Raw genomic sequence first — 54,222 nt, forward strand, 5'->3', positions numbered from 1 at the left:
GGTGCGGACGCGCCGGAGTGCAACCCGCCGCGTGCCGCGTTCTACGCCGACGAGCCGCCATGGCTCTTCCTCGACGACGTCCCCCCGGACGTGTCGTTCCTGGATTTCAGCGACTACTACTGCGACCGGGCAGTCTGCCCGCCGGTGATCGGCAACGTGCTGGTCTACCTCGACGACAACCACGTCGGGGCGACCTACCTGAGGACCATGGACTCCATCGTCGAGCAGGCGATCGACGCCGCGCTCGGGCCGGCCGACCCGGAGCCGCCGGCGCCCGCCTGATCCGCCGTCCGGGGTCGGCTGCGCCCGTCCGGATGCGGCGCCCGTCCGGCCGGCCCGCCGCCGGGCGCCGGTCAGCAGGCGCTGAGGGCTTCGTCGCGGCTGGCGTAGACCGGCAGGAGCTGATCGAGACCGGTGATCGACAACGGTCGCGCCGTCCGCCGCGTGGGCGCGACCACCCGGACGTCGGCCCGTGCGCCGGCCCGCGCCAGCGCGGCCAGGCCGGTGGAGCCGAGGAACTCCACCCCGGACAGGTCGACCACGGCGACGCGCGGCCGGTGCGCGGTCAGCTCCTCCAGCGCGCGGTTCAGCGGCGCGGCCGTGGCGGCGTCGATGTCACCCGCGACCTTCAGCACCGCGATCCCGGGTACCGGCCAGAACACCTGCAGGCGCAGGGCTCCCGGCGCGGCACGTGGCGCGGGCACCCGGGGCCCGTGCTGGGCCGGCGTGCTCGCGGCACCGGTGGAGTTGCGCGCCGGGTGAGTCATGACTCTCCTCCCGTCGGCCGGTCTGGCCAGGTCACCTCTCGTAGGGTAATCACCCTCGCACGGAATGCACCAGGTCGCAGGTGGTCACGCGGGTGGGCGAAATGTGTCAGCCGGCACCCGCACCGAGACGAAATCCACGTCCCGGCGGAGCCGGAAACCCAGCGCCCGGTAGAGCCGGACGGCGCCGGTGTTCGCCGCGGCCGCGTGCAGGAACGGGGTCTCCCCGCGCGCGGCGATGCCGTGTGCCACCGCCAGCACCAGCCGGGTGCCCAGCCCCTGCCCGCGGAACCCGGCGTCGGTGCAGACGGCGCTGATCTCGGTGTACCCGGGCGGGTGCAGGCGCTCGCCGGCCATCGCCACCAGCCGTCCCGCCCGCCGGAACCCGAGGTAGGTGCCCAGCTCCACGGTGCGCGGCAGGAACGGCCCGGGCCGGGTGCGCCCGGCGAGCGCCAGCATCTCGGGCACGTCCGCGCCGGTCAGCCGCACCGCCTCCGGATCCGGCGCGGTCTCCACCGTCTCCGCCACCATCTGCACACCGGGCACGGACATCTCCACGGTCCAGTCCACGGGCGGCGGCAGCGGCGGCGCGGGCAACGACAGCACCCCGCCCGGTCCGGCCAGCTCGGCGAGTTCCTTCCACGCGGTGTCGTCCGCGGTGCCGGGCATCCCTGCCCACGGTGAGACCGCCGGCTGGTACCGCACCGCGCCGCCGTGGGTCTCGGCGAACCGGGCGTGCGGACCGGTCAGCGACGCGTACGCCGGGTTGTCCAGAGGCAGATCCACGCTCCCGACGGTACCGGTCACCGCCCCGCTCCCGGCCGTCCACGTGAGCCACGTCCCGTCACCGCGCGGTCACCCCGGCCCGGATCCCCTGGGCGGTAAGCGATTTCCGGACGGCGGCACGCCGGTGCGCGGCCGCGGCGCGCACCGCCTAGCGTGGGCGCCATGGCTCGCACCCGCGTCTACCGCCACGGCGTTCTCGAGGCCGAGAACTTCCCCGCGGCCGAACTGTCCGACTACCTGCAGGATCCGGCGACGGTGGTGTGGCTCGACCTCGCCAAGCCGACCGCGGCCGACCTCACCACCATCAGCGACGAGCTCGGCCTGCACCGCCTCGCCGTCGAGGACGCCGTGTCCGAGCACCAGCGGCCCAAGCTGGACCGCTACTCCAGCCACTCCTTCCTCACCGCCTACGCCGTGCGGCTGGACACCGGAACCGGGGCTCTCTCCGAAAGTGAGCTCGCCGCGTTCATCACCGACCGTGCTCTGGTGACCGTGCGCAAGGACGACCGCTTCGACATCGAGGAGGTGGTGCGGCGCTGGGACGGCTCGGACGACCTCGCCAAGAGCGGCGCCGGCTTCCTGGTGCACGGACTGCTGGACTACATCGTGGACACCCACTTCGACGCGGTGCAGGCGATGGACGACCAGATCGAGGAGCTCGAGGACGGCGTGTTCGCCGACCACGTGGACCACACCGGCATGCAGCGCCGGTCCCTGCGGCTGCGCAAGAGCCTGGTGTCCCTGCGGCGGTTCGTGCTGCCGATGCGCGAGGTGGTGAACTCGCTGATGCGCCGTGACCACCACCTCGTCGACGAGGCGCTGATGCCCTACTTCCAGGACGTCTACGACCACGTGCTGCGCGCGTCGGAGTGGACGGAATCGTTGCGGGACCTGGTGACCACGATTCGCGAGACGCAGCTGAGCCTGCAGGGCAACCGGTTGAACATGATCATGAAGAAGGTGACCAGCTGGGCCGCGATCATCGCGGTGCCGACGGCGATCACCGGCTTCTACGGCCAGAACGTGCCCTATCCCGGGTTCGGCCAGCCCTGGGGCTTCTGGCTGTCCACCGCGGTGATCGTGGTGCTCTCCGGTGCGCTCTACGTCATGTTCCGGCGGCGGGACTGGCTCTGAGACCGCATTCCGCGGAAGGTCAGAACACCGCCACCTGGGCGCCGACCGGGAGTGCGTCGTAGAAGAGGACCGCGTCCCGCGCGGACAGGTGGACGCAACCGTGGGACGGGACCTCCAGGCTGCCTTCGTGGAAAGCGATCCCGCCCGGGGCGAAGAACACCGCGTGGTTCATCGGGTCGCCGTACTCGGCGCTGATGTGGTCGGCGTCCTTCCATGAGACGCGGAAGACGCCGCGCGGGGTGGCCACCGAATCCGCCGCGTCGGCGGTGCCCGGCATGATGGGCACCGGGCCGTGCGTGACCTCGCCGTCGCGCTGCAGCCAGGCGACCCGCCGGTCCAGGTCGACGCAGGCCCGCGCGGTGTCGGGGCACAGCTCGGTGCGCGGGCCGGCGGAGAAGGCGCTGACCGCCGGCAGTGGTCGCGGAACCGGCCGCGGCGCGGGCGACAGGACGGTCTCCGCGGGCGCGGCCGCCAGCACCGCCCAGCCGGACATGACCACGAGGGCGGCGACCGCCGCCCAGCACGCGGGGTGCCGCAGGCCGCCGGTGATGCGAAGCGAAGCCACGGGCGCACTGTATCGGCCGCGGCCCGTTTCGTGCAAGATTCACCCGATATACACGACTTCGGGTGAATCTTGCACGATCGCGGTGTAGGCCGGGTCAGCGCACTTCGGTGGTCTCCAGGTCGGCGTCGGCGCGGGCGATGAGCACGCGCTCGGCCGCGATGTCGAGACTGCGGCACGCGAGCAGGTAGACCCCGCCGGAGACGATCAGCCCGGGCAGCATCGCGATGTCGGTGCCGCCGAGCAGCCGCGCCACCGGTCCGGTGTAGATCGCGGAGTTCACGAACGGCAGCATCGCCACGAACCCGATCGCGTAGGCCAGCAGACCCCGCCAGCCCCACCGGCCGTACATGCCGCGCGGGTTGAAGATCTCCCGGATCGAGTAGTGCGTGTGCCGCACCCAGAAGAAGTCCACCAGGTTGATCGCGGTCCACGGCGTGAACAGCAGCAGCAGGATGCCCAGGAAGTGCTCGAACTCGTGCAGGAAGTTCGCCGACGCCGACAGCGCCACCGACGTGGACAGCACCGCGCACACCAGCAAGGTGACCACCCGCTTGGCACGGCTCGAGCGCACCGGCCGTACCGAGTCCGCAATGGACAGCAGGGTCAGCGAAGCGCCGTAGAAGTTCAGCCCGGTGATGGTGATCAGCCCGAGCAGCGCGAGTACCACCAGCACCGTCCCGAAACCCGGGAAGATCGCGTTGCCGGCGCCCTGGATGGCCTCCGAGGTGTTCAGTCCGGTGTTGATCGAGGCGGCCACCGCGCCGACCAGCATCATCCACGCCCCGCCGATCAGCGCGCCGAGGTAGGTCCACCAGAACGTCGCGCGCACTCCCACCGTGCGCGGCAGGTAACGCGAGTAGTCCGACACGTAGATCGCCCAGCTCAGCTGATAGGCGGCGGCCACGAAGAACTGGATCGCGAACGCCTCGGCGTGGAACCCCGACGCCGAGAACTGACCGGACGGGACGTGGCCGGTGAACCCGATGCCCACGCTGAACACGGCGAGCACCACCAGCAGCCCGTACGCCAGCCACCGCTGTGCCTTGTGGATCCAGTCGTAGCCGAACACGGCCAGCAGCACGGCGAGCGCGGTGAACGCCAGGTAGGCGACGGTCGGGTCGACACCGAACAACAGGTGCGCCGCCTCACCGGCGAGCAGCTGGTTGAAGGCGTTGTAGCCGAGGTAGGTGACCAGGGCGACCACCCACACCAGCAGCGCGCCGAGGTAGCCGAACTGCGGGCGGGACTGGATCATCTGCGGCAGGCCGAGCTGGGGGCCCTGTGAGGAGTGGAACGCCATGAAGAACGTGCCGAACGCGCAGCCGGCCACGATGGCGATGCCGGTCCACAGCAGGTTCGACCCCATTGAGATGCCCAGCACGCCGGTGGCGACGGTGGCGAGGTGGGCGTCGCCGGTGAACCACACCGGCCACAGGTGCCAGGCCTTGCCGTGCCGTTCGCGCAACGGCACGTAGTCGATCGAGCGGGACTCGATGCCCCGCAGGCCGCCGCCGCGGGGCGGGGTGTTCCGGGAGTTGACGACGGTGTCCATGACTCCTCCGGTGGGGATGAACGGTCAGGTGCGGTTGAGCGCGGCGTACGCCAGCTGTTCCAGCAGCAGCGCGGTGCGGTGCGAGGACTCGGCCGCGGCGTCGATGACCTGCTTGGTCCAGGCCACCGCTTGTGGTGGCGCGGCCGCGAGCTCGGCGGCGAGCGCACGGGCCCGGTCGAGGTGCGCTCCGGTGGGAGCGATCTCGGTGAGCAGGCCCCAGCTCGCGGCCTCCGCGGGCCCGAAGCGGCGGCCGCGCAGCACCAGATCGCGGGTGCGGGCCGGGCCGAGCTCGCGCACCACCCGGGCGATGCCACCGGAGCTGGGCAGGATGCCCAGGCCGATCTCGGGGAAACCGAACTCGGCCCGCTCGTCGGCCACCCGCAGGTCGCAGGCCAGCGCGAGTTCCAGGCCGCCGCCGAGGCAGTACCCGCTGATCGCGGCGACGGTCGGCTGCGGCAGGTCCGCCACCGCCTCGTAGACGGCGCCGGAGGCCCGGTAGTAGGCCGCGATCGCGGCCGGCGTCATCTCCCGCAGCTCGGTGACGTCGGCGCCGGCGGAGAACACCGCAGGGCCGCCGGTGATCACGACGGCCCGCGAGTCCACAACGGACGGTGTGCGGAGCGCTTCGGCCAGCCGCGACTCCAGATGGGTGGACAGGGCGTTGCGTTTGGCAGCCCGGTCCAGGGTGACGACGGCGATGCCGTCGGCCGTCGTCACCCCGACCGAGCCGGCGTCCGGGCCGGTCACCGCGCCTCCGGGAAGGTGACCAGCGAGCTCAGGCCGCGCTTGGCGACGTGGTTGGCGATCACCAGGCGCTGGATCTCCGACGTGCCCTCCCAGATCCGGTCCACCCGCAGCTCACGCCACAGCCGCTCGACCGGGTACTCGCGCATGTAGCCACGCCCGCCGAAGATCTGCTGGCACCGGTCCGCCACGCGGTTGGCCGCCTCGGACGCGGCCAGCTTGACCGTCGCCGCCTTGGCGTGCAGCGTCTTGCGCACCGCGGGGTCGCTCAGGTCGGCCTGGTCGAATTCCCACGCCACCTGGTGCGTCAGCGCCCGGTTGGTGGCGATGTCCACCACCGAGTCGGCGATCATGCCCTGGATCAGCTGCCGCTCGATCAGCGGCACCCCGCCCTGCACGCGTTCGCGCGCCCAGTCCGTGGCCAGGGTGAGCGCGCGCTCGGCCGCGCCGATCGTGCGGGCGCCGATCATCAGCCGTTCCTCGGTGAACCAGTCGCGGGTCAGCTCGTACCCCTGACCGACGCCGCCGAGTACCGCGTCCGCGCCCAGCCGCACGTCACTGAAGGTGAACTCGGGGTGCTCGTAGACGAAGGTGTGCGTGTAGCGCGGCACCCGCTTGATCCGCACCCCGGGCAGGTCGGTGTCCACCAGGAACATCGTCGGCCCGCCGTCCGGCACGTTCGCCAGCACCAGCAGGAAGTCGGCGGCGTCGCCGACCGTGACGAACCACTTCTCGCCGTTGAGGACGAATCCGTCGCCGTCGCGTACCGCGGTGGTGGCGATGCCGGACGGGTCCGATCCCGCGTCGGCCTCGGTGATCGCCACCGCGTCCCGGCGCTCGCCGCGCGCGTCCGGCACCAGGTAGCGCTCCCGCTGCTCGGGTGTGGCGTGCACCAGCGGGTTCGCCGGGCGCCAGACCGTGTCCCACAACGCGTTCGTCAGCTTGCCCAGTTCGTCCTGCACCACGACCTGCTCCAGCACGGACAGGCCGGACCCGCCCCACTCGACCGGGGTGTTGATCGCCTGCAGGCCGCTGGCCAGAACCTCCTGCCGGATCGCGGCGTGCGCCTCGGGCGGCAGGCCGTTCTCCCGCTCGCACTGGTCCTCGTAGGGCATGATCTTGGCGGTGAGGTCGGCGGCGCGCTGTTTGAGCTCGGCGAGGCGGGGGGAGTAGGCGAAATCCATCGTGATCCTTTCGTTTTCTGCGGAAACGGGGTCAGTCCTCGATGCGGACGATGCGGGCGTCGAGCGCGGTGACCCGGCCCGGCGCGGCCAGCAGGGGGTTGATCTCCAGCTCGGCGATCTCGGGGTGGGCGGCGGCGAGCGAGCTGATCGTGGCCACCACGTCCGCGGCCCCGCGCAGGTCGACGGCCGGGCGGCCGCGGACCCCGGTCAGCAGCGCCGAGGCGCGCAGGCCACGCAGGAGCCGTTCGGCGCCGGCCCGGTCCACCGGGGCGAGGGCGAACGCGACGTCGGCGAGCACCTCGGTGAACACTCCGCCGAGGCCGACCATGACGACCGGCCCGAACCGCGGGTCCCGGCGGACGCCGGCGATCAGCTCGACGGCGTCGCCGAGGTCGGCCATCGCCTCGACGGAGTAGCCGGGCGGCCGCAGGCGGTTGTGCATGTCCGCCAGTGCCGCGCTCAGCTCGTCCGGGGTGGACAGTCCCAGTGCGACACCGCCGGAGTCGGACTTGTGCAGCAGTCCTTCGGCCTTGAGCACGACCGGGTAGCCGATCCGGCGGGCCGCGGCAAGAGCTTCCTCGCCGGTGGTGACCCGTTCCCCGGCCGGGAAGGGCACCCCGGCGGCGGCGAACAGCGCCCGCGACGGCCAGTAGCCGTCGTCGGTGACCGGTTCGGCCGGTGCGGGCAGCGCGGCCGGCGCGGCGGGTGCGGGGGCGGACGCCAGCAACGCCAGGGCGCGGGCGGCCTGTTCGACGGCCCCGAACACGGGCACCCCGCGCTCGGCGAGCACCCGGGCGGCCGGGCTGTCCGGGCGCATCGTGTGCACCACCACCGGCTTGCCCTGCCCGCGCACCAGCGCCGCCATGCGCCGGGCAGTGGCCAGCTCGCCGGCGGCCAGCCGTTCCCCGTATTCGCGGTAGCCGCCGAAGTAGCCGGTCAGGAGGACGGCGTCGGTGTCCGGTTCGGCGAGGGTCACCTCGAGCACCCGGGCGAACGAGGTGATGTCCTGCTCGCCCGCACCGGCCAGGTCGATCGGGTTGCGCACACCCGCCGACGGCGGCAGCTCACGGCGCAACGCCTCAGACAGCCGCGCGGAAAACTCGGGTACCGCGAGGCCGGCCGCTTCGGTCACGTCCGCGGCGACGGACGCGTGCCCGCCACCGTCGGCCAGGACGGCCACCCGGTGCACCTCCACCGGGCCCTGCTGGCGCAGGGTGGCGGCGAGGTCGGCGAGCTCCCGCGGCGTCGCCACCCGGTAGATCCCGGCGGCGCGGCAGGCGGCGTCGATGACGTCGCTGTCGGAGGTCAGCGAGCCGGTGTGGGACGCCGCGCCGCGCACGGACGCGGCGCTGCCGCCGACGGTGAGCAGCACGACGGGTTTGCCGGCGGTCCGGGCGTGTACGGCGGCGTCGACGAAGTCGCGGCCGTCGCCGAAGTCCTCGCAGTAGACGGCGATCAGCTCGGTGCCCTCGTGCCGGGTGCACGAGCGGATCAGGTCCGCCACGCCCACGTCGGCCTGGTTGCCGAGCGAGGCGAAGCGCGCGAACCCGAGTCCGTGCCCGGTCAGGAACCCGCTCAGTTCCAGTGCCATGTTGCCGCTCTGGGACAGCAGGCTGACCGTGCCGGCCGGCAGCGGGTTGGAGGCCAGCGTGAGCGCGGTGGTCGAATCCGCCACGCCCAGGCAGTTCGGCCCGAGCAGGACGGCTCCCGCGGCCCGCACCCGCTCGGCGACCCGCTGCTGCACCGCGCGGCCCTCCGCCCCGAGCTCGGCGAAGCCCGCGGTGATGCCCACGACGGCGCGGGCGCCGGCGGCGAGCGCGTCGTCCACCGCCGCTTCGAACCCGGCCGCCGGGACGGCCACCACCACCAGGTCCACCGGTTCGGCGAGCTCGGCCAGTGACCGGGCCGCGGGGCGGCCGACGACCGTGCCGCCGCGGCGGTTGACCAGATGCACCGGGCGGCGGCCGAGCATGCGCAGCGCCTGCACCGCGATCCAGTTGCCGTACTTCGACTCGTCGTCGCTGGCGCCCACGACCGCCACGGACACCGGGTCGAACAACACGTCCACGTCCCGCCCGGCGCGGGGGAGCACGGCGGTCATCGCACCGGCTCCGGAGCCGGGTGGCCGGCGCCCCAGGCGTCGGCGCCGCCGTCGATCACAATGGTGGTCCCGGTGACGTAGCGGCCTCCGGGGGAGGCCAGGAACGCCACCACCTCGGCGACTTCCTCCGGCGTGCCCAGCCGCCCGAGCGGCACCGCCTGCGCCCACCGCGCCCGGTCCTCGGCGGAGTAGTTCTCGCGCAGGCCCTCGGTCTCGATCGTGCCGGGCGCCACGCACAGCGACCGGATGCCGTACCGGCTCCACTCCAGGGCCAGCCCCGCGGCGAGGTTCTCCAGCGCGGCACGGGCGGCGGTGGCGTGCACCATGCCCGGGATCCCGCGGCGTGGCGAGAAGGCGAGGAAGAACACCACGCCGGCGCGCGCGGGGATCATCGCGCGCAGCGCGACCTCACGCGTCACGGCCCAGCTGCCGTCGACCGCGAGCCGGTGCACGGCCCGCCAGCCCCTGGCGGTGATCTCCTCGGCGGGTGCGGCGAACTGGCCGCCGGCGTTGTTGACCAGCACGTCGATCCGGCCGAACTCCGCCAGCGCCCGGTCCACCAGCCGCGTCACCTGCTCCTCGTCGCGGATGTCCGCCGGCACGGTCAGCGCCTGGGCGCCGAGCTCGGCGATCTCCCCGCGCACCTTGTCCAGGTGCTCGGCGCGCCGCCCGGCCAGCACCACACCGGCCCCGCACCGGGCCAGCGCGAGCGCGGTGGCCCGGCCGATGCCGGTGCCGCCGCCCGTGACCAGGGCGACCCGCCCCGTCAGCGCATCCGGCCGGAGCACGCCGTCGTGCCCCTGCCCGTCGAGTGTCATCGAGCCCACCCTTCTCCTACTGGTCTGACTGATGCGTCAGTTAGCGCCATGGGAAGGGGTGTTGTCAAGAGGTGGTGCGAGGTCTGGTGCTCGAACAACGCTGGTAAGACGCTCGATTTGTCCTGGTCGTGATGGCTTGACCGATCCGGTGCTTCCCCCGACTGACGCGTCAGTTGAAGAAGTGTGGTTAGATCGGTGCCGGACCGGATCACGGCAGAGGGAGGACCCGGAGTGCCCACGGCGGCCCAGCGCGACACCAGTACCCCGCACGGCGAGCCGGAACGGGACGCCCGCCGCGCGGCGATCCTGGACGCGGCCGCGCGGCTGATCGCCGAGCGCGGCTACCACGCCGTGCGGGTCGCCGACATCGCCCGCGAGGTGGGGACCAGCACGGGCGCGGTCCACTACTACTTCCCGGGCAAGAACGACGTGCTCACCGCGGCGCTGCGCAGCGCGGTGGATCGGGCCTTCGAACGCCAGAGCGCCGAGCTGCGCCGGCTCGACGACGCGCACGGCCGCCTGCTCCGGCTGATCGAGATGCAGCTGCCGAAGGTCGGCGTGGTCCGCGACGAGTGGTCGGTGTGGATGCAGTTCTGGGCGGAGGCCACGATCAACCCGGAGCTGCGCCCGGTGCACAACGCCTTCTACGCCCGCTGGCACGACACGATCGCCCGGATCGTCCGGCGCGGTCAGCGGCAGGGCACCTTCTCCACCGGTGTCGACCCGGACGAGGTCGCCGTCCGGCTCAGCGCCCTCACCGATGGCCTGGCGATCCAGGTGCTGACCGGGACGCCGGGCATCACGGTGACCGTGATGCGTGAGGTCCTGGTGGACTTCGTGCGGCGCGAACTGCTGGGGTGACGCCCAGCGCAGTTCGCCGATGAGGTCGCCGAGGTCCCGGTTGCGCGGGTCCCGGCCGGCTTCCGTGCGCGGGATCGCGACCGGAGCCCGGCTGACCGGCCTTCGCGCCGGTGAGAGGATTGGTCCCGTGACGGCGAGTACCAGTGACATCGAGAAGGCGGCCGGGCTGCTGCGTGCCGGGCGCCTGGTGGCCATCCCCACCGAGACGGTCTACGGCCTGGCGGCCAACGCCGAGGACCCCGCCGCCGTCGCGCGCGTCTTCCAGGCCAAGGGCCGCCCGCCCTCGCACCCGCTGATCGTCCACCTCGGCGGCGCGGAACAGCTGGACGACTGGGTCAAGGACGTGCCCGCCACGGCACGTCTGCTGGCCGAGCGCTTCTGGCCGGGGCCGCTGACGATGGTCCTGCAGCGCGCTCCCCGGGTGCCGCTGGAGGCGACGGGCGGCCTGGAGACCGTGGCCGTGCGCGTACCGGGCCATCCCGTCGCGCTCGCGCTGCTGTCGGCCTTCGGCGGGGGTGTCGTCGCCCCCTCCGCCAACCGCTTCGGCTCCGTCAGCCCGACCACCGCCGAGCACGTCCGGGCCGAGCTCGGCGACGCCGTCGACTTCGTGCTGGACGGCGGTCCCTGCCAGGTCGGCGTCGAGTCGACCATCGTCGACGTCACCGGCGTCACCGGTGGCACCCCGAGCGTGCTGCGGCCCGGCGGGGTGACGCGCGAGGATCTCGAACAGGTGCTGGGGCGCCCGCTCGCCGTCCCGTCGGCGAGCCACATCCGGGTGCCGGGCCAGCACCCCTCGCACTACGCGCCGCGGGCACGGGTCGTGCTCGTCGAACCCGGCGAGGTCGTCGCGGAAGCGGAGCTCGCGCAGGAACAGGGGCACCGGGTCGGTGTGCTGCTGCCCGCCGCCGGCGGCCCGGTGCGGGCGCACGCGGTGGTGGCGGTGCCCGGATCGATGGCCGCCTACGCGCGCATGCTCTACGGATTCCTGCGCGAACTCGACCAGCGGGGGTGCGACGTCATCGTCGCGTCCGTGCCGCCGGAGCAGGGTCTCGGGCTCGCCATCGCCAACCGGCTCCGTCGCGCCGCCGGGCCCCGCTCCGCGCAATGACCGGCACGCTCCGGCCGTCCTGAAGCAGCCGTGGCGCGTCCGGGCCGCCGCACGGAGCTGTTCGTGTCCGCGGCATCGGCCTGGGAAATCGCGACGAAACAGCGGCTGGGCGCGCTGCCCAGGCCGAGGTGCAGGTAGGTGCCTATCGGCAGCACCTCGAGCAGTTGGGGGTGGAAAGCCTCTCCGTGACGGACGAGCACGCTCTCCTCGCCGGGTCCATCGAACCGGGGCACCGGGATCCGTTCGACCGGATGATCGCCGCGCAGTGCATGGAGCCGGCCAGCGTGCTGCGAGCGACGCTTGTGCCCGTTGTGAACAGGTTGTATACATCTTGTATGACGAGCTTACGAGAAGGTGGGCGGCGGCGCTCGGCCCAGGACGCCACGTACCGCTTCCTGAAGCAGCGCATCGCGGAGCTCCCGAGGGACGGGGGCACGTTCCTGACCGAGTCCGAGGTCGCGCAGGAGGCGGGCACCTCGCGGACACCGGTGCGGGAAGCGTTGCTCCGCCTGGAGGCGGAGGGTTTCCTGGAGATCGTGCCGAAGAAGGGCGCGTTCGTGCCGCCCATCTCCGACGCGGAGGTCCGCGCCGTGATGGAGGCACGCGAGCTCGTCGAACACTGGTGCCTGTGCCGCGTCGTGCCGGCGGGCGAGGACTTCCTCGGTGAGCTGGACCGGCTGGTCGGGCGGCAGCGCGAGCTGATCGACGACCCGGTCGGCTTCATCGACTGCGACCGGGCCTTCCACCGCGCCATCGTGCGCAGGGCCGGCAACCCGGTGCTCGCGGAGTTCTACGAGGGCCTGCGCGACCGGCAGGTGCGGATGGGCCTGCGTGCCGTGCGCACCGGGAATGACCGGGCGGCGCGGGTGCTCGCCGAGCACACCGCGATCGTCGACACCCTACGGTCCGGTGACCCGGCGAAGGCCGGCGAGGCGCTGTCGGCGCACCTGGCGAGCACGATGGCCGCGCTGCGGCTGGAGGAGCAGTCATGAGAATCGCGATGGTCCAGCTGGCCAGCCCGCCCGAGGAGTCGCCGGAGGACCGGCGCGTGCGCGCGGGTTCGCTGGTCGCCCAGGCGCGTGGTGCCGACCTGGTGGTGCTGCCCGAGCTCTGGGCGGCCGGCTACTTCGCCTTCGACCGTTATCCCGAGCGCGCCGAGCCGCTGGAGGGCCCCACCGTGGCGGTGGCCCGCGAGTGGGCGCGTGCGCTGGGCGCCTTCGTGCACCTCGGCAGCATCATCGAACGCGACCAGCACGGCCGCCTCGCCAACACGGCCGTCCTGCTCGCCCCGGACGGCACCATCGCGCACACCTACCGCAAGATCCACGTCTTCGGCTACGCCTCCCGGGAGGCCGAGCTGCTCACCCCCGGGGACCGGCTCGAGATCGCCGAGACACCGTTCGGCAGGTTCGGTGCCACCACCTGCTATGACCTGCGCTTCCCCGAACTGTGGCGCGGACTCGTCGACCGGGGTGCGCAGACCGTGGTCGTGCCCGCCGCGTGGCCGGCCGCCCGGCGGGAGCACTGGCGCCTGTTCACCACGTGCCGCGCGGTGGAGGAACAGGTGCTGGTGGTGGCCGTCAACGCCGCGGGCCGCCAGGACGGCGGGGTGGAACTCGGCGGCCACAGCCGCGTGGTGGACCCGTGGGGCAAGGTGCTGGCCGAGGCGGGCGCGGACGAAGAGGTGCTGTGCTGCGACGTCGACCCCGCGGTGGTGGACAGGGTGCGCGCGGAATTCCCGGTGCTCGCCGACCGCCGCTGGCCGCTGGCCGGGGTGCGGTGACCGGGCCGTCGTGACCGGTACGCCCGGGGCCGGTACCGCCCCGGGCGTACCGGTGCCGCCTCACCGCGGCCGGGGGTGGGCCAGGACGGTGAGGCGGTCCAGGTCCAGGCCGGTCCGCTCGGTGACCTCCGCGGCGCTCACCCCGCCGCAGTCCACGCCGCGCAGGACGAAGCGTGCCAGTGCGGCGGCGGTGGCGGGTTCGTCCAGGTAGGCCGAGTCACCGCCGCCGGTGTAGGCGTGCAGGCGGGTCAGCGCGTCCGGCAGTCCCTGCCGGTAGAACGCGTACGTGGCGAGGTAGCGCGTCGGCAGTTGCGCGGGGTGCAGGTCCCAGCCCTGGTAGAAGCCGCGCTCCAGGGAACGGCGGACGAGCCGGGTGTGCAGCCGCCAGGCCGCCTGCACCTGGGACGGGCCGCCGGCGGGCAGCACGTTCGTGGAACCGTCGGACAGGTGGACGCCGGTGCCGGCGGCGGCCACCTGCATGACCGCCTTCGCGTGGTCCGCGGCGGGGTGTTCCATGCTCTGGTAGGCGGCCGCGATCCCGCAGGACGCGGAGTAGTCGTAGGTGCCGTAGTGCAGGCCCGTGCACCGGCCGTCCGCCGCGTGCAGCATCCGCGCGATCGGCACCGAGCCGTCCGCGCCGACGATGCACTGCGGGGTCTCGACCTGGATCTCGAACCGAAGGCTCCGCGCCGCCAGGCCGAGCGCGGCTTCCAGCCGCTCGCACACCAGCACCATCGCCTCGACCTGCTCGGCCGACGTCACCTTCGGCAGCGTGACGACGAATCCTTCACCGAGGCCGCCGGCCTCGTGCAGCGCCTCGACGAACCGGACCAGTGTCCGCAGCCCGCGCCGGCGGGTGGGTGCCTCGAAGCTTTTGAACCGGATGCCGTGGAACGGGGGCGCGGTTCCGGCACGGACCGACTCCGCCAGCACCTGCGCCGCCGCGACCACGGCGGCGTCTTCCGCGTCCTCGCCCGCGGTGAACCCGTCCTCGAAGTCGATCCGCAGGTCCTCGACCGGCTCCCGGGACAGTTTCTCCCGCACCCACGGGTACACCTCGCTCACCGCGTCCGCGGCGACACCGGTGATCCCGGCGAACTCCTCCGCGGTGGGGGCGTGCCGGTCGAGGGCCGCCAGCGCCTGCTCGCCCCAGTCGCGCACGGTGCCGGCGGTGTACCGGTCGCCCGGCACGTAGACGGTGTGCACCGGCTGCCGCACGTCCCGGTCGCCCGGGTACCGGCGGGCGAGCGCGGAGTCCGCACCGGAAAGCCGCGCGTCGAGTTCGGCGGCGAACGCGTTCAGTTCGTGGTCCCTCATGCCCGGTCCGCCTCCCGGTTCGCGGCCCGCCCGACCGCGGCGGCGACCTCGGGCGCGACCTGCCGGTCGAACACCGACGGGACGATGTAGCTGGCGTTGAGCTCGTCCGGTCCGACCCGGTCGGCGATCGCGGTGGCGGCGGCGAGCATCACCGATTCGGTGATCTCGTGCGCTCCCGCGTCCAGCATCCCGCGGAAGAAGCCGGGGAACGCGAGGACGTTGTTGATCTGGTTGGGAAAGTCCGACCGGCCGGTCGCGACGACCGCCGCGTGGGCGCGGGCCGCGAGCGGGTCGACCTCCGGGTCCGGGTTGGCCAGTGCGAACACGATCGCGTCGTCGGCCATCGTCGCGATGTCGTCGCCGGTGAGCAGGTTCGGCGCGGACACGCCGATGAACACGTCGGCGTCCCGCAACGATTCGGTGAGCGTGCCGGTGAGCCCCCGCGGGTTGGTGTGGTCGGCGATCCACTGCCGCGCCGGGTCCATCTCCCCGCGGCCCCGGTGCACCACGCCGCGCCGGTCGCACGCCACGATGTCGCGCACCCCCTGGGCGAGCAGCAGCTTCACGATGGCGTGCCCGGCGGCACCGACACCGCTGACGACCACCCGGATCTCCGGCCGCTGCTTGCCCACCACCCGCAGGGCGTTGGTCAGCGCGGCGAGCACGACGATCGCGGTGCCGTGCTGGTCGTCGTGGAACACGGGGATGTCGAGCTGTTCCCGCAGCTGCCGTTCGATCTCGAAACAGCGTGGCGCCGCGATGTCCTCCAGGTTGATCCCACCGTAGACAGTGGACAGTGCGAGGACGATCTCGACGATCTTGCCGGTGTCCTGCGTGCCGAGGCACACCGGCCACGCGTCCACCCCGGCGAACTGTTTGAACAGCGCTGCCTTGCCCTCCATGACCGGCAGTGCGGCGGCCGGGCCGATGTTGCCCAGCCCGAGCACGGCCGAACCGTCGGTCACGACCGCGACGGTGTTGCGTTTGATGGTGAGCCGCCGGACGTCGGCGGGGTTCTCGGCGATCGCCCGGCACACCCGGGCGACCCCGGGGGTGTAGGCGCGGGAGAGGTCGTCGCGGTGCTTGAGCGGGACCTTCGGGTTGACCTCGAGCTTGCCGCCGAGGTGCATCAGGAAGGTGCGGTCGCTGACCTTGCGCACGCGAACCCGCGGGATCCCGGTGAGTGTCTTGGTGATGGTCTCGGCGTGGGCGGCGTCCACCGCGTCGCAGGTGACGTCCACGACGAGGCGGTCGGCGTGCGACTCCACGACGTCGAGCGCCGTCAGTTCGCCGCCGGAGCGGCTCACCGCGGCCACCAGATCACTGGTGGCGCCTGAGTGGGAGGGCGTCTCGACCCGGACGGTGACGGCGTACCCGGGGCTGGTGTTCGGCATCGAACCTCGCTTGACGCGACAAGGAAAAGGGGAGAGGCGGAGAAGTTCCGCAACGCGAACACTAATGTCTGCATAGCGGAACAGCAAGTCCTCGCCAGCAGGTGCTCATCCTCGAGCCGGCTGTCCGCTGGGCGGAATCCGGTCCGCTCCCCGGGCAGGTTATCACCGATTTTCAACAAACTGTTGACGTGACCCGGGTCGCGGGCCCACCATCTCTCATGTCACGAAATGCGAATTCCGCACTGCGGAAGGAGTGCAGGATGACGTTGGAGGAGTTCAACTCCGCAGCCCCCGGCCCCCTCACCACCGCGCTACGCGCCTGCTGCGACGTGCCCGCGTGGGCGGACAAGGTCCGCGCCGGCCGCCCGTACGCGAATGCCGGCGCGCTGGTCGCCGTCGCGGACCAGGCCGCGCGCGAACTCACCGCGGCGGAGGTCGACCGGGCGCTGGCCGCGCACCCCCGCATCGGGGAACGCGCCCAGGGCAAGGACGTCGAGTCGGCCTGGTCGAGACAGGAGCAGTCGGCCGTCGGCGGCGACCCCGGCACCGCAGCCGCCCTGATCGAGGGTAACCGCGCCTACGAGGCGAAGTTCGGGCGCGTCTTCCTGATCTGCGCCACCGGCCTGTCCGGTGAGCAGATCCTCGCGAACCTGCGGGAGCGCCTCGGCCACACGCCGGAGGAGGAGGCCCCGGTCGTGGCCGGGGAACTGCGCAAGATCGCCGTCCTGCGCGTGCGGAAGCTGGTGGACGGATGAGCGCGATCACCACCCACGTGCTCGACACCGCGCTCGGCCGCCCCGCCGCCGGCGTCCGTGTGCGGCTGGAGCGGGCCGGGAAGCCGGGGGTGCTGGCCACCGGCGCGACCGACGACGACGGCCGCATCGCCGACCTCGGCCCCGACCGCCTCGACGCCGGTGCCTACCGGCTCGTGTTCGACACCGCCGCCTACTTCGCCGCCACCGGCCAGACCTGCTTCTTCCCCGAAATCACCCTCACCTTCGCACTCGCCGATCCCGGGCAGCACTACCACGTCCCGGTGCTGCTGAGCCCGTTCGCCTACTCCACCTACCGAGGGAGCTGACCCCCCATGGCCATCGTCCTGGGCCCCAACCAGTACGGCAAAGCGCAGAACCACCTCGTCCGCGTCTACCGCGACACCCCGCGCCACGAGATCCGCGACCTGACCGTCTCCAGCGCGCTGCGCGGCGACTTCGCCGGCGCGCACATCGAGGGCGACCAGGGCGACGTCCTGCCCACCGACACACAGAAGAACACGATCTTCAGCTTCGCGAAGGAGAAGGGCATCGGCGCGATCGAGGACTTCGCCCGCACCCTCGCCGGCCACTTCCTCGACCGCACCCCCGCCGCCGACGGGGCGCGCATCGAGATCGACGAGACGCCGTGGCAGCGGATCCCGGTGGGCGGCAAGGGTCACGACCATTCGTTCGTGCAGACCGGCGTGGGCACCCGCACCACCGTGGTCAACGTCGATCGCCGCGGCGACGACCGGCGCACCCATGTCGTCTCCGGCATCAAGGACCTCACGGTCCTGAAGTCGACCGGCTCGGAGTTCCACGGTTTCCTCAAGGACTCCTACACGACACTGCCGGAGACCGACGACCGGATCCTGGCGACCTCACTGGTGGCCAGGTGGCGCTACGACCACACCGACGTGGCGTGGGACGAGTCCTACGAGTCGATCCGCGACCTGATGCTCGAGCAGTTCGCCGAGATCCACAGCTACGCGTTGCAGCAGACGCTGTACGGCATGGGCCAGGCGGTGCTGGAGAAGCACCCGGAGGTCGCCGAGATCCGCCTGTCCGCACCGAACAAGCACCACTTCCTGGTGGACCTCTCGCCGTTCGGGGTGGACAACCCCCACGAGGTGTTCTACGCGGCGGACCGCCCCTTCGGGCTGATCGAAGCCACTGTCCTGCGTGACGACGCATCGGAGCCGGGCTCGGCCTGGCACGCCGTGCCCGGCTGGGTGTGAGCCGACCTGACGAGGAGACAGCAATGAGGCTGTTCAACCGATCTTCCAAGTACCGCGGCCGGCCCGAGGACGAGACCCATTCCTTCCCGCGATTGCTCGCCTACGGCACGCAGCACATCCTCACCATGTACGGCGGGGTCATCGCGCCGCCGCTGATCGTGGGCGGTGCCGCCGGCCTGTCGGCCGGGGACAAGGCGCTGCTCGTCACCGCCGGGCTGTTCGTCAGCGGCCTGGCGACCCTGCTCCAGACGCTGGGCCTCGGCCCGTTCGGCAGCCGCCTGCCGCTGGTCCAGGGTGTGTCCTTCGCGAGTGTGTCCACCATGGTCGCGATCGCCTCCGACGGGGGCGTGCGGCCGGTGTTCGGCGCCATCATCGTGGCCGGCCTGATCGGGCTGATCGCGTCGTCGTTCTTCGCGCAGCTCGTGCGGCTGTTCCCGGCGGTGGTCACCGGCACGGTCATCACGGTGATCGGCCTGTCGCTGATGCCGACCGCGTTCACCTGGGCGCAGGGCGGCGACGGCGCGAAGGACCTCGGCTCGGTGTCCAACATCGGCCTCGCGGCGCTGACGCTGGTCGTCATCCTGGTGATCAGCAGGCTGTTCCAGGGCGCCCTCTCGCGGCTGTCGATCCTGATCGGCATCGTGATCGGCACGGTCGTCGCGGTGTGCACCGGCAAGGCGGACTTCTCCCGGGTGGGCGAGGCGAAGATCTTCGCCCTCCCGCCGGTCCTGCACTTCGGGTCGCCCACGTTCGGGGTCGCCGCGATCGTGTCGATGACGATCGTCGTCTTCGTCATCATGACCGAGACGACGGCGGACATCCTCGCCGTCGGCGAGATCGTGGGGACCACAGTGGACGCCAAGCGGGTCGCGGGCGGCCTGCGCGCCGACATGGCCGCGTCCACGGTCGCCCCGCTGTTCGGGTCGTTCCCGGCGAGCGCGTTCGCGCAGAACGTCGGCCTGGTCGCGTTGACCGGGATCAAGAGCCGGTTCGCGGTGGCCGTCGGCGGTGGCGTGCTGCTGCTGTTCGGTCTGCTGCCGGTCGTGGGCGCGGTGGTCGCGGCGATCCCGTACCCCGTGCTCGGCGGCGCCGGCATCGTGCTGTTCGGCACGGTGATGAGCAGCGGGATCCGCACCCTCGCGCGGGTGCGGTACCAGAACAACCTCAACATGCTGATCGTGGCGGTCGCCCTGGGCATCGGGATCATCCCGGTCGCCGCGCCGAAGTTCTGGCAGGCGTTCCCGTCGTGGTTCGGCGTCATCATGCACTCCGGCATCAGCGCGACGGCGATCGTCGCGGTCGTGCTGAACCTGCTGTTCAACGAACTCCGGGCCGGCAACAAGCCGGGCGCGTCGGTCTTCGAGGCGGGGGAGAGCTCGCTCGACCGGTTCGGCGACACGCTCGAGGACGACCTGGACACCCGGGAACGCCGTGCCAGGGCCGGGCATCGCCCCGCCGGGACCTGACCGCGGGGACCTGACCGCGGGGACCTGACCGCGGGGACTCAAAGGAGCGAGGAACGAACGTGACACACGCACTGCCCTACGAAGTCAACTGCTCCATCCTGTTCACCGAGCTGCCGCTGCTGCAACGACCCGCGGCGGCGAAGGAGGCCGGGTTCGACGGCGTCGAGTTCTGGTGGCCCTTCGCCGAGGCGGTGCCGGGCGACGCGGAGGTCGACCGGTTCGTCTCGGCCGTCCGCGACGCCGGTGTCCAGCTGGCCGGGCTGAACTTCTTCGCCGGTGACATGGCAGGCGGCGACCGCGGCCTGGTGTCGTGGCCGGCCCGGTCGGCCGAGTTCCGCGACAACATCGACGTCACGATCGGCATCGGCGAACAGCTGGGCGCCAGGAGCTTCAACGCGCTCTACGGCAACCGGGTCGGCGGTGCGCCGGAGGAACAGGACGAGCTGGCCGTGCAGAACCTGGTGCTGGCGGCGCGGGCGGCGAACCGCATCGGCGGGACCGTGCTGGTCGAGCCGGTCAGCGGTGCGCCGCGGTACCCGCTGCTGACCGCGGCCGACGCGCTCGCCGTCCTGGACCGGGTCCGGCAGGCGGGGGCGGACAACGTCGCCCTGCTCGCCGACCTCTACCACCTGGCGGTCAACGGGGACGACGTGGACGACGTCATCGCCGCGCACGCCGGCCGCATCGGGCACGTGCAGATCGCCGACGCACCGGGGCGGCACGAGCCCGGCACCGGCCGGCTCCCGCTCCAGCGCCAGCTGGCGGACCTGCAGGAGCGCGGCTATTCCGGGTGGGTGGGCCTGGAGTATGTGCCCTCGGGTGCCTCGGCGGACAGCTTCGGCTGGCTGCCGCGGGACCGCCGCGGCGCGGGCGCCCGCGCCTGATGACCAGCAACCCCCAGGGAAGGACGGCAGGAACATGAGCAGCATCGCGTTCATCGGTCTCGGCATCATGGGCAGCCCGATGGCGGTGCACCTGGCCGGGGCCGGGCACGACGTGACCGGGTACAACCGGACACCGGAGAAGACCAAACCCCTCGTGGACGCCGGCGGCCGCGCCGCGCGGTCGATCGCCGAGGCGGTCGAGGGCGCCGACGTGATTTGCGTGATGGTCCCCGACTCGCCGGACGTGCGGGAGGTCCTCGCGGGGGAGGGCGGTGTCTTCGACCACGCGCGGCGGGGCGCGCTGGTGATCGACTTCTCCAGCATCCGCCCGGACGTGACCGCCGAGCTCGCCGAACAGGCCCGGGAGCGCGGTCTCCGGTTGCTGGACGCGCCGGTGTCCGGCGGCGAGGCCGGCGCCCGCAACGCCGCACTGTCCATCATGGTCGGTGGCGAGAGGGCCGACTTCGCCGCCGCGAAACCGATCTTCGACGTGGTCGGCAAGACCGTCGTGCACGTCGGCCCGACCGGTTCCGGGCAGACCGTGAAAGCCGCCAACCAGCTGATCGTCGCGGCGAACATCCAGGCGCTCGCGGAGGCTGTCGTCTTCCTCGAGGCCTACGGCGTGGACACCGAGGCCGCACTGGAGGTCCTCGGCGGCGGGCTGGCCGGGTCGACGGTGCTCGAGCAGAAGAAGCAGAACATGCTCACCCACTCGTTCCCGCCCGGCTTCCGCATCGAACTGCACCACAAGGACCTGGGCATCGTCACCGCCGCCGCCCGCGAAGCCGGCGTCGTCATCCCCCTCGGCGCGCTGGTCGCCCAGCTCATGGCCGCAGCGAAGGCCGCCGGGGACGGCGGGCTCGACCACTCGGGCCTGCTGCGCGGCGTCGAGCGGCTCAGCGGCCGCGCCGACACCTGACCTCCGTCCGGGGCGGCACGTCCCGGACCTCGCGCATCGGAAGGAAACCAACCATGGCACGCATGAGAGTCGTCGACGCCGCGGTGCTCATCCTGGAGAAGGAGGGCGCCACCCAGGCGTTCGGCCTGCCGGGTGCGGCGATCAACCCGTTCTACAGCGCCATGAAGGCCCACGGCGGCATCCGGCACGTGCTGGCCCGCCACGTCGAGGCGGCCTCGCACATGGCCGAGGGCTACAGCCGCGCCGAGCCGGGCAACATCGGCATCTGCGTCGGGACCTCCGGTCCGGCCGGCACCGACATGATCACCGGCCTGTACTCGGCGTCGGCGGACTCCGTCCCGATCCTGTGCATCACCGGGCAGGCGCCGGTCGCCAAGCTGCACAAGGAGGACTTCCAGGCCGTCGACATCTCCGCCATCGCCGCACCGGTCGCGAAGATGGCGGTCACCGTCCTGGAGCCCGCGCAGGTGCCGGGCACGTTCGCCAAGGCGTTCCGGCTGATGCGGGAGGGCAGGCCCGGCCCGGTGCTGATCGACCTGCCGCTCGACGTCCAGCTCGCCGAGATCGAGTTCGACATCGCCACCTACGAGCCGTTGCCGGTGGCCAGGCCCGCCGCGACCCGGGCGCAGGCCGAGCGGGCCCTGTCGATGCTGGCCGGGGCCGAGCGGCCGCTGATCGTCTCCGGCGGCGGCGTGGTCAACGCCGACGCCGCCGAGCTGCTGGTCGAATTCGCCGAGCTGACCGGCGTCCCGGTGGTGCCGACGCTGATGGGCTGGGGCACGATCCCCGACGACCATCCCCTGATGGCCGGGATGGTGGGCCTGCAAACCTCGCACCGCTACGGCAACGCGACGCTGCTGGCCAGCGATTTCGTGCTCGGCATCGGCAACCGCTGGGCCAACCGGCACACCGGCGGCCTGGACGTCTACACCGCCGGCCGCACGTTCGTGCACGTCGACATCGAGCCGACGCAGATCGGCCGGGTGTTCGCGCCGGACTACGGCATCGTGTCCGACGCCAGGGCCGCGCTCGAGGTCTTCGTCGAGGTGGCGCGCCAGTGGCGGGCCGCGGGCCGGCTGCCGGACCGCTCGCGGTGGGCGGCGGAGTGCCGGCAGCGCCGCCGGACCCTGCTGCGCAAGACGCACTTCGACACCGTGCCGATCAAGCCGCAGCGCGTCTACCAGGAGATGAACCGCGCCTTCGGCCCCGGCACCCGCTACGTCAGCACGATCGGGCTGTCGCAGATCCAGGCCGCGCAGATGCTGCACGTCTACCAGCCGCGGCACTGGATCAACGCCGGGCAGGCCGGCCCGCTCGGCTGGACCGTTCCCGCCGCGCTGGGGGTGGCCACCGCCGACCCGGACGCCACGGTCGTGGCACTGTCCGGTGACTACGACTTCCAGTTCCTCATCGAGGAGCTGGCGGTCGGCGCGCAGTTCGGCATCCCGTACGTGCACGTGCTGGTGAACAACGCCTACCTCGGACTGATCCGGCAGGCACAGCGCGGGTTCGACATGGACTACTGCGTCCAGCTGTCGTTCGACAACATCAACGCACCGGAGCTCGGCGGCTACGGTGTCGACCACGTCAAGGTCGCCGAAGGGCTGGGCTGCAAGGCGATCCGGGTGTTCGAGCCCGACGACATCCTGCCGTCGCTGGAAAAGGCCAAGACGCTCGCGGCGGAGCTGCGCGTGCCGGTGGTCGTCGAGATCATCCTGGAGCGGGTCACGAACGTGTCGATGGGCGCCGCGGCCATCGACGACGTGGCCGAGTTCGAGGAGCTCGCCGAGCGGCCCGGGGACGCGCCGACCGCGATCGTCCCGGCCTGAGGGGCCTCCGGTGCCAACGGTGTTGACGGTGCTCGTCGCTTCCGACAAGTTCAAGGGCTCGCTGACCGCGGCGCAGGTCGCCGACGCCGTGGGTGCCGGCGTGCGCCGGGCCAGGCCGGACGCGCGGGTGCGCGCGGTGCCCGTCGCCGACGGGGGCGACGGCACGCTGGCGGCGGTGCTGGCCGCGGGGTTCACCGCGGTCCCGGTCACCGCGTCCGGGCCGACGGGCGAGCCGGTGGACACCTGGTACGCCAGGCGGGGTGACGTCGCGGTGGTGGAGCTGGCCGCCGTGTCCGGGCTGGTGCGCCTGCCCGGTGGCCGGCTCCGGCCACTGCGGGCCACCAGCCGCGGCACGGGCGAGGTGATGGCCGCGGCGATCGCGGCCGGCTGCCGCGAGATCGTGCTGGGCGTCGGCGGCAGCGCCGGCACCGACGGTGGTGCCGGCCTGGTCGCCGCGCTCGGCGCGCGCCTGCTCGACGCCTCGGGCGGCGAGATCGGTGACGGCGGGGTGGCGCTGCCCGGGGTCGCCTCGATCGACCTCACCGGCCTGCGGGCGGCGACGCGGGACGTCGCGGTGACGATCGCGTCCGATGTGGACAATCCGCTGACCGGTCCGCGGGGCGCGGCGGCGGTGTACGGTCCGCAGAAGGGAGCCGGACCGGCGGAGGTCGCCCGGCTGGACGTGGCCCTGGCGCACTGGGCCGACGTGGTCGCCCGCACCACCGGCCGCGACCTGCGGGACACGCCCGGTGCGGGCGCGGCGGGAGGCGTCGGCTTCGCCGGGCTGGCCCTGCTCGGCGCGGCGCTGCGGCCGGGCATCGAGCTGGTGCTCGACCTGGCCGGGTTCTCCGGGGCCCTCCGCGGCGCCGACCTCGTCGTGACCGGGGAGGGCATGCTGGACGAGCAGACGTTGCACGGCAAGGCACCGGCCGGGGTCGCGCGGGCGGCCGGGCGTGCCGGCGTGCCGGTGGTCGCGGTGTGCGGCAGCACGACGCTGCCGCCCGCGCGGCTGCACGACACCGGCATCCGGGCGGCCTACGCGCTGACCGACCTCGAACCGGACATCGACGTCTGCCTGCGCGACGGGGCGCGGCTGCTGGAAACACTCGGCGAGCGGATCGCCGCCGAACACCTCGAGGGAGGCGAAACCGAATGAGCGAGCGAACGCTGGTCATCCGGGCCCGCCGGACGGTCACCCCGTCCGGGGAACGGCCGGCCGCTGTCGTGGTCCGCGGGAGTGTGATCGCCGCCGTCGAGGCGTTCGACGCGGTCGTGCCGGGCGCCGAGGAGGTGCACCTGGCCGGCGACGAGGTCCTGCTGCCCGGGCTGGTGGACTCCCACGTGCACGTCAACGATCCCGGCCGCACCGAGTGGGAAGGCTTCCGCAGCGCGACCAGGGCAGCCGCGGCCGGCGGCGTGACGACCCTGGTCGACATGCCGCTCAACAGCATCCCGCCCACGGTCGACGTCGCCGCCCTGGAGACCAAGCGCAAGACCGCGCGGGACCAGATCTGGACGGACGCCGGGTTCTGGGGCGGGGCCGTGCCCGGCAACGTGCCGGACCTGCGGCCGCTGCACGAGGCCGGGGTGTTCGGGTTCAAGTGCTTCCTGTCGCCGTCGGGTGTCGAGGAGTTCGGTCACCTCGACCGGGCCCAGCTGGACGCGGCGATGCGGGAGATCGCCTCGTTCGGCGGGCTGCTGATCGTGCACGCCGAGGCCCACGACGCGGTCGGCGCCGCCCACGGCCGCGACTACCGCGACTTCCTGGCGTCCCGGCCGCGGGAGGCGGAGAACCGCGCGGTCCGGGAGGTTGTCGAGCTGTCCGGCGCGACCGGGTGCCGGGTGCACATCCTGCACGTGTCGAGCGCGGAGGTTGTGCCGATCATCGCGCAGGCCCGCGCCGGCGGGGTGGCGGTCACCGCCGAGACCTGCCCGCACTACCTGACCCTCACCGCCGAGGACATCCCGCCCGGCGCGACCCAGTTCAAGTGCTGCCCGCCGATCCGGGAACGGGACAACCGCGAACAGCTGTGGGCGGCACTGCGCGACGGTGTGATCGATCTGGTGGTCAGCGACCACTCACCGTCCACAGTGGCCCTGAAACGACTGGACTCGGGGGACTTCGGCGAGGCGTGGGGCGGTATTTCGTCGCTCCAGCTCGGTCTGCCGCTGGTGTGGACGCACGGGCGGGCGCGCGGCTTCGGGCTGTCCGATGTGGTCAGGTGGATGGCGCAGGCGCCGGCCGCGCAGACCGGGATGCGCCGCAAGGGCCGCATCGAGCCCGGCTGCGACGCGGACTTCTGCGTGCTCGCGCCGGACGAGGAGTTCGTCGTCGTGGCGCGGTCGCTGCACCACCGCAACCCGATCACCCCGTACGAGGGGCAGCGGTTGAGCGGTGTGGTGCGCAGCACGTGGCTGCGGGGCGAGCGGATCGACCTCGGCGCGCCGCCGCGGGGCCGGATGCTGGTGCGGGACGAGACGTGAGCGCCGACGGGTTTTCCGACGAGAACGGGAGAGATGGCATGAACGGCCGGTACTACGCACCCACGGGCGGCCTGCCCCCGCAGACCCAGCTCACCACCGACCGGGCGGTGTTCACCGAGGCCTACGCCGTCCTGCCGCGCGGCACGATGACCGACATCGTGACCAGCAACCTGCCGTTCTGGGACGGCACGCGGGTGTGGATCCTCGCCCGGCCGCTGTCCGGGTTCGCCGAGACGTTCTCCCAGTACATCGTGGAGGTCTCACCCGGTGGCGGCTCTCAGCGGCCCGAACCGGACCCGCGCGCGGAGGGCGTGCTGTTCGTGGTCGGCGGCGAGCTGGTCGTGACGATCGGCGGCACCGCGCACACCCTCGGCGAGGGTGGTTACGCCTACCTGCCGCCCGGGACCGGCTGGAACGCGCGCAACGAGGGCGGCGAGCCGGCCCGGTTCCACTGGGTGCGCAAGGCCTACGAGGCCGTCGAGGGCATCGCCGTGCCGGAGGCGTTCGTCACCAACGAGCGCGACATCGAGCCGGCGCCGATGCCCGGCACCGGCGGCGCCTGGACGACCACCCGGTTCGTGGACCCCGCCGACCTGCGGCACGACATGCACGTCAACATCGTCAACTTCCAGCCCGGCGCGGCGATCCCGTTCCCGGAGACGCACGTGATGGAGCACGGGCTCTACGTGCTCGAGGGCAAGGCCGTGTACCTGCTGAACAAGGACTGGGTGGAGGTGCAGGAGGGCGACTTCATGTGGCTGCGGGCGTTCTGCCCGCAGGCCTGTTACGCCGGGGGACCGGGCCGGTTCCGCTACCTGCTGTACAAGGACGTCAACCGGCACCCGAAGCTGTGAACTCACCGACGAGGAGGTCCGAGATGGTCGTGCACCTGGACACGGGCGATGCCGCCCCCGATTTCACGCTGCCCGGTGCCGACGGCGCGACGGTGACGCTCGGGTCGCTGCTGGGCCGGCGGAGCATCCTGTACTTCTACCCGGCCGCCGGCACTCCCGGCTGTACCACCGAGGCGTGCGACTTCCGGGACAACCTGGCTTCGCTGCACGCGGCCGGGGTGACGGTCGTCGGCATCTCCCCGGACCCGCCGCACCGGCTCGCGGAGTGGGCCAGGACGGAGCAGCTGACGTACCCGCTGCTGTCCGATGTGGACGGATCGGTGCACCGCAGCTACGGCGCGTGGGGCGAGAAGACCGTCAACGGCACGACCGGTGCCGGCCCGCTGCGCTCGACGTTCGTCCTGGACGCGACCGGCCGGATCGAACACGCCCGGTACGCGGTGCAGGCGCAGGGGCACGTCCGGCAGCTGCGCGCGCTGCTGGGGATCTGAGCCGCCCGTCGTCAGGGGGTGCCCAGCGCGGCGGTCAGGCCGAGTTGTGTGCGCACCGCGTGTTCGTCCCACAGGGTCCAGCGGTGGGTGAACCGGCCATCCGGGTCGAAGCGGTACACGTCGACCATCGGCACGCACAACCGGGCTCCGGTGGCCGGGGGCAGCCCGGCGAAGGCATCACCCTGGTGCGTGCCGGTGAGGATGAGCCGCTGCACGAGGGTGTCGCCCTCGACGATCTGCTCCTCGGTGTGGACCCGCAGGTCCGGGAACGCCCGGCGGGTCCCGGCGACGAACGCGGCGAGCTCCGCCGCGTTCGTGGTGCGGTCCTCCGCGGCGAGGTACTGGGTGTACCCGGGGGCGAGGAGGTCGTCGAGGACCGCGACGTCGCCCTGGTTGAACACCTCTTCGCTGATGCGGCGTGCGCGGATCTTGATCTCGGCGGTCATGGTCGTTTCCTTCCGTCGGTGACTGCCCGTCCAGCATGGGCGCGGGAGGCGGACGAGCCCACGACGAACGCTCACCGCACACCTGACACATCCGCGCACCCCGCGGCGATGTCCCTGGTGTGCGCACCTCGGGTTTCGGCGCCCTGCTCAAACGGCTGCGGCTGGCCGCGGGGCTGACCCAGGAGGCCCTGGCCGAGCGGGCCGGGGTGAGCCCGCGCGCGGTCAGCGACCTGGAACGGGACCCGCGCCGCAGCCCGCGGCTGGACACCGTGCGGTTGCTGGCCGACGCCCTGGAACTGGACGCGGACCAGCGTGCGAACGTGCTGGCCGCCGCACGCCCGGGGGCCGTCGAGCCGGTGACGTCCGGGCCGCTGCTGCTGCCGCCGTTGATCGGCCGCGCCGGGGTCGCGGCGGCGCTCGTCGAGCTGCTCGAGCGCGGCGAGACCCGGTTGCTGACGCTGACCGGGCCCGGTGGCGTGGGCAAGACGCGCCTCGCGCTGGACGTGCTCGGCGCACTGGGCGAGCAGTACCCCGGCGGCGCCGTGTTCGTCGACCTGTCGCCGGTGCGCGACCCAGGTCTGGTCACCGCGGCGATCGCCCGGCAGGTGGGGCTGGACGAACGCGGGCCGCTGCCGGTGTCCACCCGCCTGACCGCGGTGTTGCGCGACAAGCGGGTGCTCCTGCTGCTGGACAACTTCGAGCACGTGGTCGCCGCCGGGACCGAGGTGCTGGGCCTGCTGACCGCCTGTCCCGGGCTCACCGTCCTGACCACGAGCCGGGTGCCGCTGCGCCTGCGCGCCGAGCGCGAGTACCGCATCGCGCCGCTGGAGTCGCGTGACCCGGACTCGCCGGCGGCCCGGTTGTTCACCGAACGCGCCGCAGCAGCCGGGGTGCCACCGGAGCCCGGTGATGTCGAAGCCGTGGCGGAGATCTGCCGTCGGCTGGACGGGCTGCCGCTGGCGATCGAGCTGGCCGCGGCGCGCGTGCGGTCGCTGCCGCCGCGTGTCCTGCTCCACCGGCTGGAACAGCGGCTGCCGGTGCTGGTCGGCGGCCCTCGCGACCTGCCCGACCGGCAGCGGACGATGCGGGACGCGATCGGCTGGAGCTACCAGCTGCTCTCCGGTGATGCGCGGGCGGCGTTCCGGAAGCTGTCGGTGTTCGCGGGCGGCTGTTCCCGGCACGCCGCGGAATCCGTCGCGAGTGGACAGTCGCTGGACGAGCTGGCTGAGGCGAGCATCGTCGACGTCCGGCCGGACGGGCGCATCCGCATGCTCGAAACGATCCGCGAGTACGGACTCGAGCGCCTGACGGCGGCGGGGGAGGCGGAGGCGGCCGTCCGGGCGCACATCCGCTACTACGCCGGGCTGGCGGAGCGGGGGACGCCGGAGGAGCTGGCGCCCGAGCTCGACAACCTCCGCGCCGCGCTGGAGCGGGCGCTGGCCGCCAGGGACGCGGCACACGCGCTGCGGCTGTGCGCGGCGCTGCCCGCGTTCTGGCTGGAACACGGCCTGCTCGGGGAAGGTGTCCGCGTCGTCCGCGCGGCCCTGGGGCTGGGCGGCGTGGAGCGGGTGCCGGTGCCGACCCGGGTGGCGGCACTGGCCGGAGCCGCCCGGATGGCGATCGAGGTGTCGGCGCTGGCGGACGCCGGGGCCTGGTGCGAGCAGCTGGTCGGTCTGGCCCGCCGGGAGGGGACCGCCGCCGACCTGGTCACCGCACTCAACACCCGCGGCGTGTTCCGGCGCGTCACCGACCGGTACGCGGAGTCGGCCGCCGACCACGACGAAGCCCGCGCGCTCGCGGACCGGATCGGTGACCGGGCCGGGCACGCCGCGGCGCTGCTCGGGTTGTCCTACGACCTGATGTTCACCGGCGACACCGCGCGGGCCGGTGAGCTGGCCGACCGGGGACTGGCCGAGACCCGCGCGACCGGTTCGGCGCGGGATCTCGGGGAGGCGCTCCTGTTGCTCGCCTGGCAGGCCACGCAGGCCGGCCGGCCCGGACGGTCGCGCCGGCTGGCCGGGGAAGCGCTCGAGCTCGCCCGGGCCCGGCGCGACGGCAGCCGCATCGCCGACGCGCTGCGCATCCTGGGCACGAACGCGCAGCTCGACGGCCGGTACGAGGACGCGGCGCGGTGGCTGGGGGAATGCGAACGGCTCCACCGCGCACGCGGCGACGAGCGGAGTGCCGACCAGCTCCTGGCACACCTCGCCCACGTGGCGCAGCTGACCGGCGACCTGCGGCGGGCGCGCGAGCTCGGCGAGGTCGCGCTCGCCTCCGCCCGGCGGTACGGGGACCTGTGGGCCACGGCGATGTCCACCACCCAGCTCGGTCACACCGAGCTCGCCGCCGGCCGGGTCGGCGCGGCGCGGGGGCTGTTCGAGGAGAGCCGGGAGTTGTTCGAGCACATCGGCAACCCGATGTACCTGTCGTGGTGCCTGGAGGGTCTGGCGGCGGTAGCGGTCGCCGGGGGCCGCCTGGCGGACGCGGCCCGGCTCTGCGCGCAGCGGGACGACGTGGCGGCCGGGCTCCCGCCGATGAACCCGGAGGGGCACCGCGCCACCGTCGCCGCGGTCGGGCGGTTGGCGCGGCCGGAACGGTGACTGCTCGGTGAGTGCGCGTCGTGGCCGCCGCCGTCGTCCGCCGCGCAGGCTGGAGGCCCGTTCCGACCCTTCCGAGGAGATCGTCATGAACCGTCACGTCACCTTCACCACCGGCCTGGTCCTGTGCGCGCTGCTCGGCCTCGCCGACCTCGCCGGCGCCGCCGGTCTCGGCCGGGACGGCGCCCCGCCCGTCGCGGTCGTCGTCATCGGGGCCGTGCTCGGCCTCGTCACACTCGTCGCCGTGACTCCGGCGTGGCGGCGCGTCCGGGGCGGGGTGATCACCGTCGTCGTGTCGCGGGCGGTGGCCGGCCTGCTGGCGATCCCGGCGTTCTTCGTCGACGCGCCCGGCTGGGCCCGCCTGCTGGCCGCGATCACGCTGGTGCTCACCGTCGCCGGGGTGGGCCTGCTCGCCGGTGCCGGCCGCGGCCGGGTGCCCGCCGGGATGCCGCGATGACCACCGGCAACGCCGCCCCGCCGGTGCCGCGGACCCGCTCCGCCGGTCCGCTGATCGCCACCGGCGGGCTCGCCGGCCTGACGTGGGCGGCCGCCCTGCGCGGCGTGATGGCCGAAGTGTCCGGGCCGGACTCCACCGTCACCTGGTACGGCACCTTCGGCCAGATCCTGCTGCCCGGGGCCGTCACCGGTGCCCTGCTGGCGTGGGCCGAGCACCTGCGCCGCACCGGCGGACGGCGCCGGTGGCGGCTGCTGGCGCTGGCGCCGCTGACGTTCCCCGCTGCCGTACTCCTCTCCCCGGAGACGGTGGCCGCTCTCGGCGGCGGTCAGCCGCTGTTCAGCGGCGGGATCGGTGGCGGCGCGCTGGCCCTGCCACTGTTCGGCATGGCCGGCGGGTACGCGATCGCCGGCCGCGGGCGGTGGTGGGTGCGCCTGGCGGCCGGTGCGTTCGCGGTGACGCCGATCCCGGTGTGGGTGCTGGTTTCCGGTGCCTTCGGCCCCGAGTTGGTCGTCACCACCCCGCGCGGGGCCTGGGTCGCCGTGTTGTTCTCCGCCTGCGTGGCGACGCTGGCGCTGGCGTGCGCTGTTCCGCATCGGCGGGTGTGACGTGGGGCGGCGTGGATCGTGTGCGACGCTTCCCCCGGCCCTGCCGCTGCAGCGAACGGATTCGAGTGTGACCGAGCACGCCACCACCACCTTTGCCGAAGCCACCCGCGTCGAGGAGGTGTCCCCGGGACGTTTCACGGCGGAGGCACACCCGGCCTGGACCGTGCTCGGCAAGCCCAACGGCGGCTACCTGCTGGCGATGCTGGGGCGTGCCGCGGCGCGGTCCGGCGCGCACCCGGACGTCGTCGCGGCGAGCGCGCTGTACCTGCGGTCCCCGGAGCCGGGGCCGGTCGCCCTGGACGTGGAGGTGCTGCGCGCCGGCCGGTCGGCCAGCCAGGTGCGGACGCGGATGACGCAGGACGGCACGCCCTGCGTGGAGGCGCTGTGCACGCTCGGCGCACTCGATCCGGAGGCGAAGCCGTACTGGAGCGACGGCCTGCCCGAGCCGGTGCGCGGCGAGCCGGCGGACTGCGTGCGGGTGACCGGTCCCGCCGGGGGTGGCCCGGGGCCGGCGATCATGGACCAGGTCGAGCTGCGCATCCAGCCCGGGGACCTCGGGTTCAGCCGCGGCGCGCCGAGCGGCGCGGGCGTGCTGCGGGGCTGGCTGAGCCTGCCCGGCGGCGCGGACCTCGACCCGTTCGCCCTGCTCTACGCCGTCGACGCGTTCCCGCCGGCGTCGCTGGACGTCGCCGTCACCGGGTGGGTGCCCACCCTGGAGCTCACCGCGTACGTGCGGGCGCTGCCGGCGCCCGGCCCGGTGCGGGTGCTGCAGAAGGCGCAGCTGATCGAGGGGAACCGGGTCGATCAAGCCTGCTTCGTCTGGGACAGCCGGGGCCGGCTGGTGGCCCAGGCGACCCAGCTGGCCGGGATCCGCCTCGACCCGCCCGCCTGAGCGGCTCGCGCGCCGCGTCCGCAACGGTCAGCGCTGGAGCGGCCGCCGGCCCGCCCCGGTGGCCGGGCGGCAGGCCGCGCACCGCGGATCCCGCCGCCACCGCCGGGCCGCCGCGCGCAGGTCGCGGCGGCACCGGCGCCCGGGCCGGCCGTCCCGCCGCGTGCCGAACACCCGGAGTTCGGTGCGCCGGCCCCCGCACCTGGGGCAGCGCACCCGGCGGAACGCGCGGAGTACGGTGACCGCGGACATGACGCTCCTCGAGGGCAGGGCGACCGCTGCTAACTGTCGATCGCGACGGCGGCGGGCTCGGTGTTGCGGCGGGTCTTCGTCCACCCGTTGCGTCCCCGGACGAGCCGGACGAGCGCGCGCCAGGACGTGACGTAGAACGTGTAGATGTACACCGCGTAGGCCAGGCCCATCCCGATGCCGCGCAGGAAATTCTTGCTGCGCAAGCACTTCCACTGGTAGATCGGTCCCCACACGACGAACGGGGCGAGCCCGAACGTGCCGTAGACGGCGAAGAGGATCCAGCCGCCGCCGGTGAACCAGCCACCCATCCGGGACGGGTCGGTCACGGTGGCACCCAGGAACACCAGGAACGGCACCGGGTAGATGAGCGAGCCGAGCAACTGCATCCACGGCTGCGCCAGGTAGTACATCATCTCTGCCGCGCCGAAGGTGCTGACATGCACCGAATCCCAGATGCGGCGCAGATAACGGCCGCACTGCATGGTTCCCTGCCCCCACCGCGTCCGCTGCGTCAGGAAGCGCCGCAAGCTGTACAGCGCCTCCTGCGACACGTGGGTGTCCGGGGTGAACTCGGTGCGCCAGCCCGCGATGAGCAGGTGGACGCCCAGCTCGAAGTCCTCCAGCAGGGAGCCGCGCCACGGCTTGAGCTCCGCGCCGCCGATGGACGCCAGCGCGGACATCCGGGTGAACTGCCCGTTGCCGCCCAGCGAGATCGTGCCGGTGTACCGGCGCGAGGTCTGGATCGCGGCGATGGCGGTGCGGAACTCGAGATCCTGCAGCTGGGCCAGTTTCAGCCCGAACACCCGGCCCGGACGGGATCGCGACGGCGGCGGGGCGTCCCGGTTGCTCATCCAGACGTCGACCTGGACGGCGCCTACCGTGCGGTCCCCGAAGAGGTGGCCGGCCGCGCACACGTCGAGGCAGCCGGGGGCGGGCCGGCCGTCCGCGTCGACCACCACCACGATCACCCGGTCGTAGTCCTCGCGCAGTCCCTGGAAGGCGACCAGCTGCGCGTAGGCCGCGTTGAGCGCGTCACCTTTGCCGGTGCGGGCCTGCGGCCGCCTGCGGCGCACGAGGTGCAGGCGCGGGTCGGGGGAGCCGCCGCGGTACTGCAAACCGGTGACGATCTGCGCGGTCCGGTCGTCGGAGTCGTCGTCCACGATCCACACGTGCGCCTGCGGGAACGTCGAGCGCAGGTAGTGGATGGTGTCGCCGATCACCGCCTCCTCGTCGCGGCAGGGCACGAAGAAGTGCCAGCTGAACGCGCTGCTGTCGCCGGCGGGTCGCGGCTTGTGCCGCACGAACGGCACGACGATGACGGTGACGTAGACCAGGAACGCCACGCTCATCATCAACGCGAACGCCTGGGTGATACCCAGGACGACCTGGAAGGACTCGTCGCTCATGCGGTCCGCTCGCGGCGCAGGCCGATCCGGACGAACAACACGAGGGCGAGGGCCCCGCCGATCACGCTGACGAGTGACCCCATCAGGGTGTGCCCCCAGTAGTAGCCCGTGGAGATCCCGAGCCAGTTCACCAGGCCGACGATGAGCAGCATGCGCAGCTGGTTGACCGCGGCGACGACGGCAGCGAAGACCAGCAGGGACAGCAGCAGCCGGCGCGTGTTCGCGGGCCGCAGGTACCCCAGCACGGCCGTCACCAGGACCAGCGGCACGACCAGGAACAGGGACGAGCACTCCGGTGTCATCTGCAGTCCCAGCGGCCGGTTGCCGCCCAGGCCGAAGTAGACGGTGTGCCTTGCGCCGGCCACGTACACCCCGTGCTCGCTGATCAAGCGCAGGACGGCGCCGGTCACCTGCACCTCGGCGGTGCGGTACGCCCCCTGGCACACCACGAGCAAGCCGACCACGGCGAGCATCGCGATGACGAGCCACCGGACCGGTAACCGGCTGGACAACGGCGCAGCGTTCGCCGACATCGACCCTCCACAACAGACTCTCCCCAGAGCCCGGCTGACATTACCCAGCGTTTTCGCGGAACTCCTAGGAGTGCTACCCGCCAGGGGGATATTTGGGCCGAACGCGTGACGCTGCGCGAACCGCGCCGATAGCAAGATCACGAGCCGGCGCGGCGCCGATGGGGCGCCCGCGGCCGTGGAAGAAATCGGAGTGTCTCAATGCGAAGAGCAAGGCTCGGGCTCGCCGCCGCGATGGCGGCGGGCGTGGTTCTGCTGGGTGCGGTACCCGCGTCGGCGGCCCCCGGGGACGGGTCGGCCTACGGTGCGGACGTCGACGTGACCCTGCTCGGCAAGCCGGCCGTGCACGTGGGACCGCTCGCGCAGGCGTCCACGGAAGGACCCACCAGCGGCACGCTCGTGGGCATCGACGTGCCCGGCATCGCCCACAGCGGCACGGTCCAGACAACGGCCGTGCGGGACGAGACCACGGGTGCCGTCGACAGCAAGGCGACGGTGGAGAACCTGTCGGTCGGCGTCCTGGGTGCGCTCGGCACCATCAAGGCCGACGCCGTGACCGCGGAGTGCCACGCCACCCAGGACGGCAACGCGGGTGCCGCCACGCTGGCCGGGCTGAACCTCGGCCCGCTCGGCAACGTCAGTGCCACGCCGGCGGCGAACACCGTCGTGAACGTGGGCGCGCTCGGGGCCAACGTCGCGAAGATCACGTTCAACGAGCAGATCGCCAACCCGGACGGCAGCCTGACGGTCAACGCCATCCACGTGCGCCTGCTCGGCGGTGTGCTCGGTTCCCTCGGCTCGGGCGACGTGATCGTGTCGTCGGCGACCTGCGGCCCGGCCGGGCTGCCGGTGCCGCTGGCGTCCGGTGCGGGCATGTGGATCGGGCTCTGTCTGCTGGCCGCGCTCGGCCTGCCGGCCGGAGTCTGGTTCAACCGCCGCCGCGCCACCGCGCAGGCCGTCTGACGGGCGAGGGCGGATGTACCGGATGCCCGGCGCCGGGATCACCACCGCGGGCGGCACCGCGGGCACGCTCGCCTATACCGGTGCCGATGTCGGTTGGTGGATCGCGCTCGGCGTGATCCTCGTGCTCGCCGGGATCGCGGCACTCGTCGCCGCGACCCGTCGCAGCAGGAGACTCGCCGGTTCCCGGAAATGAGGTTCGCGGCCGCCGCCGAGGGCGGCGGCCGCGGACTCCCCACTCGTCAGGAGACTCACGTGGACATCATGCTGCTGGCCGGAACTCGCCCGGAGGCGGTGAAGCTGGCGCCGCTGGCGCTCGCGCTGCCCGGGCACCCCGTCCTGCGTCCCGTCATAGTCCACAGTGGACAACATGACGGGATGGTCGAGCAGGCGCTCGCGCCGTTCGGCCTGCTCGTGGACGACCGGCTGCCCACTCCGGTGCGGCGCAACGGGGGACAGGCCGAGCTGGTCGCGGGTCTGCTGCCGTCGCTCGACGGGTTCCTGCGCCGCAGGAGCCCGGCCGCGGTGGTCGTCCAGGGCGACACGACGACGGTGCTGGCCGGCGCGCTCGCCGCGTTCTGGCGCGGCATCCCCGTGGTGCACCTGGAGGCGGGCCTGCGCACCCACGACCTCGCCGCGCCGTTCCCCGAGGAGGGCACCCGGCAGATGGTGTCGCGCCTGGCGGCACTGCACCTCGCGCCGACCGGTGCCGCCGTCGCCGCGCTGCTGGGCGAAGGGGTGCCGGCCGAGCGGATCGTCCTGACCGGCAACACCGTCGTGGACGCCGTGGAGCACATCGCCGCTCGCGGCCGGCCTGCTCAGGACCGGGCACTCGCGGCGGCCGAACTGCGGCTGCTGGAGCAGGGGCGGCGGCTGGTGCTGGTGACCTCCCACCGGCGCGAGTCGTGGGGAAAGCCCTTGCAGCGCGTCCTGTCCGCCGTGCGGGACCTGGTGCGCCGGCGGCCCGATGTCGAGGTGCTGTTCCCGGTCCACCCCAACCCGGCCCTGCGCGACCAGGTCACCACGGCACTGTCGGGAGTACCGCGGATCACGGTCACCGGGCCGCTGGAGTACCCCGACCTCGTGCGCGCGCTCCGCCTGGCCACGGTGGTGCTCACCGATTCCGGGGGGATCCAGGAGGAGGCACCGAGTTTCGGCACGCCGGTGGTCGTGCTGCGGGACACCACCGAGCGACGGGAGGCGATCGACAGCGGGCACGCCCGTCTCGTGGGCACGGACCCCGCCGCGATCGGCCGGGCCACCGAGGACGTGTTGTCGGGGCGGTGGCGCCCGGCGAGCCCGGCCAACCCGTACGGCGACGGCAAGGCCGCGCAGCGGGCGGTGGCGGCCATCGGCGAGCTGCTCGCCGTGCCGTCGCGCAGCCGGGTGCTCGCCCCGCCCGAACCGGTGCCCTGAGCGGCCGCCGTGACCGAACCGGCGAGCACCGATGACAGACAGCTCGTCCCGTACCTGGCGGCGTGGTGCGCCGACATCGACAGCGTGCGGTTCCCGGCACCCGGCGACGGTGTGCTCACGGAGATCACCGCGATCATCGCGGGTCGGCTGCCGCCGGCCCCGGGGCATGGGGCCGGCGGCAGCCTGGCTCCTACTCGATGCGGGCGATCACCTCGCCCTGCTTGACCACCTCGCCCTCCTGCACCAGCAGCCGCAGCACGCCCGCCGCCGGGGCGGGCACCTCCACGTCCACCTTGTCGACCGCGACCTCCGCGATCAGGTCGCCCTCGCCGACCCGGTCGCCGTCGCCGGCGAACCAGGTGGCGAGGACGCCCTCGGCGTCGGGCTCGTTCTCCGAGACGCGCGGGAAGGCGATGTCGGTCATGCGCCCACCAGGCCGAGGACGGCCCGGCGGATCCGGTCCGGCGTCGGCAGCACGGCGTACTCGAGCGGGCGGGCGTAGGGGATCGGGACGTCGGGCACCGCCACCCGGGCGGCGGGCGCGCGGAGCAGGCCGGGGTCGCGCTCGGCGACCCGGGCGATGATCTCGCCGGACACCCCGAACGACAGGTAGTCCTCGTCGACGACGAGCAGCCGCCCGGTGCGCCCCACCGATTCCAGGATCGTCTCGGTGTCCAGCGGGACCACGCTGCGCAGATCCACGACCTCGCAGTCGACGCCCTGCTGCGCGAGTTCCTCGGCCACGTCCAGCGCGTGGTGCACCGACAGCGACAACGTCACCACCGTGACGTCGCTGCCCGGCCGCACGACGTTCGCCTTGCCGATCGGCACCAGATGCTCGCCTTCGGGAACCGGGCCGACGGACCGGCGGTTCTTGGCCATCCAGGGCAGGCCCATCACTCCCTTGTGGAACAGGTACACCACCGGGTTGTCGTCGCGGATCGCGGCGGTCATCAGGCCCTTGGCGTCGGCGGGGTTGCTGGGCGCGACCACCTTCATCCCGGGCAGGTGCGCGAACGTGCCCCACAGGCACTGCGAGTGCTGCGCGCCGTCGGAGTAGCCGCCGCCCACCGCGGCGGTGAGCACCATCGGGACGGTGACGTTGCCGCCGGACTCGAAGTGGATCTTCGCCATGTGGTTGTAGATCTGGTCCATGCACACACCGAAGAAGTCGACGAACATCAGCTCGACCACCGGCCGCATGCCTTCGACCGCGGCGCCGATGGCCGCGCCGATGAACGCGGTCTCCGAAATGGGCGTGTCCAGGACACGCCGGGGCCCGAACTTCTCGAGCAGCCCGGTGGTGGAGCTGAAGATGCCGCCGTAGGCACCGACGTCCTCGCCGAGCACGAAGACGTCCTCGTCGCGCTCCATTTCCTGCGCGATGGCCTCGACCATGGCCTTGGCGGTGCTGAGCTTGCGCTGGGCGGGTGCGGAGGAGGATGCCGAAGCGTCCGTGAGCGTCATTGCTGCTTCTCCTTGCTTGCTGGCGTGCCGGTGGTGGGTTCAGGCCCGCGCGAACACGTGGTCGAGCGCGGTGGCCGGGTCGGGTTCCGGGCTGCGCTTGGCGAACTCGATCGCCGCCTCGACGCGGTCGCGGGCCTGCGCGGCGATCGACGCCACCGTGATGTCGCCGCTGTCGTGGAGGACACCGGCCGCCCGCAGCTGCTTTTCGTAGGTGGGCAGCGGGTCCCGGCCCGGCACACCCTCCAGGTCGGACCGGTAGCCCTGCGCGTCGCCCTCGAAATGCCCCCACAGGCGCAGCGTGTGCACCTCGATCAGGCTCGGCCCCTCGCCCGCGCGGGCCCGCTTGATCGCCGTACCGGCCGCCGCGTGCACCGCCTCCACCGAGTTGTCCTCGACGCGCTCGCCGGGAATGCCGTACCCGCCGGCCCGCAGCGCGTTCGAGGTGACGCAGGTCGAGGCGCTGCGCGGCACCGAGATGCCCCAGTCGTTGTCCTCCACCACGAACACCACCGGCAGCTTCCACAGCGCCGCCAGGTTGAGCGCCTCGTGGAAGGCACCCTGGTTGGCCGCGCCCTCACCGGTGACGGCGACCGCGACCCGGTCGGTGCCCCGCCGCTGGAACGCCAGCGCCTGGCCGACCGCGGGCGGGTAGCCCTCGGCGATGATGCCCGAGCAGGAGAAGTGCGTGGCGGGGTCGAACAGGTGCATGTGCCCGCCGCGGCCCCGGCCGAGCCCGTCCACCCGGCCGAAGATCTCGGCGGTCATCCGCTCCAGGTCCACCCCGTGCGCGATGGCGAAGTGGTGGGGCCGGTGGGTGGCGGTGACGGCGTCGTCGGCGGTCAGGTGCGCGCACACCCCGGCGGCCACGGGTTCCTGCCCGGCGGCCAGGTGCATCTCGCCGGGGATGAGCCCGGCGCCGATGTCGAAGGCGGGCTTCTTGTCCGCGTGGTACTCGCGCAGGATCGACTCCTCGTAGGTGCGGATCAGGACCATCGTGCGGTACAGGGCCAGCCGGTCGTCCGGTTCCATGTGACCTCCCAATCGGTGTGGGAGTCACTGTCGCGGGGCCCCGCGGCACCGGCAACGGTGCGGATTTCAGATGGTGATACCGGGCCGTTTCCGCTGGTCAGGACAGCAGTGCGAAGGCGCGGGAAACGCGCCGCGAAGCGCGCTGCAACGAGACCGGCTCGACCGAGGGCAGCCGGCGCGCGGGCAGCGAGATCGCCACCGCGCCGACCACCCCGGGCGCCCGCACCGGCGTGGCCAGGCAGGCCGTGCCGAGCAGGTACTCCTCGCGGTCGTTGAAGACGCCGCCGCCCTCGGCCAGGCGCTGCTCGAGCAGCCGGGTGTCGGTGATGGTGTGCGGGGTGAGGTCGGCCAGCCGGTACCGGGCGAGGTGGTCGCGCCGGGCCCCCGGATCCAGGCACGCCAGGATGCACTTGCCGAACGCGGTGGCGTGCGCTGCCTCCTGCACGCCCACCCACAGATCCACCGGCGGGGTGTCCGGGGCGTCGGCGATGTCGACCAGCTCGATCTCGCCGCCGGAGTACAGCGACAGGTACGCGGCGCCGCGGACCTCGTCCCGCAGCGCGCGCAGCACCGGACGGATCTTCGGCAGCAGCGCGTGCCGGGTGTCGTGCCGCCGCAGCGCGCCGAGCTGCTCGCCCAGCACGTAGCCGTCGTCGAGCTTGCGGAGGTAGCCCTCGTGCAGCAGGGTGCGCAGGAGGTGGTAGGTGGTGGGCAGCGGGAGCCCGACCCCGCGGGCGAGTGCCTTGGCCGTGACCGGCCGGTCGCTCGCGCCGACCGCGTCGAGCAGGTGCAGTGCGCGCTGTACGGATCCGATCAGTGTCGGTCCAGCAGCCATCGGTCACCTCCGCCGCCCGTTGCCGCGCACCCCAGAATGCCGGGTGACGCGCATCACGGGCAAGGTCCGCGGCCCGAACCGGTGACGCCGGTGCTCCACCGGTGCCGCCGGTGCCGCCGCGGGCCGGGAGAACCGGCTCGCGCGGTGCGGTGGTTCCTCAGGCGTGCTGGGCCTGGTGCCGGGCCCGCGCGTCCTGTGTGTGGCCGGATTCGGCGCCGTGGGAGAAGGTGCTCGATTCGGTGCCGTGCTGGGGCTTGTCCTGGCCGCGCAGGCGGGGGAGGGCACGGCTGAGGTCGCCGAGCAGCAGGTCGGCCATGTCGTGGGTGAAGCCGTTGCGCACCACGATCCGCAGTACCGCGAGGTCCTCCCGGTGCGCCGGGAAGGTGTAGGCGGGCACCAGCCAGCCGTGTTCGCGCAGGGCGGCGGACACGTCGAACACCGAGTAGCCCTCCTCGCCGTCGGCGAGGGTGAACGCGAACACCGGCAGCTGCGTGCCGTCGGTGAGCAGCCGGAACGCGCCCAGGTCGGCGATGCGGCCGGCGAGGCCGCTGGCCACCTCCCGGCAGTACTGCTGCACCCGCCGGTAGCCCTCGAAGCCGAAGCGGATGAAGTTGAGGTATTGGGCGGCGACCTGCGCGCCGGGGCGGGAGAAGTTCAGGGCGAAGGTGGGCATTTCGCCGCCGAGGTAGTTGACGTGGAACACCAGGTCCTCCGGCAGGGCCCGCGCATCGCGCCACACGACCCAGCCCACGCCGGGGTAGACGAGCCCGTACTTGTGCCCGGAGGTGTTGATCGACGCCACCCGCGGCAACCGGAAGTCCCACTCCAGCTCCGGATCGCAGAACGGGGCGATCATGCCGCCGGAGGCGCCGTCGACGTGCACCGGGATGTCCCAGCCGCGCTCCTGCTGGAGCTGGTCGAGTGCGGCGCAGATCTCGGCGACGGGTTCGTAGCTGCCGTCGAACGTGGACCCGAGCACCGCGACGACCCCGATGGTGTTCTCGTCGCAGTAGCGCACCGCCTCCTCGGCCGTGAGGTGGAACCGGTCGCCGGACATCGGCACCAGCCGGGCCTCGACGTCCCAGTAGTTGGCGAACTTCTCCCAGCACACCTGCACGTTGATGCCCATCACCAGGTTCGGGCGGGCCCCGGTGCGGCCGTCCCGCGCGACCCGGTGCTGCCAGCGCCGTTTGAGCGCCAGGCCGGCCAGCATGCACGCCTCGCTCGACCCGGTGGTGGAGCAGCCGGTCGGATGATCCGGGTCGGGGGCGTGCCACAGATCGGCGAGCATCCGCACGCACCGCTGTTCGAGTTCGGCGGTGCGCGGGTACTCGTCCTTGTCGATCATGTTCTTGTCGAAGCACTCGCTCATCAGCGTGCGCGCCTCGTCCGACATCCAGGTGGTGACGAAGGTGGCGAGGTTGAGCCGCGCGTTCCCGTCGAGCATCAGCTCGTCGTGCACGATCTGGTACGCCGTCTGCGGATCCAGTTCGCCCTCGGGCAGCCGGTCCCGGGGGATGCGCAGCGGTTCGCGGGTGAAGACCGGGTTGACGCCGATCTCCTCGCGGCCGGTGCGGTCCGGGTCGGCGGAGTGGGCCAGCGGCATGGTGGGGCTCCTCGTTCTCGTGCGGTCACTGCCCGGTCTGCGACGCCTTGGCGTGCGCGCCGAGGTCGTCGAGGGTGAGCTGGTGGCGGGGCGGGTCGTGGAGGATCACCCGGCGGGTGACGGTCAGGCCGGGTCCGACGTGCAGCAGCTCGCCGGACCGCAGGTTCTGCCATCCGGGGTCCTCGTCCATGCGCTCGCTGGCGACGATCACGGCCGGGTGCTCGGCCAGCGCGCCGGAGCGGGCGCGGATGCGCCCGGCGGTGCTGGCGTGGTCGAGGTGCCGGTCGCCGTGCGGGCCGCCGGCCGCGCGCTGGAGCACGAACAGGTCGTGCGTGCCGGGGTAGCGCAGCGCCCACAGTTCGTCCGGGGTGGTCAGGATCAGGTTGATCGCGTAGACGGGCAGGTGCTCGGCGGCCCAGTACGCGGCTCCCGTGATGCCGGCGGTGACGTCGCCGCCGTGCCGGTCGGTCTGCTGGGTGACGAGCGCGAAGAACCGCTCGGAGTCGGTGTCGCCCTGCACCAGGTCCCGGTAGTCACCCAGCTCGCGGTCCAGCACGTCCAGCCCGCCCAGCACCCCGTTGTGCGCGAAGATCCGGCCGCGCTGCACGAACGGGTGGGTGTTGCGCTGGTCCAGACCACCGGTGGAGGCGTACCGCACGTGCGCGACGAACGTCGTGGACTCGCACTCCTTGGCCTCCTCGGCGAACCGCCGGTCCTGGTAGGCCGCGAGCGGCTGCTTGTCGACCATCGGTGTGCCACCCGGGCCGAAGGTGCCGAGCCCCGTGCCGTCCGGTTCGCGACGGCTCTGCTCGGCGAGGCTGTCCGGCGCTTCGAGCAGCCAGAACGTGGCCCGCACGCGTTCCGGGCTCGCCGACAATCCGAACAACCGGCACATCCCGACCCCTCCTCGCCGTGGCTCCTGGTGTGGCTACCACCGCTGAACCGCGGGAAACGGCCGCATCCGCATTGTCCACTGTGCCCGGTTGGGCCAGCGCGGCCGTTTACCGGGAGGGCCATCGGGTAGGCGCTGTCGCATGGTGCGAGGCGATGCCGTGGCGCAACGCCCGGACACCGGCGGCCCGGGCCGGGCCCGGTTCTCCCGGGCCGACTACCTGCTCCTCGGCGGGTCGGTGGCCGCCGTGGTGGTCACCTTCGCCCTCCGGACGGCCGGCCTGGCCGAGACGGCCGTGTTCGTGCTGAGCGCGGTCGCGCTGGCGCTGCTGGCCCGCGTCGTGGGCCGTGGGGTGGGCGCGCTGGGGGACCGGCTCGGTCCCTCGCTCACCGGGATCGTGCAGAGCGCGCTGGGCAACCTGCCCGAGCTGTTCGTCTCCCTCTTCGCCCTCCGGGCCGGGCTGGTGGGGGTGGTGCAGTCGGCCATCGTCGGGTCCATCCTGGCGAACGTGCTCCTGGTGCTGGGGCTGGCGTTCCTGGTCGGCGGTCTGCGGCACGGACGGCTGACGTTCGCCGCCGGCACGGCGCGGATCATCGGGCTGATGCTGCTGCTGTCGGTGGCGGCCCTGCTGGTGCCCGCCCTGACGGCCGAGCTGCACAGCCCCGCCGCCGGGCACGAGAACCTGTTGTCGCGGATCGTGTCCGGGGTGCTGCTCGTGTTGTTCGCGCTGTCGCTGTTCGCCCCGGCCCTGCGGGAGCCACCGGCGGGCGGCGAGGCCGAGCGGCCCGCGGAGTGGCCGGTGGCGGCGGCCCTCGCCGTGCTCACCGCGGGTGGGGTGGCGGCGGCGTTCGTGTCGGACTGGTTCGTCGAGGGCTTGCAGCCCGCGATGACGGCGCTGCACATCTCGCAGGCGTTCGCCGGGCTGGTCATCGTCGCCATCGCGGGCAACGCGGTGGAGAACGTGGTCGGCATCCAGCTCGCGGCGCAGGGCCGGACGGACTACGCGCTGTCGGTGATCCTGCAGAGCCCGCTGCAGATCGCGCTGGTGCTGGCCCCGGTGATCGTGCTCGCCGCGCCGCTGATGGGCGCGTCCTTCACGCTGGTGCTGCCGCCGCTGCTGATCGCCGTGCTGGTGATCGCCGTGGTGATCGTGGTCCTGGTGGTGCTCGACGGGGAGGGGACCTGGTTCGAGGGCGCGGCGCTGATCGCCTTGTACGCCATCATCGCGGCCGCTTTCTGGTGGGGCTGACGCGCGTCAGCGCTTGCGGCTGAGCGCGGCCAGGCCCACCGCCGCCGCGGCGGCCGCCACGGCGCCGAGCACCCCGTGGTGCTGCGAAGCCCACAGCTGCGGGCTGCGGGTCTTGGCCTCGCGGTCGAACCGGCCGTGCGCGCCGAAGTCCGTGCCCGTGGTGTCGTCGGCCGGTGCCCACAGGTTCACCGGCTGGTCCGGATCGCGGGGCTGCTCGGCCTGCTGGGACTCGAACCCGGTGCGCGCCAGGTAGCGGTCGAGCAGGCCGGCGGCGAACGCGTTGGCGACGAGCGTGCCGACGGTGGAGCCGCCGACCCAGTACTCCCGCCGGCCGGGGTGCGCGGCCGCGTGGACGATGGCCTTCGCCGGGATCTCCGGCTGGTAGATGGGCGGCACCGGCTGGGCGCGGCGGGGCAGGCGGGACAGCACCCAGTCGAACTGCGGGGTGTTCACCCCGGGCATCTGCACCATGGTGATGCGCACGTTCGACTTGTCGTGCAGCAGCTCGCACCGCACCGATTCGGTGAAGCCCTGGATCGCGTGCTTCGCGCCGCAGTAGGCGCTCTGCAGCGGGATGCCCCGGTACGCCAGCGCGGACCCGACCTGGACGATCGCGCCGCGATCGCGCGGCAGCATCCGCTTCAGCGCCGTGCGGGTGCCGTTGACGTACCCCAGGTAGGTCACCGCGGTGACCCGGCGGAACTCCTCCGGCTCGATGTCGGTGAACCGGGCGAACACGCTGGTGAACGCGTCGTTGACCCACACGTCGATGGGGCCGAACGTGTTCTCGACCTGATCGGCGGCCGCGTCGAGGGCCTGGTGGTCGGCGACGTCGACGGGCAGCGGGAGCGCCTGGCCACCCGCTCGTTCGACCTCCGCCGCGGCCGCCTTCAGGCCCTCGTCCCCGCGGGCGATCAGGGCCACGCGGTCCCCGCGCTCGCCGAACGCCCGCGCCGCCGCGCGGCCGATGCCGCCACTGGCCCCGGTCACGACCACCACTCGTCCCTGATCCACTGCCGGCTCCCTCCGGGGTCTCGTGCGCACCGGTCCTGGTGGTACCCGCGGACGGCTGCCGGCATGCCTGATCCGCAAGTCCGGCGGCGAGCGCCGGGCTCGTCCACAGTGGAGCGGTGCTCCGGGCTGCGACAATCGCGCCATGCAGCTCACTGATGTCGTGCTTCCCCGCAGTTCCGCGTGTTCGGCCGCCCTGGAGGTGGCGACCACCTACGCCTCGCCGGCTCTGGTGAACCACTCGTTGCGCTCCTACGTCTGGGCCGCGGCCTACGGCGACGCGCACGGGCTCGACCACGACCCCGAATTGCTGTTCGTCGCCGCGGTGCTGCACGACATCGGGCTGGTGGCGGAGTTCGACAGCCACACCGTGCCGTTCGAGGTGGCCGGGGGGAGCGTCGCGTGGGTGTTCGCCGCGGGAGCGGGCTGGGCGCGGGACCGGCGGCAGCGGGTGGCCGAGGTGATCATCCGGCACATGTGGGACGAGGTGGATCCCGGCGCGGACCCCGAGGGCTTCCTCCTGTGCCGCGCCACGGGCGTGGACATCTCCGGCCGCAACGCCGGGGACTTCCCGGACGAGTTCCGGGCCGAGGTGCTGCGGCGGTATCCGCGGCTGGGCCTGGCCGAGGAGTTCGTGCGGTGCTTCGAGGACCAGGCGAAACGCAAGCCGGACAGCACCGCCGCGGCCGTGGCCCGCAGCGGCCTCGCCGCCCGCATGGCCCGCAACCCGCTGGAACCGCGGGCCCCCGAGCAGTAGACACCGGAGCAGCAACGCCCCCGCGAGGCCGCCCGGGGGCCGGCCCGGGCGGTGCGGACCAACCATGACCCCGGTTTGGTCCGCCCGCCCACGGGAACGCTGCCGGGGCCGGGAGCGGGAGGAGACACGATGGCTGGGTCCGGAACGGCTGCCGGGCGCCCACGGCGCCTCTGGCTGCGCATGTTCGGCACCGGCCTGGGGTTGTGGCTGCTGACCGTGGTGGTCATCTTCCTCACCGGCAACCCGAACCTGATCCCGACCCTGGTGCTGCTGGGCAGCTTCCTGGTTCCGGTGACGTTCGTGGCGTGGGCCTTCTCGCGCCGGCACAGCGGGGAGCTGACGGCCGAGCTGGTGCTGTCCACCTTCGTCACCGGCGGGGTGCTCGGCGTCCTGGCGGCCTCGGTGCTGGAGACCTACCTGCTGCACCCGTCACCGTGGTTGTTCCTGGGTGTCGGGCTGATCGAGGAGGCCGTGAAACTCGCCGCGCTGGCGGTGCTCACCCGGCGGCTGGCGCACAAGTACGTCCGCGACGGGCTCATCCTCGGTGCCGCGGTCGGGTTCGGGTTCGCCGCGTTCGAGTCCGCCGGGTACGCGTTCACGGCGCTGTTCACCGAGCGCGGGCTGTCCGTGGCCGACCTGGTGGAAACCGAGCTCCTCCGCGGGCTGCTCGCGCCGGTCGGGCACGGCCTGTGGACCGCGATCCTCGGTGGCGTGCTGTTCTCCTCCAGCGCGCGCGAGCACTTCGCGCTGACCGGGCGGCTCGTGGTCTCCTACCTCGGGGTCTCGGTGCTGCACGCGTTGTGGGACTCCATGCACGGCATCGCGTTGCTGCTGACCCTGGTGCTGACCGGAACGCCGGCGCAGGACCAGCTCCTGGCGCAGGGCTACCAGCCGCGGCCCACACCCCTGCAGGCCCACCTCTTCACGCTCCTGAGCTGGGGCGGGCTGGCCGTGGTGGCGTTGCTGGGGCTGGTGTGGCTGCGTGCGGTCCGGCGGCACGCGGACCGGGCGGACACCTCCCGCGTGTGGTGGCGCATCGCCACGCCCGGGTCGCGATGACACGTCGCGATGACACCCGGTACGGCCGCCGCCGGCCGGGTATGCCCGGGGGAGGCGAGTCGACGGACTCCCGGGAAGGAGCAGGGGCGATGGCGACGAACGGCGCGATCGAGGTCCGCATCGGGGAACCGGGCAAGGTTCTGGTCATCGAGGTGGGCCGGGTGACCATCGACGTCCCGCGCTCGGTCGGGTTCTTCGGCGGCCTCGCCGCGGCCGTCGGTCTGGGGCTGATCGAGCCGCCGCTGGCCGTGTTCGTCGCGGCGGTCCCGGCGTTCAAGGCGCTGACCGACACCGCGCTGCCGATGGCGATCCGGGCGGTCGGTGAGGTGCTGGAAGGCGCGGCCAAACCGGTCGGCAGCGACGCCGACGGCGTGATCGCCCTGGCGGACCAGCACCGCCGCGCCGACGTCGTCGGCCTCGGGCACCGGCGGTGACGGCGCGCCGGGGAACTATCGGGGCCGGTCCGTGACGGCCATCGCGATGAGCATGCCCAGGCGCTGACCGGGGTCGGTGAGGTCCAGGCCCGGCGCCGCGGCGGTGATGCGGCGCAGGCGGTTGCGCACCGTGTTCTGGTGCACCGCCAGCGCCGCGGCGGCCCGGGCCAGGTCGCCCTGCGATTCCAGCCAGGCGCGCAACGTGGGGACGAATTCGGTGCCGTGCGTGGCGTCGTGCTGGGCCAGGCGGGCCACCGGGCCGCGGGCGGGGACGCGGCCCGCCGCCGCCGCGGAACGCAGGCGCTGGAGAAGCACCTCGGGCCAGGCGTCGTCGTAGCACACGGCGCCGTCGCGCCCGAGGGCCAGGCATTCGTCGGACTCGCGCCGGCCGGTGGGCAGGTCGGCGACCGAGCACTCACCCGACACGCCCGCCACGATCCGCAGATGCCGCGGCAGACCCTGGACGAGGCCGCCGACCCAGCGCACCGCCGGCGCCGGATCCGCCGCGGGCAGCACGGTGTAAACGGTGTTGCCGAACAGGGTGCTCCGCCCCACCCGGGACCAGCCGAACCCGGTGGTGGCGCGCTCGAAGGCGAGCAGCAGGCCGGCGTTGCGCTCGGCCTCGGCGTGGGCCTGCACCGCGACGACCCGCAAGCCCGAGCCCGGCAGGCCCAGCTTCCCGGCGGTGGTGTCGGCGTCCGCGTCGCCCTCCAGGAGCTGGATCACCAGCTCGGACTCCACCTGCCGTTCCAGGTCGGCGCTGACCCGCCAGCGCAGCAGGTGCAGAGCCACCGTGCGCGCCCCGTCGGTGAGGATGCGGGCCCGGGCAGCGTCCAGCGGGGCGCGGCGGGACACCCACAGCGACCCGAGCAGCTCCCGGCCGGCGCGCACCGCCACCACCGAGCGGCCCTGCAATCCGTGCTCGGCCGACGCGGGAACGTACACCGGCTCGTCGGAGCGGGCCAGGTGGGTGAACACGCCCCGCTGCTCGAGCAGGGCCCGCACCCGGTCCGGCACCCGCCGGCCGAGGATGGTGTCCTGCCGTGCCCGGTCGGCTTCGTGCTGCTGGCTCGAATACGCCATCACCCGGGACAGCTGGTCCTCGATGGTGACCGGCCCGCCGACCGCCGCCGCGATCGTGTCGGCGAGCGCGGACAGGTCCGCCGGGCCGCGGCCGGACTCGGTTTCCCGGCCCTCCAGCACCAGGCCGTACACCACCCCGGCCACCTGGCTCCACGACACGCTCGGCTCGACCACCAGCAGCGCGACCCCCGCGGCGGCGCGCAGCAGCTCGGCCGACGGGGTTTCCGTGGTCCGCGCGACCAGCACCCGGGCGCCGGCCTCGCGGGCCAGGCGGACGGCGTCGGCCAGGGTGGGGACCCCGACCGCGAGGAAGACCTCGCCGGCCCCGGACCCGGGCCGGACCGGATCGTGCAGCGCGACGCTGTGCAGCTCGGCGTCGCGATCGGCGGCGGGACCGGTCAGCCGGGCGCCGTAGGTGCCCAGGATGGTGATCAGCCGGTCGAGCTTGACCATGTGCGCCCCGCTTCCCGGTCGTCCGGTTGTGCTGATCCTACAAGCCCAGTAGGCCAGATTGTCCGGTTCCCACACGCCCGGCCTGGCGGAACTCGGCGATGCTCGGTTCCGACAGGGGCTGCCGAGGAGGATAAGCATGAGCGAGGCCGGTCAGGACGCGGGTCCGCGCACCGCGGTGGTGGTCGGTGCGGGGATCGTGGGCTTGTCGACGGCGTGGTTCCTGCAGGAACACGGCGTGCGGGTCACGGTGCTGGACCGCGACGCGGTCGCGGCCGGGGCGTCGTGGGGCAACGCCGGGTGGTTGTCGCCCGGGCTGGCGATCCCGCTGAACGAACCATCGGTGCTGCGCACCGCGCCGGCCGCGCTCGTCCGGCCGGACGCGCCGCTGCACGTGCCGCTGACCGCCGACCGGGCGCTGTGGTCGTTCCTGCTGCGCTTCGCCGCCCACTGCACCTGGCCCGCGTGGCGCCGGGTCGTGCGCGGCAACCTGGCGCTCAACCGCGAATGCCTCGACACCTTCGACACCCTCACCCGGGGCGGTGTCGCGGTGGGCACCGTCGAAGCGCCGGTCACGGCCGTGTTCGGATCGGCGGCGGAGGCCGGGCACCTGCTGGCCGAGCTCCGGCGGTTCACCGCGGCGGGCGCGGAGGCCGCGCACACGGTCCTGACCGGGGCCGAGGTCCGCGACCGTCTGCCGCAGCTGTCCGCCGCGGCCGGCGCCGGGGTGGAGCTGGCCGGGCAGCGGTACGTGGATCCGGGCCGGTTCGTCAAGGCGCTGGCCGACTCGGTGCGCCGCCGTGGTGGCACGATCCGCACCGGCTTCGACGTCCGCTCGATCCGTCCGCGGCGGTACGCGGTGACCGTCGTCTCGCGGGAGAACGTCAGCTTCTCCGCCAACGTCGCCGTTCTCGCGACCGGAGCCTGGCTGGGTTCGCTCGCCCGCGGGCTGGGGGTGCGGGTCCCGGTGCGGGCCGGGCGCGGGTACTCGTTCACGGTCCCGGTCGCCGAGCCGCCGCGGCAGCCGGTGTACCTGCCGGGCGTCCGCGTGGCCTGCACGCCGTACCAGGACGGGATGCGCGTCGCCGGGACGATGGAGTTCCGCGGGCCGGACGACCCGGCCGATCAGCGGCGGGTGCGGGCGATCGTGCGGTCGGCGGCCCCGTACTTCGAGGGGGTGGACTGGGCGGCGCGCACCGATGTGTGGGTGGGGCCGCGGCCGGTGAGCAGCGACGGGCTGCCGATCATCGGCGCGACCGCGGAACCGGGCGTGTTCGTCGCGGGCGGTCACGGCATGTGGGGTCTCACCCAGGGACCGGTCACCGGGAAGCTGCTCGCCGAACACATCGTCACCGGCAAACAGCCGGATGCCCTGCGCCCCTTCGACCCGTTGAGGTGAGCCGTGGACTCCACAATGGACTCGGAGCTGGCGTTCCTGCGAGCCGAGAACGCGCTGCTGCGCACCGAACGGGATGTCCTGCTGCGGGTCGCGGCCGGGTTCGCCGAGGACGCGAACGCGACCCTGCTCCGGCGGCGGCGTCCCACCCCACCCGACGAACGAGGATCCACCATGGACACCAGGGACAGTATCGACCGTAGCGGCACGGTGTGGCTGACCGAGGAAGCCCACGCGCGGCTGCGCGGCGAGCTCGGCGAGCTGCGGGTCGCGGACGAGGCGAGCGGTGACGATCAGGACCGGATCCTGCAGCTGCGCCGGCGGCAGGCGCGGACCCGGGAGCTGGAGGACCTGCTGCGCCGTGCGGTGGTCGGGCGGATCCCGCCCGACGACGGGGTCGCCGAGCCCGGCATGGTCCTCACCGTGCGGTTCGACGGCGAGGAGGTGACCGAGACGTTCCTGCTCGGTGTGCGCGACGGGGCGGGAAGCGACGACCTGGAGGTGTTCTCGCCCGATTCGCCGCTGGGCCGCGCGGTGACCGGTGCCCGCCAGGGTGAGTCGCGGACCTACACCGTGCCCAGCGGCGCGACCGTGCGGGTGACGCTCGTCGCCGCGGTGCCCTACGGCCGGCACCTGTCGCAACAGGGGTAGCGCGTCCCGCGCCCGCGATGGTCAAGCGGACAGGGCCGTCAGCCGCGTGTGGACCGCCGCCCAGGCCGCGCTGTCCGGGTCGATCAGCTCGAAGTGCCCGGTCCCCGGCAGCGTGACCAGCTCCGCCACGGGGTGAGCCGCGGCGTAGGACCGGCTCAGTGCGGCGGGCACCACGGTGTCGGCCTCGCCGTGGAGCAGGACGACGGGGGTGCCCGGGGACGGGAGCAGCCGCGGGTCCAGGTCGCGGTGGTCCGTGGGCGGGCCGCCGAGGAAGTCCGCGACCGCGTCGTCGTCCAGGCGTGCCTCGTGCGCCATCGCCAGGTCCGCCACCGGGGCGAGGGCGAGGGTGCCCAGCAGCCCGGGTGGCGGACAGGTGGCGGCGGCCCAGAGGGCGAGGTGACCACCGGCCGAATGTCCGATGAGGATGGTCGTGGTGGCGGACAGGCGCGCCGGCAGGACCGACACCGCGGCCCGGACGTCGGCGACGGTGTGCCCGGGCCGCCCGGGTGTCCGCCGGTACTCGGGGGCGACGACCGGCCAGCCCGCGTCCCGCAGCGCGCGGCAGAGGATGCGGGTGTGCCTCCGGTCGTACCCGGGCCGCCAGAAGCCGCCGTGGAGGAGCACCAGCAACGGTTTCCCGGCCGTCGCCGGTCGCCACACGTCCGCGACCTGGTGTCCGTCGTGCAGCTCCGCGTCCGGTTCGGGCGCGGGGCGGGTGAGGATGGATCGGTCCACGGTTCCCTCCACACCGGCGTTTCACGGCAGTTCGACTCCGGACGCCGTAGCCTCACCGTATCGGTGACGCCGAGCGGAACGGGGACGACGATGACGACGACTCGGGATTTCGCGGCACGGCAGACCTCCGGCGCGGTCCGGTGCTCGGACGCCGAACGCGACCGCGTGGGAGCGCGATTGCAGGAGGCGGTGGGCGAAGGGCGGTTGTCGCTGAGCGAGGTCGAGGACCGGATGGCGAAGGTGTACGCCGCGCGGTACCGGCACGAACTGGACGATCTGGTCGCCGACCTGCCACCGGTGGCCGGCGCCGCCACCGGCTGGTCCGGCGTGCTGGCCGCCGCGCGCGATCAGCTCGCCGCCGACTGGGCGGCGATGCGCCAGGGCGGTCTGGCCACGCGCCGCACCCTGGCGTACGCGGCGGTGGTCCTGACCCTGCTGGTGCTGGCGATGATCGCGTTCGCGCTGGTCCTGCACGGCATCAGCGGAGGTTATGAACCGCACCACCACTTCGGGCGGCGCTGACCGCCCCGGAGCCGGCCCTCGCGCGCGGACGGTCGTCGCGGACGCCGAGCAGAGCGGCGGCACCGAGCAGCGGGCCGGCGGCGAGCAGGGCGAAGGCCGAGTAGAACGAGCCGGTGGCGTGGAAGACGGGCCCGACCGCGGCGGGCACCAGGACGCTGCCGAGCTGCCACACCGCGTTGACGCCACCGGCCGCGGATCCGGCGAGCCGCCCGCCGGCCAGCACGGGGATCATCGCCGCGGTGAGGGGGCTGTAGGCGTAGGCGGCGATGCCGAGCACCGGCGCGACCGCGAGGAACGCGCCGTAGCTGCGCATCGCGCCGAACAACAGCAGGGAAGCGGTGAACAGCAGCAGGATCACCATGATCGGCAGGCGCATGCCGAGCCCGAGCCGGTCGGTGACCCAGCCGACCAGCGGCTTCACCGCGACGGCGACCCCGGAGAAGATCACCACGACGACGCCGGCATCCACGGGCGAGATGTGGCTGCCCTTGACCATCAGGGTGTTGGACCAGGTGACGAAACCGTAGGTGCCCCACAGACCGCCGAACCCGGCGAGCCCGAGCAGCAGCAGGTCCCTGTTCCGCAGCAGCGGACGCACGTCGGGCAGCGCCCGCCGGGTCCCGGTGGTGCGGACGGTGCCGTTGCGCAGGAACACCACGCACAGCACGGCGAGCACGACGGTGACGCCGCCGAACAGGTGGTAGGAGGCGCCCCAGCCGGCGTGCTGGACGAACGTCGGCACCACGGCGTTGGCGATGACGGTGCCGAGCGAGGTGGCGGTCATGAAGATGCCGCTGCCCAGGCCGATCTCGCGCGGCGGCAGCCAGGTGGTGATCAGCTTCATCCCGGCGGAGAACTCGACACCGGCGAAGAGACCCACGAGGCCCTGCACGGCGAGGCCGAGCGGGACGGAGGTGGTCGAGCCGAACACGATCATCAGCGTGCCGGCGGCGAGCAGGCTGATGCCGAGCACGAGGCGGCTGCCCAGCCAGTCGGTGAGGAACCCGCCGGCCGCGTTGGAGATCACGTAACCGATGTAGTAGCAGGTGGCGAAGATCCCGAGGGCCGCCAGCGGGACGTGCCAGGAGTCGCTGACCGCGGCCGAGGCGGGGCCCCAGGTCGAGCGGTCGACCGAGGTCATGGTGAAGCTGGCCCAGCACAGCAGCAGCACGACCCACCGGTAGCGGGAGAGCACGGGGGAACTCATCGTCGAGACTCCGATCGGGAAACGGGGGTCACAGGATCGCATCCTGGCGCAGCAGCTGCGCCCGGATGGCGGAAACGTCGTGGCGGGTGCCCGCGGCGTACTGGGCGGCGGCCACCCCGGCCGCGTGGCCGGTGGCGAAGGCGGTGCCCATGACGCGCACCGACGCGTAGGCCTCGGCGTCGGCGCTGGTCAGCCGGCCGACGCCCCACAGGTTGTGCGTGTCCGCCGAGCGGATCGCGTCGTAGGGCACGTCGTACCAGCCGCGGCCGGCGATGGGGACGTAGCGGGTCACGCCCGGGCCGGCGTGGTCTTCGACCGGCCAGCCGCAGCGGGCGATCGAGGTGTCCGGCCGCTTGCGGGCGCCGAGCACGTCGGCACCGGTGACGGTGTCCCGCCCGGCGAGGTGCCTGCCCTCCCGGATGCCCAGCTGCGGGCCGGTCTCGATCAGGTACGCCCCGGCCCAGCCGGGCAGGTGCTTGCGCAGTGCGTCGAGATAGCGCCACGCCTGGCGGCGTGCGCTCGCCTCGTGCCGGCTGAACGCGGCCGCGTCGAGCACGTCGGCCTGTTCGTCGACCAGCAGCGCGATGACCTCCCTGGTCAGCGGGAGGTGGACGGCGATGCCGTAATCGCGGGGGAGGTCGGCGCCGGTGGCGCGGTGGTAGGCGGCGACGGCGGCCCGCAGGCCCTCCCGGGACAGGTCGGCGTCCTCGGTGACCCCGCCGAAGCGGCACACCAGTGTGCTGGTCTGGCGCCGCTCGACCGGCTCGACCCGCACCGCCGCGCCCGCCCCGGCCAGGAGGGCGCCGTCGCCGCTGGCGTCGACGAACGCCGCCGCGGTGACGTGCTCGCGGCCGCCGCGGTGGTGCAGTTCGACCTCGGTGACCTCGTCGTCGTGCCGGCGCGCCCCGATGAGGGTGGTGTGCAGCCGGACGTCCACCCCGGCTTCGGCGGTGACGGTGTCGCAGGCGAGCTTGGTGGCCTCGGTGTCGAGCAGGACGATCCGGTTGCCGGTCCAGCCCATCACCTTCTCCTCGTACGCACCGAGGTCGCGCAGCTGCCGCAGCACCCGCTCGCCGACCCCGGCCACGACGCGCTCGCCGCGCTGGTCGAAGAAGCCGCAGTAGGTCAGGACCGAACTGATCGTCGCGGCGCCGCCGAGGAACGGGTACTGCTCCACCAGCAGCACCCGCGCCCCGGACCACGCGGCGCCCACCGCGGCGCCGATGCCCCCGGCGCCGCCGCCGACGACC

56 protein-coding genes (2 of these 56 only partly in view) are annotated in these 54,222 nt (G+C 73.2%); 31 read left to right on the forward strand and 25 right to left on the reverse strand.

The window, feature by feature from the left end:
* Positions 1-282 carry the 3' portion of an acyltransferase family protein gene (locus tag FHX45_RS00770; protein ID WP_167096088.1) on the forward strand. It extends 1,722 nt beyond the left edge of the window, so only the last 282 of its 2,004 coding nucleotides appear in the window; the start codon falls outside the window, past its left edge; the stop codon is at positions 280-282.
* Between the two features lie 71 nt (positions 283-353).
* Here FHX45_RS00770 and FHX45_RS00775 read toward each other — a convergent pair whose 3' ends face one another.
* A complete protein-coding gene (locus FHX45_RS00775; RefSeq protein WP_167096090.1) occupies positions 354-767 on the reverse strand; it encodes an STAS domain-containing protein in 414 nt (137 codons plus the stop codon).
* An 84-nt stretch (positions 768-851) separates the two neighbouring features.
* Positions 852-1,550, reverse strand: a complete 699-nt coding sequence (locus FHX45_RS00780; protein ID WP_167096092.1) for a GNAT family N-acetyltransferase — start codon at positions 1,548-1,550, stop codon at positions 852-854.
* A 162-nt stretch (positions 1,551-1,712) separates the two neighbouring features.
* Between FHX45_RS00780 and FHX45_RS00785 the strand changes: the two genes are divergently transcribed.
* Positions 1,713-2,684 (forward strand): magnesium transporter CorA family protein, encoded by a 972-nt coding sequence (locus FHX45_RS00785; RefSeq protein WP_167096094.1) that lies wholly within the window; start codon positions 1,713-1,715, stop codon positions 2,682-2,684.
* Positions 2,685-2,703: 19 nt separating this feature from the next.
* Here the strand turns inward: FHX45_RS00785 and FHX45_RS00790 are convergent, their stop codons facing one another.
* The 6 genes from FHX45_RS00790 to FHX45_RS00815 form a co-directional block, all read right to left on the reverse strand.
* On the reverse strand, positions 2,704-3,249 hold the full coding sequence (locus FHX45_RS00790; protein ID WP_341771291.1) for a L,D-transpeptidase: 546 nt from the start codon (positions 3,247-3,249) through the stop codon (positions 2,704-2,706).
* Between the two features lie 94 nt (positions 3,250-3,343).
* Positions 3,344-4,801: a purine-cytosine permease family protein gene (locus tag FHX45_RS00795; RefSeq protein ID WP_167096096.1), complete on the reverse strand. Its 1,458-nt coding sequence runs from the start codon at positions 4,799-4,801 to the stop codon at positions 3,344-3,346.
* 24 nt (positions 4,802-4,825) lie between these two features.
* Positions 4,826-5,548: an enoyl-CoA hydratase-related protein gene (locus FHX45_RS00800; protein ID WP_167096098.1), complete on the reverse strand. Its 723-nt coding sequence runs from the start codon at positions 5,546-5,548 to the stop codon at positions 4,826-4,828.
* The gene (locus tag FHX45_RS00805) at positions 5,545-6,729 is read right to left on the reverse strand and encodes an acyl-CoA dehydrogenase family protein (protein ID WP_167096100.1); all 1,185 of its coding nucleotides are present in this window, start codon (positions 6,727-6,729) and stop codon (positions 5,545-5,547) included. The genes FHX45_RS00800 and FHX45_RS00805 overlap by 4 nt, the downstream gene beginning before the upstream one ends.
* Before the next feature lie 31 nt (positions 6,730-6,760).
* Positions 6,761-8,830 carry an acetate--CoA ligase family protein gene (locus FHX45_RS00810; RefSeq protein ID WP_167096102.1) on the reverse strand — a complete coding sequence of 690 codons (2,070 nt, stop codon included), beginning with the start codon at positions 8,828-8,830 and terminating at the stop codon, positions 6,761-6,763.
* Positions 8,827-9,648, reverse strand: coding sequence for an SDR family NAD(P)-dependent oxidoreductase (locus FHX45_RS00815; protein WP_208405758.1), 822 nt, complete (start codon positions 9,646-9,648; stop codon positions 8,827-8,829). Before FHX45_RS00815 ends, FHX45_RS00810 begins: the two co-directional genes overlap by 4 nt.
* Positions 9,649-9,879: 231 nt before the next feature.
* Here FHX45_RS00815 and FHX45_RS00820 point away from each other — a divergent pair, with 231 nt between their 5' ends.
* The 4 genes from FHX45_RS00820 (at position 9,880) to FHX45_RS00835 (ending at position 13,400) form a co-directional block, all read left to right on the forward strand.
* Positions 9,880-10,509 (forward strand): TetR family transcriptional regulator C-terminal domain-containing protein, encoded by a 630-nt coding sequence (locus FHX45_RS00820; RefSeq protein ID WP_167096104.1) that lies wholly within the window; start codon positions 9,880-9,882, stop codon positions 10,507-10,509.
* A 127-nt stretch (positions 10,510-10,636) separates the two neighbouring features.
* Positions 10,637-11,617, forward strand: a complete 981-nt coding sequence (locus FHX45_RS00825) for an L-threonylcarbamoyladenylate synthase (protein WP_341771292.1) — start codon at positions 10,637-10,639, stop codon at positions 11,615-11,617.
* A gap of 335 nt (positions 11,618-11,952) precedes the next feature.
* On the forward strand, positions 11,953-12,609 hold the full coding sequence (locus FHX45_RS00830; protein WP_167096108.1) for a GntR family transcriptional regulator: 657 nt from the start codon (positions 11,953-11,955) through the stop codon (positions 12,607-12,609).
* Entirely contained in the window at positions 12,606-13,400 is a 795-nt protein-coding gene (locus tag FHX45_RS00835; protein ID WP_167096110.1) for a carbon-nitrogen family hydrolase, read from the forward strand. The genes FHX45_RS00830 and FHX45_RS00835 overlap by 4 nt, the downstream gene beginning before the upstream one ends.
* 60 nt (positions 13,401-13,460) lie before the next feature.
* On the opposite strand, the gene FHX45_RS00840 is transcribed toward FHX45_RS00835, so the two are convergent.
* Complete coding sequence (locus FHX45_RS00840; RefSeq protein WP_167096112.1) at positions 13,461-14,717, reverse strand: DUF6986 family protein; 1,257 nt, start codon at positions 14,715-14,717, stop codon at positions 13,461-13,463.
* On the reverse strand, positions 14,714-16,111 hold the full coding sequence (locus FHX45_RS00845) for an NAD-dependent malic enzyme (RefSeq protein WP_167096114.1): 1,398 nt from the start codon (positions 16,109-16,111) through the stop codon (positions 14,714-14,716). The genes FHX45_RS00840 and FHX45_RS00845 overlap by 4 nt, the downstream gene beginning before the upstream one ends.
* A gap of 260 nt (positions 16,112-16,371) precedes the next feature.
* On the opposite strand from FHX45_RS00845, the gene uraD reads away from it, so the two are divergent.
* From uraD to FHX45_RS00900, 11 genes are read left to right on the forward strand one after another with little or no spacing between them, the layout of a single operon-like run.
* Entirely contained in the window at positions 16,372-16,866 is a 495-nt protein-coding gene (gene uraD, locus FHX45_RS00850; RefSeq protein WP_167096116.1) for a 2-oxo-4-hydroxy-4-carboxy-5-ureidoimidazoline decarboxylase, read from the forward strand.
* Complete coding sequence (gene uraH / locus FHX45_RS00855; RefSeq protein WP_167096118.1) at positions 16,863-17,192, forward strand: hydroxyisourate hydrolase; 330 nt, start codon at positions 16,863-16,865, stop codon at positions 17,190-17,192. The genes uraD and uraH overlap by 4 nt, the downstream gene beginning before the upstream one ends.
* A gap of 6 nt (positions 17,193-17,198) precedes the next feature.
* Complete coding sequence (gene pucL, locus FHX45_RS00860; protein WP_167096120.1) at positions 17,199-18,104, forward strand: factor-independent urate hydroxylase; 906 nt, start codon at positions 17,199-17,201, stop codon at positions 18,102-18,104.
* Between the two features lie 23 nt (positions 18,105-18,127).
* Positions 18,128-19,570 carry a nucleobase:cation symporter-2 family protein gene (locus FHX45_RS00865; RefSeq protein ID WP_167096122.1) on the forward strand — a complete coding sequence of 481 codons (1,443 nt, stop codon included), beginning with the start codon at positions 18,128-18,130 and terminating at the stop codon, positions 19,568-19,570.
* A gap of 59 nt (positions 19,571-19,629) precedes the next feature.
* Entirely contained in the window at positions 19,630-20,454 is an 825-nt protein-coding gene (locus FHX45_RS00870) for a TIM barrel protein (RefSeq protein WP_167096124.1), read from the forward strand.
* Between the two features lie 34 nt (positions 20,455-20,488).
* The gene (locus FHX45_RS00875) at positions 20,489-21,373 is read left to right on the forward strand and encodes a 2-hydroxy-3-oxopropionate reductase (RefSeq protein ID WP_167096125.1); all 885 of its coding nucleotides are present in this window, start codon (positions 20,489-20,491) and stop codon (positions 21,371-21,373) included.
* Positions 21,374-21,426: 53 nt separating this feature from the next.
* The gene (gene gcl, locus FHX45_RS00880) at positions 21,427-23,202 is read left to right on the forward strand and encodes a glyoxylate carboligase (protein ID WP_167096126.1); all 1,776 of its coding nucleotides are present in this window, start codon (positions 21,427-21,429) and stop codon (positions 23,200-23,202) included.
* A gap of 22 nt (positions 23,203-23,224) precedes the next feature.
* Complete coding sequence (locus tag FHX45_RS00885; protein ID WP_208406252.1) at positions 23,225-24,358, forward strand: glycerate kinase; 1,134 nt, start codon at positions 23,225-23,227, stop codon at positions 24,356-24,358.
* The gene (gene allB, locus FHX45_RS00890; RefSeq protein WP_167096128.1) at positions 24,355-25,686 is read left to right on the forward strand and encodes an allantoinase AllB; all 1,332 of its coding nucleotides are present in this window, start codon (positions 24,355-24,357) and stop codon (positions 25,684-25,686) included. Before FHX45_RS00885 ends, allB begins: the two co-directional genes overlap by 4 nt.
* Before the next feature lie 38 nt (positions 25,687-25,724).
* Complete coding sequence (locus FHX45_RS00895) at positions 25,725-26,540, forward strand: bifunctional allantoicase/(S)-ureidoglycine aminohydrolase (protein WP_167096130.1); 816 nt, start codon at positions 25,725-25,727, stop codon at positions 26,538-26,540.
* Positions 26,541-26,563: 23 nt separating this feature from the next.
* Positions 26,564-27,031: a peroxiredoxin gene (locus FHX45_RS00900; RefSeq protein WP_167096131.1), complete on the forward strand. Its 468-nt coding sequence runs from the start codon at positions 26,564-26,566 to the stop codon at positions 27,029-27,031.
* Positions 27,032-27,042: 11 nt separating this feature from the next.
* Here FHX45_RS00900 and FHX45_RS00905 read toward each other — a convergent pair whose 3' ends face one another.
* Complete coding sequence (locus FHX45_RS00905) at positions 27,043-27,477, reverse strand: ester cyclase (RefSeq protein ID WP_167096133.1); 435 nt, start codon at positions 27,475-27,477, stop codon at positions 27,043-27,045.
* A gap of 119 nt (positions 27,478-27,596) precedes the next feature.
* On the opposite strand from FHX45_RS00905, the gene FHX45_RS00910 reads away from it, so the two are divergent.
* From FHX45_RS00910 to FHX45_RS00925, 4 genes are all read left to right on the forward strand, one after another.
* Positions 27,597-30,077 carry a helix-turn-helix domain-containing protein gene (locus FHX45_RS00910; protein ID WP_167096134.1) on the forward strand — a complete coding sequence of 827 codons (2,481 nt, stop codon included), beginning with the start codon at positions 27,597-27,599 and terminating at the stop codon, positions 30,075-30,077.
* Between the two features lie 85 nt (positions 30,078-30,162).
* Entirely contained in the window at positions 30,163-30,531 is a 369-nt protein-coding gene (locus FHX45_RS00915) for a hypothetical protein (RefSeq protein ID WP_167096135.1), read from the forward strand.
* On the forward strand, positions 30,528-31,136 hold the full coding sequence (locus tag FHX45_RS00920; RefSeq protein WP_167096136.1) for a hypothetical protein: 609 nt from the start codon (positions 30,528-30,530) through the stop codon (positions 31,134-31,136). Before FHX45_RS00915 ends, FHX45_RS00920 begins: the two co-directional genes overlap by 4 nt.
* Before the next feature lie 67 nt (positions 31,137-31,203).
* The gene (locus FHX45_RS00925; RefSeq protein WP_167096137.1) at positions 31,204-32,028 is read left to right on the forward strand and encodes an acyl-CoA thioesterase domain-containing protein; all 825 of its coding nucleotides are present in this window, start codon (positions 31,204-31,206) and stop codon (positions 32,026-32,028) included.
* Positions 32,029-32,055: 27 nt separating this feature from the next.
* On the opposite strand, the gene FHX45_RS00930 is transcribed toward FHX45_RS00925, so the two are convergent.
* The 3 genes from FHX45_RS00930 to xrtP are packed head-to-tail and all read right to left on the reverse strand — an operon-like array spanning position 32,056 to position 34,216.
* Positions 32,056-32,277, reverse strand: coding sequence for a hypothetical protein (locus FHX45_RS00930; RefSeq protein ID WP_167096138.1), 222 nt, complete (start codon positions 32,275-32,277; stop codon positions 32,056-32,058).
* A gap of 29 nt (positions 32,278-32,306) precedes the next feature.
* Positions 32,307-33,683, reverse strand: a complete 1,377-nt coding sequence (locus tag FHX45_RS00935) for an XrtP-associated glycosyltransferase (protein ID WP_167096139.1) — start codon at positions 33,681-33,683, stop codon at positions 32,307-32,309.
* Complete coding sequence (gene xrtP / locus FHX45_RS00940) at positions 33,680-34,216, reverse strand: exosortase P (protein ID WP_167096140.1); 537 nt, start codon at positions 34,214-34,216, stop codon at positions 33,680-33,682. Before xrtP ends, FHX45_RS00935 begins: the two co-directional genes overlap by 4 nt.
* 198 nt (positions 34,217-34,414) lie before the next feature.
* On the opposite strand from xrtP, the gene FHX45_RS00945 reads away from it, so the two are divergent.
* Genes FHX45_RS00945 through wecB form a run of 3 tightly spaced genes read left to right on the forward strand, consistent with a single transcriptional unit; the run spans position 34,415 to position 36,589 of the window.
* Positions 34,415-35,176 (forward strand): choice-of-anchor protein CoaP, encoded by a 762-nt coding sequence (locus FHX45_RS00945; RefSeq protein ID WP_167096141.1) that lies wholly within the window; start codon positions 34,415-34,417, stop codon positions 35,174-35,176.
* Between the two features lie 13 nt (positions 35,177-35,189).
* Positions 35,190-35,369, forward strand: a complete 180-nt coding sequence (locus FHX45_RS00950; protein WP_167096142.1) for an LPXTG cell wall anchor domain-containing protein — start codon at positions 35,190-35,192, stop codon at positions 35,367-35,369.
* A gap of 59 nt (positions 35,370-35,428) precedes the next feature.
* Positions 35,429-36,589, forward strand: a complete 1,161-nt coding sequence (wecB, locus tag FHX45_RS00955; RefSeq protein ID WP_167096143.1) for a non-hydrolyzing UDP-N-acetylglucosamine 2-epimerase — start codon at positions 35,429-35,431, stop codon at positions 36,587-36,589.
* Positions 36,590-36,779: 190 nt separating this feature from the next.
* Here wecB and FHX45_RS00960 read toward each other — a convergent pair whose 3' ends face one another.
* The 6 genes from FHX45_RS00960 to FHX45_RS00985 all read right to left on the reverse strand — a co-directional run bounded on the left by FHX45_RS00960 (position 36,780) and on the right by FHX45_RS00985 (position 42,421).
* The gene (locus tag FHX45_RS00960) at positions 36,780-37,013 is read right to left on the reverse strand and encodes a biotin/lipoyl-containing protein (RefSeq protein WP_167096144.1); all 234 of its coding nucleotides are present in this window, start codon (positions 37,011-37,013) and stop codon (positions 36,780-36,782) included.
* Entirely contained in the window at positions 37,010-38,056 is a 1,047-nt protein-coding gene (locus FHX45_RS00965) for an alpha-ketoacid dehydrogenase subunit beta (protein ID WP_167096145.1), read from the reverse strand. The genes FHX45_RS00960 and FHX45_RS00965 overlap by 4 nt, the downstream gene beginning before the upstream one ends.
* 39 nt (positions 38,057-38,095) lie before the next feature.
* Positions 38,096-39,085, reverse strand: a complete 990-nt coding sequence (locus tag FHX45_RS00970; protein WP_167096146.1) for a thiamine pyrophosphate-dependent dehydrogenase E1 component subunit alpha — start codon at positions 39,083-39,085, stop codon at positions 38,096-38,098.
* A 97-nt stretch (positions 39,086-39,182) separates the two neighbouring features.
* Entirely contained in the window at positions 39,183-39,920 is a 738-nt protein-coding gene (locus tag FHX45_RS00975; RefSeq protein ID WP_167096147.1) for an IclR family transcriptional regulator, read from the reverse strand.
* A gap of 157 nt (positions 39,921-40,077) precedes the next feature.
* Positions 40,078-41,526, reverse strand: coding sequence for a glutamate decarboxylase (gene gad / locus FHX45_RS00980; RefSeq protein WP_167096148.1), 1,449 nt, complete (start codon positions 41,524-41,526; stop codon positions 40,078-40,080).
* Between the two features lie 25 nt (positions 41,527-41,551).
* A complete protein-coding gene (locus FHX45_RS00985) occupies positions 41,552-42,421 on the reverse strand; it encodes a class II glutamine amidotransferase (RefSeq protein WP_167096149.1) in 870 nt (289 codons plus the stop codon).
* A gap of 139 nt (positions 42,422-42,560) precedes the next feature.
* Here FHX45_RS00985 and FHX45_RS00990 point away from each other — a divergent pair, with 139 nt between their 5' ends.
* Positions 42,561-43,667 (forward strand): calcium:cation antiporter, encoded by a 1,107-nt coding sequence (locus tag FHX45_RS00990; RefSeq protein WP_167096150.1) that lies wholly within the window; start codon positions 42,561-42,563, stop codon positions 43,665-43,667.
* Positions 43,668-43,673: 6 nt separating this feature from the next.
* On the opposite strand, the gene FHX45_RS00995 is transcribed toward FHX45_RS00990, so the two are convergent.
* A complete protein-coding gene (locus FHX45_RS00995) occupies positions 43,674-44,681 on the reverse strand; it encodes an SDR family oxidoreductase (protein WP_341771293.1) in 1,008 nt (335 codons plus the stop codon).
* A 142-nt stretch (positions 44,682-44,823) separates the two neighbouring features.
* Between FHX45_RS00995 and FHX45_RS01000 the strand changes: the two genes are divergently transcribed.
* The 3 genes from FHX45_RS01000 (at position 44,824) to FHX45_RS01010 (ending at position 46,928) form a co-directional block, all read left to right on the forward strand.
* Positions 44,824-45,435 carry an HD domain-containing protein gene (locus FHX45_RS01000; RefSeq protein WP_167096152.1) on the forward strand — a complete coding sequence of 204 codons (612 nt, stop codon included), beginning with the start codon at positions 44,824-44,826 and terminating at the stop codon, positions 45,433-45,435.
* Between the two features lie 129 nt (positions 45,436-45,564).
* Positions 45,565-46,494, forward strand: a complete 930-nt coding sequence (locus tag FHX45_RS01005) for a PrsW family intramembrane metalloprotease (RefSeq protein WP_167096153.1) — start codon at positions 45,565-45,567, stop codon at positions 46,492-46,494.
* Between the two features lie 89 nt (positions 46,495-46,583).
* On the forward strand, positions 46,584-46,928 hold the full coding sequence (locus FHX45_RS01010) for a hypothetical protein (RefSeq protein ID WP_167096154.1): 345 nt from the start codon (positions 46,584-46,586) through the stop codon (positions 46,926-46,928).
* Positions 46,929-46,943: 15 nt separating this feature from the next.
* On the opposite strand, the gene FHX45_RS01015 is transcribed toward FHX45_RS01010, so the two are convergent.
* A complete protein-coding gene (locus tag FHX45_RS01015) occupies positions 46,944-48,464 on the reverse strand; it encodes a PucR family transcriptional regulator (RefSeq protein WP_167096155.1) in 1,521 nt (506 codons plus the stop codon).
* Between the two features lie 136 nt (positions 48,465-48,600).
* Between FHX45_RS01015 and FHX45_RS01020 the strand changes: the two genes are divergently transcribed.
* Positions 48,601-49,860, forward strand: a complete 1,260-nt coding sequence (locus tag FHX45_RS01020) for an NAD(P)/FAD-dependent oxidoreductase (protein ID WP_167096156.1) — start codon at positions 48,601-48,603, stop codon at positions 49,858-49,860.
* A gap of 3 nt (positions 49,861-49,863) precedes the next feature.
* Positions 49,864-50,508 carry a GreA/GreB family elongation factor gene (locus tag FHX45_RS01025; RefSeq protein WP_341771294.1) on the forward strand — a complete coding sequence of 215 codons (645 nt, stop codon included), beginning with the start codon at positions 49,864-49,866 and terminating at the stop codon, positions 50,506-50,508.
* A gap of 21 nt (positions 50,509-50,529) precedes the next feature.
* On the opposite strand, the gene FHX45_RS01030 is transcribed toward FHX45_RS01025, so the two are convergent.
* Positions 50,530-51,243: an alpha/beta hydrolase family protein gene (locus tag FHX45_RS01030; RefSeq protein WP_341771295.1), complete on the reverse strand. Its 714-nt coding sequence runs from the start codon at positions 51,241-51,243 to the stop codon at positions 50,530-50,532.
* A gap of 90 nt (positions 51,244-51,333) precedes the next feature.
* On the opposite strand from FHX45_RS01030, the gene FHX45_RS01035 reads away from it, so the two are divergent.
* A complete protein-coding gene (locus FHX45_RS01035; protein ID WP_167096158.1) occupies positions 51,334-51,765 on the forward strand; it encodes a DUF1707 SHOCT-like domain-containing protein in 432 nt (143 codons plus the stop codon).
* On the opposite strand, the gene FHX45_RS01040 is transcribed toward FHX45_RS01035, so the two are convergent.
* Together FHX45_RS01040 and FHX45_RS01045 are read right to left on the reverse strand one after the other, a co-directional pair.
* Positions 51,722-52,972: an MFS transporter gene (locus FHX45_RS01040; protein ID WP_167096159.1), complete on the reverse strand. Its 1,251-nt coding sequence runs from the start codon at positions 52,970-52,972 to the stop codon at positions 51,722-51,724. The two genes, FHX45_RS01035 and FHX45_RS01040, sit on opposite strands and share 44 nt — an antisense overlap.
* A gap of 28 nt (positions 52,973-53,000) precedes the next feature.
* Positions 53,001-54,222, reverse strand: partial view of an FAD-dependent oxidoreductase gene (locus tag FHX45_RS01045; RefSeq protein ID WP_243868898.1) — the 3' portion only. Its footprint extends 86 nt past the window's final position; only the last 1,222 of its 1,308 coding nucleotides appear in the window; its start codon lies off the right edge, out of view; the stop codon is at positions 53,001-53,003.

It is taken from the genome of Amycolatopsis granulosa (assembly GCF_011758745.1).
GTDB classification, from domain to species: domain Bacteria; phylum Actinomycetota; class Actinomycetes; order Mycobacteriales; family Pseudonocardiaceae; genus Amycolatopsis_E; species Amycolatopsis_E granulosa.

What these genes read in the sequence shown, in the direction of transcription:
- FHX45_RS00775 (WP_167096090.1), bottom strand. Translation starts at nt 767, where the DNA reads ATGACTCACCCGGCGCGCAACTCCACCGGTGCCGCGAGCACGCCGGCC.
- FHX45_RS00785 (WP_167096094.1), top strand. Translation starts at nt 1,713, where the DNA reads ATGGCTCGCACCCGCGTCTACCGCCACGGCGTTCTCGAGGCCGAGAAC.
- FHX45_RS00795 (WP_167096096.1), bottom strand. Translation starts at nt 4,801, where the DNA reads ATGGACACCGTCGTCAACTCCCGGAACACCCCGCCCCGCGGCGGCGGC.
- FHX45_RS00805 (WP_167096100.1), bottom strand. Translation starts at nt 6,729, where the DNA reads ATGGATTTCGCCTACTCCCCCCGCCTCGCCGAGCTCAAACAGCGCGCC.
- FHX45_RS00810 (WP_167096102.1), bottom strand. Translation starts at nt 8,830, where the DNA reads ATGACCGCCGTGCTCCCCCGCGCCGGGCGGGACGTGGACGTGTTGTTC.
- FHX45_RS00815 (WP_208405758.1), bottom strand. Translation starts at nt 9,648, where the DNA reads ATGACACTCGACGGGCAGGGGCACGACGGCGTGCTCCGGCCGGATGCG.
- FHX45_RS00830 (WP_167096108.1), top strand. Translation starts at nt 11,953, where the DNA reads ATGACGAGCTTACGAGAAGGTGGGCGGCGGCGCTCGGCCCAGGACGCC.
- FHX45_RS00835 (WP_167096110.1), top strand. Translation starts at nt 12,606, where the DNA reads ATGAGAATCGCGATGGTCCAGCTGGCCAGCCCGCCCGAGGAGTCGCCG.
- FHX45_RS00840 (WP_167096112.1), bottom strand. Translation starts at nt 14,717, where the DNA reads ATGAGGGACCACGAACTGAACGCGTTCGCCGCCGAACTCGACGCGCGG.
- FHX45_RS00845 (WP_167096114.1), bottom strand. Translation starts at nt 16,111, where the DNA reads ATGCCGAACACCAGCCCCGGGTACGCCGTCACCGTCCGGGTCGAGACG.
- uraD (WP_167096116.1), top strand. Translation starts at nt 16,372, where the DNA reads ATGACGTTGGAGGAGTTCAACTCCGCAGCCCCCGGCCCCCTCACCACC.
- uraH (WP_167096118.1), top strand. Translation starts at nt 16,863, where the DNA reads ATGAGCGCGATCACCACCCACGTGCTCGACACCGCGCTCGGCCGCCCC.
- pucL (WP_167096120.1), top strand. Translation starts at nt 17,199, where the DNA reads ATGGCCATCGTCCTGGGCCCCAACCAGTACGGCAAAGCGCAGAACCAC.
- FHX45_RS00865 (WP_167096122.1), top strand. Translation starts at nt 18,128, where the DNA reads ATGAGGCTGTTCAACCGATCTTCCAAGTACCGCGGCCGGCCCGAGGAC.
- FHX45_RS00875 (WP_167096125.1), top strand. Translation starts at nt 20,489, where the DNA reads ATGAGCAGCATCGCGTTCATCGGTCTCGGCATCATGGGCAGCCCGATG.
- gcl (WP_167096126.1), top strand. Translation starts at nt 21,427, where the DNA reads ATGGCACGCATGAGAGTCGTCGACGCCGCGGTGCTCATCCTGGAGAAG.
- allB (WP_167096128.1), top strand. Translation starts at nt 24,355, where the DNA reads ATGAGCGAGCGAACGCTGGTCATCCGGGCCCGCCGGACGGTCACCCCG.
- FHX45_RS00895 (WP_167096130.1), top strand. Translation starts at nt 25,725, where the DNA reads ATGAACGGCCGGTACTACGCACCCACGGGCGGCCTGCCCCCGCAGACC.
- FHX45_RS00900 (WP_167096131.1), top strand. Translation starts at nt 26,564, where the DNA reads ATGGTCGTGCACCTGGACACGGGCGATGCCGCCCCCGATTTCACGCTG.
- FHX45_RS00905 (WP_167096133.1), bottom strand. Translation starts at nt 27,477, where the DNA reads ATGACCGCCGAGATCAAGATCCGCGCACGCCGCATCAGCGAAGAGGTG.
- FHX45_RS00915 (WP_167096135.1), top strand. Translation starts at nt 30,163, where the DNA reads ATGAACCGTCACGTCACCTTCACCACCGGCCTGGTCCTGTGCGCGCTG.
- FHX45_RS00920 (WP_167096136.1), top strand. Translation starts at nt 30,528, where the DNA reads ATGACCACCGGCAACGCCGCCCCGCCGGTGCCGCGGACCCGCTCCGCC.
- FHX45_RS00930 (WP_167096138.1), bottom strand. Translation starts at nt 32,277, where the DNA reads ATGTCCGCGGTCACCGTACTCCGCGCGTTCCGCCGGGTGCGCTGCCCC.
- FHX45_RS00935 (WP_167096139.1), bottom strand. Translation starts at nt 33,683, where the DNA reads ATGAGCGACGAGTCCTTCCAGGTCGTCCTGGGTATCACCCAGGCGTTC.
- xrtP (WP_167096140.1), bottom strand. Translation starts at nt 34,216, where the DNA reads ATGTCGGCGAACGCTGCGCCGTTGTCCAGCCGGTTACCGGTCCGGTGG.
- FHX45_RS00945 (WP_167096141.1), top strand. Translation starts at nt 34,415, where the DNA reads ATGCGAAGAGCAAGGCTCGGGCTCGCCGCCGCGATGGCGGCGGGCGTG.
- FHX45_RS00950 (WP_167096142.1), top strand. Translation starts at nt 35,190, where the DNA reads ATGTACCGGATGCCCGGCGCCGGGATCACCACCGCGGGCGGCACCGCG.
- FHX45_RS00960 (WP_167096144.1), bottom strand. Translation starts at nt 37,013, where the DNA reads ATGACCGACATCGCCTTCCCGCGCGTCTCGGAGAACGAGCCCGACGCC.
- FHX45_RS00965 (WP_167096145.1), bottom strand. Translation starts at nt 38,056, where the DNA reads ATGACGCTCACGGACGCTTCGGCATCCTCCTCCGCACCCGCCCAGCGC.
- FHX45_RS00970 (WP_167096146.1), bottom strand. Translation starts at nt 39,085, where the DNA reads ATGGAACCGGACGACCGGCTGGCCCTGTACCGCACGATGGTCCTGATC.
- FHX45_RS00975 (WP_167096147.1), bottom strand. Translation starts at nt 39,920, where the DNA reads ATGGCTGCTGGACCGACACTGATCGGATCCGTACAGCGCGCACTGCAC.
- gad (WP_167096148.1), bottom strand. Translation starts at nt 41,526, where the DNA reads ATGCCGCTGGCCCACTCCGCCGACCCGGACCGCACCGGCCGCGAGGAG.
- FHX45_RS00985 (WP_167096149.1), bottom strand. Translation starts at nt 42,421, where the DNA reads ATGTGCCGGTTGTTCGGATTGTCGGCGAGCCCGGAACGCGTGCGGGCC.
- FHX45_RS00990 (WP_167096150.1), top strand. Translation starts at nt 42,561, where the DNA reads ATGGTGCGAGGCGATGCCGTGGCGCAACGCCCGGACACCGGCGGCCCG.
- FHX45_RS01000 (WP_167096152.1), top strand. Translation starts at nt 44,824, where the DNA reads ATGCAGCTCACTGATGTCGTGCTTCCCCGCAGTTCCGCGTGTTCGGCC.
- FHX45_RS01005 (WP_167096153.1), top strand. Translation starts at nt 45,565, where the DNA reads ATGGCTGGGTCCGGAACGGCTGCCGGGCGCCCACGGCGCCTCTGGCTG.
- FHX45_RS01010 (WP_167096154.1), top strand. Translation starts at nt 46,584, where the DNA reads ATGGCGACGAACGGCGCGATCGAGGTCCGCATCGGGGAACCGGGCAAG.
- FHX45_RS01015 (WP_167096155.1), bottom strand. Translation starts at nt 48,464, where the DNA reads ATGGTCAAGCTCGACCGGCTGATCACCATCCTGGGCACCTACGGCGCC.
- FHX45_RS01020 (WP_167096156.1), top strand. Translation starts at nt 48,601, where the DNA reads ATGAGCGAGGCCGGTCAGGACGCGGGTCCGCGCACCGCGGTGGTGGTC.
- FHX45_RS01035 (WP_167096158.1), top strand. Translation starts at nt 51,334, where the DNA reads ATGACGACGACTCGGGATTTCGCGGCACGGCAGACCTCCGGCGCGGTC.
- FHX45_RS01040 (WP_167096159.1), bottom strand. Translation starts at nt 52,972, where the DNA reads ATGAGTTCCCCCGTGCTCTCCCGCTACCGGTGGGTCGTGCTGCTGCTG.